We start from the raw sequence: 57671 nt of genomic DNA, 5'->3' as shown, positions 1-57671 counted from the left end.
ATATCAATATGCGGATAGCGGCTGATAATTTCAGTAAGGCTGCTGTCATCGGAAATTAAACGATCACGCAGATTTTCCAGCCTTTGTAAATAAGCATTGTGTGCACTGTTTTCACCTTTGAGGCGAGCCAGATAATCACTAATTGGTTTGGTATCGGTTTCGCGCATCAGACGACCGATAAACTGAGCCTGACGTTTCAGTGCGCTGTTAGAGGTAATTTTCTGATAGCTTAATACTGCCTGTAATAAATCCTCTGACAAATTTATTTTTTTCAGTGTATCAGCAGACAGTTTAGTTAGCTCCATACCTAATTGCTGCAAATCATTCATTTGCTTTTTCAATTGGGTTTTACTTACCCATTCTTCGTCTGCACGAGACTGACTGTCTGTATTACTGTTCATATATGTATGTATTACGTGTATATCGGAATTTCAAGTATCTATTTTAGCAAAAAATCCATATCATTTCAGTTGACATGTATGTTTAACTGCTGCCAGTGCTGAATTCAGCATGTTAGAATGCAGGCTTCTTCGCATGAGAGTAGATTAATGTTTCATCATAGTGCCGATCAGTTACAGGAGCTGTGCCAGCAGGCAATAAATAAAGCCAGAAAGCAGGGAGCCAGTTCTGTTGAAATTGATATCAGTGAATCTGCGGGTCAGAATGTACAGGTACGCCAGCAGAATGTCGAACATATTGAGTATCAGCAGGATAAATCTCTGGATGTAACTGTTTATCTGGGACAGGCTAAAGGGCGTGCAAGTACTGCTGATTTTAGTAATAAGGCAATTGACGAAGTCATCGGAGCAGCTTTGAATATTGCCCGTTTTACTGCTCAGGATGATTGCGCCGGTTTGGCAGATGCGGCATTACTGGCAACGGAATTCGGTGATACAGAATCTTTTTTCCCCTGGCGGCTGTCTGCTGATGAAGCAATTGAGATTGGTAAAAAAACCGAACAGGCAGCACTTGATACGGATGAGCGTATCAAAAACTCCGAAGGAGCAGAAGTACAGACTGATCATTATCAGTTTGTATATGCCAACAGTAATGATTTTTGTGCTTATCAGCGCGGCAGCAGGCACAGTATTTCCTGTAGTGTGGTGGCTGCGGACGCTTCTGGAATGCAGCGTGATTATTGGTACGATTTAGCGCGTGATGCACGAGATCTTGCTGATGCTGAAATTATCGGACAGACAGCGGCAACACGTACAGTACGGCGTCTGGATGGCAGATCTATGGCTACAGGAAAATATCCGGTAATTTTTGATACTACTATAGCAGGTAGTCTAATTGGTCATCTGGTAGGTGCACTGAGTGGTAGTGCGTTATACCGGCAAACCAGTTTTCTGGTAGATAGCCTTGGTAAACAGATTATGGCGCCCTGGGTATGTCTTACAGAGAAACCACATGTGAAAAAAGCGCTTGCCAGTACATATTTTGATGCTGAGGGTGTAGCCACACATGAACGTACAGTTATTAATGAAGGCTCTGTTGCGGGTTATTTTCTTGGCAGCTACAGTGCACGTAAGTTAGGTATGCGCACTACTGGAAATGCAGGTGGTGTTCATAATTTATATCTTAATCATACCCATGCCAGTCAGGACGATTTATTGAAAACAATGGGAACCGGTTTATTGGTTACTGAGTTGATGGGGCAGGGTGTAAATGCTATTACAGGTGACTATTCCCGAGGCGCGGCAGGTTTCTGGGTGGAAAACGGTGTGATTGCCTATCCGGTAGAGGGTATTACAATCGCTTCACGTTTACAGGAAATGTTTATGGCGATGGTTGGTGCAGCAGATGATGCGTTAAAGCGCAGTACGCATAAAGTTGGATCTATTCTGATAGATAATATGACTATTGCTGGTGCCTGAAACGTAAATGATTATGGGAATTTGTTTGATTAATAGACGGGCAGAAAGTAGAAATGTTTGGTAACTGTCTGCTTAAAAGGATTGAAAATGAGCTTCCGTAAAGCATTGTGGTGTGTATTTTTTCTGGCTGTACTTTGTGCAGCTGGTTCTTTTGTTGGTCAGTATGTTCTGGATATGAACCCGTGTGTGCTGTGTATTGTTCAGCGTGTTGCGGTTATTGCCACTGCGCTTCTGGCATTTTTGTGTGCCTGCTGTCCTAATCGCAACTGTATTGAGCGGGTGATAAATGCCATTGTGGTCAGTCTGGCACCCATAGGCGGACTGGGTGTAGCTGTATATCAGATATATATTCAGCATCTGCCATTGATGGATCAGCCATCTTGCGGTGCACCATGGACATTCCGTCTGCGTGATGCGCCATTGTTTCATTGGTATGAACCGATTATTCGCGGTACAGGTAATTGTGGTGAGGTTCAGAAAATTTTACTGATACCTTTACCGATATGGAGTGCGTTATTTTTTACAGCTGTATTGATTTGGGTCTGGGTATGGTTTTGGCGTAGCCGTAAGGGCTAACACCGGGCTGAGTTTCCTGCTGAAAACAGATTTGTTTAAATGAATGCTATGGTATGAATGCTAGATTTTTACTGAAGACTATTAGTCATATAACACTGGCCGGGTTTCTGCTATACAGCCTGTCTGCATGTAAGGACAGTGGCGGATGGTATGGCGGTAATGATGATTCACCGGATGACAGCAGCAGAATTTTAAATCAGCCTTCTCAGATAAGCAGACTAATACCTGCTCGTGTAAAAGAACGAGATGCGTGGGCTGTGGATATCAGCCGGATAATGGATGAGCTGAAAATCAGTAAAACACAGGAAAATGTATGTAGTGTAATTGCCGTTGTAGATCAGGAGTCTAATTTTGTTGCTAATCCAACTGTTCCGGATCTTGGTAATAAAGCAATTAAAGCTTTTCAGACAGAAGTGCCGCAAAAATTTGTCAGACAGTTCGGACCTGCTCTTGGACCGGCAGTTTCACGCTATTTTACTTCAGTACTGGTTAATGAACCCAGCAAAGAAAACAGTTTCCTGATACAGATGCGGACGGTTAAAACCGAACAGCAGCTGGATTTAATTTACCGGCAGATATTTGCTTATGTTTCAAAGCAATTTTATGCAGATTCAATTACCAATGCCGCAGCTAAATTTATGGGAAAAGATATCGGAGAAGATAATAATCCGATTACAACAATTGGTTCAATGCAGGTATCAGTAAAATACGCACGTGAACATCAGCGCGATAATGCTTCGGTAAATGAATTACGTGATTATATGTATACACGTGAAGGTGGTTTATATTATGGTATTCACCGGCTAATGAAGTATCCAGCAGCCTATGATAATGCTCAATATCGTTTTGCTGATTATAATTCCGGCATGTATTCAAGCCGTAATGCGGCTTTTCAGCAAGATATAAATAAACTGCTTAATACAGATATGGCACTGGATGGAGATTTATTGCTGTATGATAAAGATGATAAGGCGCAATCAATGCCAAGTCAGACTGAAACTGCACTGAATCAGTTATTTGCCGATCATGGTATGCCAATGAAACCGGAACAGATACGTGCAGATTTATTACAGGAAAAACAGGCAGAATTTGAAAATACATCCACCTATCAGAATGTAATTACTTTATATAAGCAACAGTTCGGTAAGAATCCGCCATATGCCATTATGCCACAGGTTGTAATTAGCGGACCAAAGTTAAGCAAAGATTATAATACCAACTGGTATGCTACTAATGTCACACGTCGTTATGAAACTTGTATGCGGCATGGTGGAGGGACCGGACGCCATCGTAAAAGATAAATTCAAACATAAAAAAGCCAGTATATGAATATACTGGCTTTTTTATCGGATTAGCCCTGATTTTTTTGTTTTGCTTCAAGGATTTCCCAGCGTTCAAGTTTTTCCAGCATCAGCTCTTCAATTTCAGCAATACGTGTTTGCCATTCAGTTGCCAGTTTATAGTCATTTTTGAATATTTCCGGATCGGAAAGTTTATTATTCAGCTCTTGCTGCTCTGCTTCGAGAGCAGCAAGCTCGTCGGGTAAGCTGGCGAGTTCACGTTGTTCGTTGTAGGAAAGTTTATCGTTGCGTCGGCTTTTTTGCCGGTTTTTATCAGGATTACTGGTATTTTTGCTTGTTGTGGGCGCTGGTGTTAGTAAGCTTTGTTCACGTTTTTGGGCGTCAATATAATCCTGATAACCGCCTATATATTCTTTTAACTGACCATTACCTTTGAAAACTATGGATTGGGTAACTACATTATCCAGAAAAGTACGATCGTGGCTGACAAGAAATACGGTGCCGTTATAATCCCGCAATAACTCTTCCAGTAATTCCTGCGTATCGATATCCAAATCATTTGTTGGTTCATCAAGTACCAGAATATTCGCCGGACGAGTAAATAGTTTAGCCAGTAATAGCCGGTTGCGCTCGCCACCAGAAAGTGATTTGACTTCACTACGAACTCTGGCCGGAGAAAACAGAAATTCTTCAAGATAACCAATTACGTGTTTACGCTGGCCGCCAATATCAATGTAATCATTACCCTGACCTATAGTATCAAAAACAGTATCGTTTTCATTTAATGCACTACGAAACTGATCGAAATAGGCAACTTCCTGACGTGAACCCAGCCGAATTTTGCCTGAGGTTGGCTGTAATTCACCTAAAATCAATTTTAAAAAGGTGGTTTTGCCAACACCATTTGATCCTATTAGACCAATTTTGTCACCGCGCTGAATAACACAAGAGAAATCACGCACAATAAGGTGTTCACCATAAGCAAATCCAGCGTGTTCAAGCTCTGCGATAATTTTCCCGCTGGCTTCGCCGCGATTTAAATTAAAGCTGACCTGACCCTGCACCTCACGACGGGCAGCGCGTTCGCGGCGCAGTTGTTCCAGTCGTTTTACCCGCCCCTGGTTACGTGTGCGGCGTGCTTCAATGCCTTTGCGAATCCATGCTTCTTCCTGAGCATGAAATTTATCAAAAAGCCGGTTATGTTCAGCTTCAACAGCCAGTTCCTGTGCTTTTTTTTCACTATAAGCACTAAAACTTCCCGGGTAGCTACGTAAATGTCCGCGGTCTAATTCGATGATACGCGTAGCTACACGATCCAGAAAGCGTCGGTCATGTGTTACGACAATCAGGCTGCCGGCAAAATTGCCTAGCAGATTTTCCATCCATTCTATCGCTTCAATATCCAGATGGTTGGTTGGTTCATCCAGTAACAGGATATCAGGTTTTTGTACCCATGCCTGAGCCAGAGCAACACGCTTTTTCTGACCACCGCTTAAATTGCCGATCAATTCGTTTTCCGGCAGTTGTAATTCACTTAAGGTTTGCGCAATTAAGGCATCAAATTGCCAGCCGTTACGGTTTTCCAGCTCATTTTGTAATTCAGTTAACCGATTCAGACTGGCTTCATCAACAATATTCTGGCTGAGCTCATGATACTCACGTAACAGATTTTGCAGTTCGCCCAATCCTTGGGCTATGGTGTCAAATACAGTGGTCTGCGGGTCAAAAAAAGACTCCTGCGGAACATACACAACTTTTTGGTTGTTTTGGATGGTCAACAATCCGTCATCCAGCTTCTGTACCCGGGCCAGAATTTTCAGTAATGTGGATTTCCCGGCACCATTGCGACCAATAAAGCCTATTTTTTCACCTGCATCCATTTGCAGAGATGCATGATCCAGTAAGGGGTGGTGACCTACAGCAAAGCAGGCATTATCGAGTGACAGAATACTCATGATTAAAACGGATATGTTCTGATATCAATTATGAAAACGAGTGTATTGTATCAGTTTAACAGTTAATATGTTGCTATTGTCCTGTATATAGAATAATTAAAAAATCCGGCATTTTTTGTCTGGCTGACCTTTACCATCAAAAAAATGATTTTCTTCATCGCAGCGGCTGGTACTGCTTTGACAGATAAATATTCTGCCATCCTGATTTAGCTTGATAATTCGGGGTTCAGCTTCAGTATCAATGGCTACAGCTTTAAGTGTGAAATGCTCTTCACGAGCAAAACTCGGGTTCCCTTGTATACGAAAACAAAAATGCTGATTTTTACTGATAGGTAATTCAGGCCAGTTGTGCTTGTTTTGTTTATAACTAAGATGTTTCTGATAATGTACAGCAAGAAATTGACCATTAATCAGCAGTGCCGCCTTCGCCTGATTTAATCGTGCCTGTAACTGATGCTGACGATAATATGGATAAGCTATAACAGTTAATATAATGATAACAGCCAGAGTAACCAGAAGCTGAAGCATGCTGTAGCCCTGTATATTTTTGCGGGTAGACTGCGGATGATATCTGATTGGTAACTGATGGAATATACGAACCATTATGGAATAAAAACAATCAATATTTTAGTATAATATTATATATAAATATATTTATTTTGTATATTTTATTCATTTAAATGATGAATTAATTGTAAATTATTGAAATTTTATAAATACATTATATAAATATGATTGGCTTAATTGTTTTATGCATATTAAATTATTATATGCTCGGAAATAATAATCTGATATTGATAATTAAATTACTTTTGTCGATATTGTAAAAATAAAAATTTTTATTTTTACAAACGGTACAGCTAACTATGTGCTGACTTCTGTAACGACAATAAAAAAACGGGCAAATAATGCCCGTTTCAGAAACATGATAAGTGATGGAATTATCTAGGATGTAAGCTTTCCATCCGAATCATGGTAACTGGGGATAACACCCGTGGTAATGCCTGAATTCTGGCCATTGACTGTTTGATAAAACGTTCTTTGGTTGAATGTGTCAGGATAACAATTTCGGCAGATTCCTTATTAATCATACCTTTTTGGATGAGAGCCTCAATAGAAATATTTTCTGCAGCAAGAATATTCGCAATTTCTCCCAGCACCCCCGGTTCATCGCAGGCAGATACACGCAGATAATAACTGCTGGTGATTTCATCCATTGGCAGAATGGAGATATTTTGTAATGAATTAGACTGAAAAGCCAGATAGGGAACCCGGTAGCTGGCTTCAGCATTCTGTAATCGGGTTACATCAATAATATCAGCCATTACCGCACTGGCAGTTGGGCCGGCACCAGCACCAGCACCATAATAGAGTGTCTGCCCAATCATATCTGCCTGAACAGATACAGCATTCATAACTCCTTCTACTTTTGCCAGTAATCGGCTTTCAGGGATTAAAGTAGGGTGTACACGCAGCTCAATACCTTGCGGAGTTTTGCGGGTAATACCAAGTAATTTAATGCGATAGCCTAGTTCCTCAGCATAACAGATGTCCAGACTTTCCAGATGACTGATGCCTTCCAGATAACACTGGCTAAAATTAATCGGGGTTCCGAATGCCAGTGCGGAAATAATACTTAATTTATGACCAGCATCATGACCTTCAATATCGAATGTAGGATCGGCTTCTGCATAACCTAGTTCTTGTGCTTGTTTTAATGCTTCCGGAAAGGTGCTGCCTCGGGTACGCATTTCACTCAGAATGAAATTACTGGTGCCATTGATAATGCCGGCAATAGATTCGATATGGTTGGCAGCCAGCCCCTCACGTAAAGCTTTAATAATGGGAATACCGCCGGCAACTGCAGCTTCATACATCACCATTACATTGTGTTCAGAAGCCAGTCGGAAAATTTCGTTACCGTACTCTGCCAGTAGTTTTTTATTGGCTGTAACGATGTGTTTTCCGTTTCTGATTGCCTGAATCACAGCGTCTTTAGCTATTGTTGTACCGCCAATCAGTTCTACCACAACATCAACATCAGTTGCATTTACTACTTCAAATACATCATCACTAACAAAAGTGCTATTGCCGCATATTTCCCGGGTACGTTCAATATTACGACTTGCTGCACGGGTAATAATTAATTCGCGACCGAGCCGGCGGGTAATTTCATCCGCATTATTCTGTAATAACTTGACGGTACCACCACCTACTGTGCCGACGCCCAGCAAGCCTATACGCAGAGGCTGCATGTTTACTCCTTCAAATAGACAAATTTAATTTATGGACTGCCTGATACTTGCAATTTTACGTGAATAATCTACTATGCTAGCCGAAAACTACTTTTTTGACTACTACAGCCATAGTATGTTGTGTGGTTATGCATGAGGAAATTTTAATGCAAATTGAAGAAATCCGGGATAAACAAGGATTATGGATTGAGGAAGTTGATACCGGAAAAATTACTGTAAACGGCCGGCAATATACTCAACCTGTATGTATTACTGCTGATAAGGTGCTCACACTGGATAAGCAAGCAGCCAGTGAGTTAACCATTGATGATTTTACTCAGGCTTTACAGTTTAAGCCTGAAGTGATTTTAATCGGTACCGGAAATCATCATGTGTTTATTCATCCGCGTCTGACTTCACAATTAGTCGCAAAAGGAATCGGTGTAGAAAGTATGTCTACAGCTGCTGCTTGCCGTACTTTTATGGTATTGCGCAGTGAAGGCCGCAGTGTCTGGGCATGGTTGTGGCCATTTACAGAAGAGTAGTATGTATTTAAATATATTGCTTTTAAAAAGAATAATTTAGAAATAATCAGTATCAGGGTTAAGGATAAAAAATCAGGCTGCCGGTATCATTAACCGGAACCTGATTTTTTAATACTTACGTAAGTTATTTATTTAACTGCTGTGTTGTTCTGACCTTTGATAATGCTCATGCCAGCACTTACCAGGCTACCAATATCTGCAACATTAGCAGGCATAATCAGAGTGTTATTGGTTTTTGCCAGTTTAGCAAAAGCATCTACGTATTGTTCAGCCACTTTCAGATTCACAGCTTCTGTACCTCCCGGTTCTTTTACTGCGGCAGCTACCTGACGAATTGCTTCCGCGGTCGCCTGTGCAACCAGACGCAAAGCTTCAGCTTCACCTTCGGCGCGATTAATTTGCGCTACTTTGGCACCCTGTGATTCATTGATAGAAGCTTGAGCTTCACCCTGTGACTTCTGAATTTCAGCTTCACGCTGACCGGCCGCCAGATTAATCTGTTCCTGCTTGATCCCTTCAGACTGAGCAATACGTGCGCGTTTTTCCCGTTCGGCTGTAATCTGAGCCTGCATTGAGCGCAAAATTTCCTGAGGTGGAACCAAATCTTTGATTTCATAGCGCAATACTTTAACGCCCCATGAAACCGCTGCTTCATCCAGAGAGGCAACCACGGTATGGTTAATATCATCACGTTCTTCAAAAGTTTTATCCAGTTCCATACGACCAATAACTGAACGTAATGTTGTTTGAGCCAGTTGGGTAATGGCAACTACAAAGTTACTGGAGCCATAGGATGCAAGTTTAGGATCAGTTACCTGAAAATAGATAATACCATCCACTGTAAGCTGTGTATTATCGCGGGTAATACAAACCTGACTGGGTACATCCAGTGGTATTTCCTTTAAGGTATGTTTATAAGCGACACGATCGATAATCGGAATAATAAAATTAAGACCGGCTACCAGAGTAGCGTGATAGCGGCCTAAACGTTCAACAATATAGACTTCCTGCTGAGGTACAACTTTAAATGCCATGCAGATAAATGCAACAATGGCGGCGAGAAAAATAAAAGTCAGAATCATGATTATTCCTGCTGAGTAGATGGGGCTTGAGAAGTAATATTTAAAATATTGCCTTGATGGCTGATGATTTGGGCACTGTCACCGGATTTTGCGTCAGTCGGATGATTAAAACGAGCCTGCCAGATAGTGCCCCGATAATGTACCTGCCATAATCCGTCGGGTAGGAGCTGAGTAAGTATCACTGTCTGACCGTAGTCCGGATCATCAGTTGGTTTTGCCATATTTTCATGCGGATGTTTATTTTGCCAGGCACGTACGATGGTAATACCCAGAATAGAAAAAACTATTGCAATAACAGCATTGACGCTCTCACTGGTTTTCAGCAGCCATTCAGCCAGACCGGCACTTAGTAATGAGGCACTGATTACCAGCATATAAAAAGTGCCGCTAAACATTTCCAATACAAACAGAACCAAAGCTGCAATACACCAAATCATCAGTATCTCCTTAACTTTATAATATTTAACAGAAATGTGTTTTATTGTAAAGCCGACTTCAGGCAGATAGTATCCGTTGCCTACGGGTTTCGCTCAGAACGATACCAGTGCTGACAGAAACATTCAGGCTTTCAACGGTTCCGAACATAGGAATGGATACCAGTGTATCACACAGATCTCGTGTTAAACGGCGCATGCCATTACCTTCTGCACCCATTACCCATGCTACTGCTTCCGGGGCCGTAAAGTGATATAAGTCATCACTACCGTTCATATCAGTACCGATAATCCAGATACCGCGCTTTTTCAATTCACGAATGGTGCGTGCCAGATTTGTTACTGTAATATAAGGTACTGTTTCAGCAGCACCACAGGCTACTTTACTTACGGTAGCATTTAATCCGACACTTTTATCTTTGGGTGCAATTACCGCGTGAACTCCCATAACATCTGCAACACGCAAACAGGCTCCCAGATTATGCGGATCTGTAATGCCGTCAAGAATCAGCAATAACGGTGGTTCATTCAGATTTTCAAGTACATCTTCTATGTCTACATGTTGTCTGGAAGCATCGATAAAGCCCACTACACCCTGATGGCGGGCATGTTTACTCAAAGTATCGAGCCGTGCCTGATCTGCGCTGATAATGCGCACATTTTCTGCTTCAGCTTTATTTAATACATCGCGCATACGGGCATCATGTTTACCCTCCAGTACATAAAGTTCAATTATGCTGTCCGGGTTTTGCCATAAACGGGCATTAACTGCGTGAAAGCCAATGATGAGGCGCTGATTTGACATGTATATTTCATTTAGTGAGTAAAGAAACCAATTATAACGGAAATTAGTGTACTAATCTGATTATACCAAATAAATATCATTCTTCTTTTAAAAATGTAATTGTGATGTAATTTTCCTGATAAAAGAAATAAATACCGTTGACAGGTAATTAAATTTTTCGCTCAGGGTTAAGACGGTATCAGTTACATCTTGATAAAAAATTATTGCTTGTAAAATGTTATCTTTATCATTTATTTAAAATAAAGCAAATTAAACTAAAGTATCTTAATGTTCATTTTCAGAGTTTATGAATAAAGTTAAGAATGATGCTTGTATGAGGGGAATGAACTCTGACCGGTAATAATTGGTCGGGAATTTAACTTTAATACAGGAAAAATTCTTATGGAATATTATTTATGGGTGCTGGCTAAGTTTCTTGTTGGTTTTATTATTGTCATTCTGCATTTGAATGTAACAGGTAAAACGCAGTTGAATCAGATGACCCCGGTAGATTTTATTGGTAACTTTGTACTTGGCGGTATTATCGGTGGTGTAATTTATAATCAGGATATTCCGATTTATCAGTATATTATTGTGTTGTTAATCGGAGTTTGCCTTATTTCATTATTAAACTGGGTATGCAAGCATGTCAGCTTTATCCGAATGTTTGCTATTGGTGAACCGATTCCGATTATGAAAGACGGACATTTTCTGATGGATAATATTCTGCGTAAAAAGAATAAGATTGATATTCTTAATGTGGCTTCACTTTTGCATGCTCAGGGTATTACTTCGTTTCAGGAAGTCAGTTATGCACAGATTGAGCCCAGTGGTTCGCTGACGGTGTTAACAGATAAAGGCAAATATCCTTCATTAATTTTATTTAAGGAAGGAGAGGTGCGTACAACGGAATTGCATCGGATAAATAAGGATGAGAAGTGGCTGGAGCAAAAAATTCAGCAGCAGCACCTGACAGAAGATGATTTATTTCTGGTTGAATTCTGGAATAATAGTTTAAATTTTGTACTTCGTAATGGCGAAGTAAAAAAAGATACGCTAAAAAGTTAATTTTTATTGCAGATTAGTGGCTGGAGAAATATCCGGAAAAGGTTACAATACTGTTTTAGGTTAATTTAATTTATTGCTGTGCAGCCACTCGAATATTGTCTTCAGAAAATTTGCCATAGCAGGAATGCTATGGCTTTTCGTTTTCCTTTTATTTCCTCGGTGCAGCGTCATGCACTGATAGCTTTGTATGCTTTGCAGCAAGAATTAAATGATGTAGTAGAAGATTGTTCTGATGCTAATGTGGCTTTGACAACACTGCGATGGTGGGAGCAACAACTAGATAAGCTGTATAACTCTGATTCTGTTCCTGAACATCCTTTATTACAGGCTTTAAAACCATTTATTACCAGATATTCTTTACCATTGGCTGAAATACTGGCTTTGCCTGATGCACTTCGTACGCAATTAACTCAGGCCAGATTTCAGGATATGGAACAGCTATGCCATTATAGTAAACAGGCAGGGATGGTGCAGGGGCGTTTAACAAGCAGAGTTTTGGGATTTAGTGCAGAACAAACTTTGGAATTCGCCGATAAAGTGGGTGAAATATGTCAGCTGGTGATGATTTACTCACGGATTGGTGCGGATACAAGGCTGGGGAAGCTGTATATTCCAGTAGAGTTATTACAGCAATTTAATGTTCCGGCTCATTTGGTACTTAACCGACACGGTGGAGTTGAATTTACGGCATTGATGAACGCATGGCTTGCTACATTAAAACAGCAGTTTAATTCTGCTCTTGCTTTGCTGCCCTCTGCAGATAACCGCAGGCAGCGCCCCAGTCTGGCCATGCTCGCAGTAGCCCGGGCTCAGCTTAATGAAATTGAGCAGGACGGACTACAGAATATCATGCAATATCAGCTGGTCGTACCGCGACCGCGTCAGCAAAGGTTATTCTGGAAAACATGGTTGTGTGGTTTTCGGCCGGATAGATTAAAAAATGTGAAGCAGGGTGTTTTCTAAGAAAAGTGTGATATGGCGAGTATTATGAGTTATAAGAACTATTTTTGTAATTGAATTATATTTTTAAAATTTTATTGCTTAAATAAATAAAATATTGAAATTATATTTCAATGTAAAAGCGTATGTCTGAGCAATTTTAATTACGCAATAAGGCTGGTTTTTTGTATAATTTATGCCATCATCTGCTTACTTGTGCAGGTGTAAGCAATTTTATTGCTAAATTGCTTCCGGATTAATCCTGTGCTGAGGAACCTTATATGCTCAGAGCAAAAAAAACCTTACTTATTCTGGGTTTAACTGCTGTCTGTTTGCTTTCTGCCTGTTCGCAATCCGAACAGGGAAATAAAACCAGCGATACCAATACGAAAAAAGTAGCCATTACGGCAATTGTTGAACATCCTGCTTTGGATGCTGTACGTCAGGGTGTGATAGATGAACTGCGTGCTGAAGGCTATGAACAGGGTAAAAATCTTCAGCTGGATTTTCAAAGTGCACAAGGGAATACTGCTACTGCCGGTCAGATTGCTAAAAAATTTGCCGGCAATAATCCGGATGTAATTGTCACTATCGGCACGCCAAGCGCACAGTCTATGGTTGCAGCAACGCGCAAAATTCCGATAGTGTTTGCAGCAGTAACCGATCCGGTTGCAGCTAAACTGGTAACAAGCTGGGAACCCAGCAAAACCAATGTTACCGGTGTGTCTGATGAACTGCCTTTACAGCCACAGATTGATTTAATGAAACAAGTTGTACCTAACCTGAAAACAGTGGGTTATGTATATAGCCCGGGTGAAATCAATTCAACTGTTGTGCTCGGACAATTACAGTCTTTACTGGCTAAGGACGGTATTACTGTGGCAGCAGCTCCGGCACAGCGTACAACTGATGTCCCCATGGCTACTAAAAGCTTGCAGGGTAAGGCAGATCTGATTTATACCTCTCTGGACAATAATGTGGTTTCTGCTTATGAATCCATGTACAAAGTTGCCAAAGATATGAAAATGCCCTTGGTGGCTTCAGATACCGGTTCGGTAAAACGCGGTGCAGCTGTAGCACTGGGGGTTAATTATCATGAGCTTGGTACAGCTACTGGTAAAATTGTAGGCCGGATTCTCAAAGGAGAGCAGGCTGGTAACATTGCTCCGCAGCGTATGACTGCAGATCAGCTTGATTTGATGGTAAGTAAATCTCATGCTGCCGAACAAGGTATTACATTTTCGGAGCAATTACTCAAACAGGCTAAATTAGTCGATTAGGATTATAGAAAGCCTCTGGGACGGATACCGTAACATCGGCAAGCTGATTCAGGCTTTGCCGATGTTGTTTTTATTTTCAACCACAATTTGTTAATTGGTTAATATGTCTTCTATAGCTTTATTTGGTGCTTTAGAAAGCGGGCTGATATATGCTCTCGTTGCTCTGGGTGTACTGATTTCATTCCGTATTCTGGATTTTCCTGATTTAACTGCCGATGGCAGTTTTCCGCTCGGCGGTGCTGTATTTGCCATTTGTGTTACCCATGGTATTAATCCGTGGCTGGCTACTGCACTTGGCGGAGTTGCCGGTGCATGTGCCGGTTTGGTAACAGCATGGCTGCATGTTTCTTTAAAAATCATGCAGCTGTTGGCCAGTATTCTGGTTATGGTTGCTTTGTATTCGGTTAACCTGCGTATTATGGGTGCACCTAATTTGCCTTTACTGGATCAGCACAGTGTATTTACGCCGTTTTTTAATGCAGACGGAAGCAACCAGTATTGGGTGCAGCCGCTGGTGATTTTTGGTTTTGTGCTGGTTGCCAAATTTTTTCTGGACTGGTTTTTTGCTACAGAAATTGGCTTATCAATGCGAGCTACCGGCGTAAATGCACGAATGGCTCGTGCTCAGGGTGTAAATACTTCACGTATTTTGCTGTTAGGCATGGCGATATCAAACGCATTTATTGCCTTGGCTGGTGCACTATTTGTGCAGACTCAGGGCGGTGCAGATATATCAATCGGTATTGGCACGATTGTCGTGGGGCTGGCCGCGGTGATTATTGGCGAAACCCTGATTCCGGGAAAACGGTTTATCATCATTACACTGGCTGTTATAGTGGGGGCAGTACTTTACCGTGCATTTATTGCGCTGGCGCTGGGCAGTGATACATTGCAGCATATAGGCTTTGGACCGCAGGATTTAAATCTGGTTACAGCAATTTTAGTTGTACTTGCGCTGCGTTTGCCGGCAATCAAAGGTTACTTTAAAAGGAAATTCAAAGCATGATGCGCGCAGATAATTTACGCCTCACATTCAATGCGGGAACACCAATTGAAAATCCTGCTTTGCGAGGTATGAGTTTAAGTATTGCGGATGGTGAGTTTGTTACCGTTATCGGCAGTAATGGTGCCGGTAAATCTACTTTTCTTAATGCCATCAGCGGTGACACCATGGTGGATTCCGGTACGATTACTATCAATAGTAAAGATGTTACCAGTGAACCTGCTTATAAACGTGCGCCATTAGTAGCACGTGTTTTTCAGGACCCTCTTGCCGGTACCTGTGAAGCCTTAACCATTGAAGAAAATATGGCTCTGGCGTTGCGGCGTGGCAGCAGTCGTGGTTTGCGTCCGGCTATTAAACGTCAGTATCGTGAACTGTTTCGTGAAAAACTGGCAATGCTTAACCTGGGGCTGGAGAACCGATTGAGCGACAGAATTGGTTTGCTTTCCGGTGGGCAGCGACAGGCTGTCAGTTTGTTGATGGCATCGTTGCAAAGTTCTAAAATTTTATTACTTGATGAGCATACAGCTGCACTGGATCCTAAAACAGCCGCTTTTGTACTCGAGTTGACAGACCGTATTGTGCGTGAAAATAAATTAACTGCAATGATGGTAACACATTCGATGCAGCAGGCCCTGGATCACGGATCACGTACTGTCATGCTGCATCAGGGGCGTGTGGTGCTGGATGTGGCTGGTGACAAACGTGCCGGTATGAGTGTGGCGGATCTATTAAAGATGTTCGAACATACTCAGGGCGAAAAAGTATCTGATGATGCTTTATTACTGAGCTAAACCTCGTGTGTTTATAAAGCAGGCTGTCAGCATTCCTGACAGCCTGATTTTCTGATTGGAAGCATAATGTCTGTACCTGAACTGATTGTACTGAATAAACCCTATGGTGTGATTTGTCAGTTTAGCGCTCATGAAAAACATCCTACTCTGAAGCAATATGTATCATTACCGGATGTCTATCCGGCAGGCCGGCTGGATACAGATAGTGAAGGATTGCTTTTATTAACTGCGAACGGACGTTTACAGGCAAAAATTGCTCATCCTAAGTATAAACTGATAAAAACATACTGGGCACAGGTGGAAGGTAAACCGGATAATGAACGCATACAGCAATTGGCTGGCGGGGTAAATCTGGGCAACTTTATTACACAGCCGGCTCAGGTTCAATTGGTTAGTGCTGCTGATAGTGCCCGTTTATGGCCGCGAGTACCGCCAATTCGTGAACGCAAAACAGTAACTGATTTCTGGCTGCAAATTCGAATCAGTGAAGGTAAAAACAGGCAGGTACGACGCATGTGTGCAAAAGTCGGCTGGCCTTGTTTACGTTTAGTGCGAGTAGGAATAGGGCAGCTAGATGTTTTTTCCCTTAAGTTACCTTTGGGAAAGTGGCAGGCTGTGAATCCAAAAGATTTATCATAAATATTTTTTGAATTGCCATAAATTAAAAATAACCCTTATGTTACAAGCATAAGGGTTATTTGTATTTCCTAAAATGAAATAATTAATCAGAATGCAGGGATGATGGCACCCTGATATTTTTCTTCAATAAATTTTTTCACTTCAGGTGAAGTCATGGCCTGTTTTAGTTTTTGGATTGCATCACGGTTTTCATCCCCCGTGCGGACAACCAGAATATTTGCATAAGGAGAATCTTTTGATTCAATAAATAAAGCATCTTTGGTTGGAACCAGTTTGGCTTCCATAGCAAAATTGGTATTAATTACAGACAGAGTAGCATCATTTAAAGTACGCGGTAACTGGGGCGCATCCATTGGTGTAATTTTAAGATGTTTCGGATTATCAACAATATCACGTACAGTAGCACTGATACCGGCATCTGCTTTTAATTTGATTAAACCGGCTTTTTGCAGCAATAACAAAGCTCGGCCACCATTGGTAGCATCATTTGGAATAGTAACCAGACCGTCATCTGGTGTTTCACTGAGTGCTTTTACTTTTTTAGAGTAAATACCCATCGGTTCTACATGAATATTGGCAATCGGTGTTAACTGCATTTTGTGTTTCTGGACAAAATCTTCCAGATAAGGTTTGTGCTGAGAGAAATTAGCATCTACATCTTTCTCATTCAGGGCGATATTCGGACGTACATAGTCAGTCATCTGAATGATTTGTAAATCAATTCCTTCTTTTTCCAGTAATGGTTTAGCTACCTGGAGAATTTCTGCATGAGGAACAGGTGAAGCAGCAACTTTCAGTATTGTTTTATCTGTTGTTGCAGGAGTGCTGCCAGAACTGGCGGCCGGTACGGATTCAGTTTTCTGAGTACACGCTGTCAGTACCGTACTGATTGCTGCCACTGACAATAATGCAAATAACAATTTTTTCATATTTAACCTTGAGTAAGATACGCAATAGAAATATACAGCTGAACATTAACACAAAATGCATGTTACTTGTATTTTTTACATGCATGTTTACTTTGGTTAATAATTCTTTTAACTGGTAATTAAACTATGCGGCCGATAACAGCCGCACAGTTTAATTTATTTATTTGCCAAGCATTGGCTTAAGATATTTTCCGGTATAGCTTTTAGGATTAGCTGCAACTTCTTCCGGAGTACCTTCCGCGATAATCGTACCGCCTCCATCGCCACCTTCCGGACCCAGATCAACGATATAGTCAGCTGTTTTAATTACATCCAGATTATGTTCGATAATAACAATACTATTACCTTTCCCTTTCAGGCGATGAATAACGTCCAGTAACAGAGCTATATCGGCAAAATGTAAGCCAGTGGTTGGTTCATCAAGTATATAAAGTGTCCGCCCGGTATCGCGTTTGGAGAGTTCCAGCGCCAGTTTTACCCGTTGAGCTTCACCGCCGGAAAGTGTAGTGGCAGACTGTCCTAATCGTACATAACCCAGTCCTACGTCCAGCAATGTCTGCAATTTTCGTTTAATTGTTGGTACAGCATCGAAAAATGTACAGGCTTCTTCTACGGTCATTTCCAGAATTTCACTGATATTTTTGCCTTTGTATTGTATTTCCAGTGTTTCACGATTATAGCGTTTACCATGACAAACCTCGCAGGGTACATAAATGTCGGGAAGAAAATGCATTTCTACTTTAATAACACCATCACCCTGACAGGCTTCACAGCGTCCGCCTTTTACATTAAAAGAGAATCGGCCAACTGTATATCCGCGTTCGCGAGACAGTGGTACCCCGGCAAACAGTTCACGGATAGGTGTAAACAGACCGGTATACGTGGCAGGATTAGAACGCGGAGTCCTTCCTATGGGAGACTGATCAACATTAATAACTTTATCCAGATGCTCCAGTCCTTTGATATCTTCATAAGGAGCAGGCTCTTCACTAGCACGATTTAATTCACGTGCAGTAATTTTTGCCAGTGTGTCGTTAATCAAAGTTGATTTGCCGCTGCCGGAAACGCCGGTAATACAGGTAATCAGGCCGAGAGGTAAGGTAAGGGTTACATTTTTAAGATTATTGCCACTGGCGCCGCTTAATATCAGTAAGCGCTCTTTATCAACCGGACTGCGCTGTTCCGGCATGCTAATGGCTTTTTCTCCGCTCAGATATTGTCCTGTTATGGATTCTTTGCATGCTGCCACCTTTTCAGGTGAAGCTGCGATAATAACTTGTCCGCCATGCTCACCGGCACCAGGTCCCATATCGACAACAAAATCGGCGGCACGGATAGCATCTTCATCATGCTCAACGACAATTACGCTATTACCCAGATCGCGCAGATGTTTCAGTGTATCGAGGAGGCGGTCATTATCGCGCTGATGCAGGCCGATAGACGGTTCATCCAGTACATACATGACACCTGTCAGGCCGGAACCAATCTGGCTGGCCAGCCGGATACGCTGAGCTTCACCACCAGATAAGGTTTCAGCACTGCGTGCCAGACTCAGGTAATTCAGGCCGACATTAATCAGAAAACCAAGGCGCTCATTAATTTCTTTAAGAATTTTTTCAGCAATCTGTTTTTTATTACCTTCCAAATTCAGATTCTGGAAAAAATCCAGTGTGGCTGTTAACGGCCATGCATTGACATCCGGTAATGATTTTCCGCCTATATAGACATATCGGGCTTCTGTTCGCAAACGGGCACCGCCGCAGGCCGGACAGGCTCGATGACTTTGATACTGGGCTAATTCTTCGCGTACGGTAGCGGAATCTGTTTCGCGGTAGCGTCTTTCGAGATTGGGCAGAATACCTTCAAACGGATGGCTGCGGGTAAATTTTGTGCCCCGTTCAGACAGATAGGTAAATTCAATCTGCTCTTTACCGGAACCATAAAGAATAATATTCCGGATTTCTTCCTTTAATTCATTAAATGGCGTATTAACGTCAAATTTAAAATGATGTCCGAGTGACTGAATCATCTGGAAATAGAAAGTATTACGTTTATCCCAGCCCTTGATTGCTCCTGCGGCCAGCGATAAATCCGGATGCATTACTACTCGCTCAGGATCAAAATAATCCATGCTGCCGAGTCCGTCACAACTGGGACAGGCTCCGACAGGGTTGTTAAAGCTGAAAAGACGTGGTTCGAGTTCCTGAAGACTATACGAACATACCGGACAGGCAAAGCGTGCTGAAAACCAGTGTTCTTTACCACTATCCATTTCGATGGCCAGAGCACGCTCATTACCCAGACGTAGTGCAGTTTCAAAACTTTCAGCCAAACGCTGTTTGATATCCGCGCGTACTTTTACCCGGTCAATAACCACATCTATATCATGCTTGATGTTTTTTTGCAGTTTTGGTACTTCTTCAATCGCATATACCTCACCATCAACGCGAACCCGTGCAAAACCCAGTACTTGTAAATCAGCAAAGTATTCAAGAAATTCACCTTTGCGACCGCGCACAGCCGGAGCCAGAATCATTACCCGGCTTTCTTCAGGCAGGTTCAGTATATGGTCAACCATCTGGGAAACAGTCTGACTGGATAAAGGCAGGTTATGTTCAGGACAATAAGGTGTACCGACACGTGCATACAATAAGCGCAAATAGTCATGAATTTCAGTGACTGTTCCTACGGTAGAGCGCGGATTATGACTGGTTGCTTTCTGCTCAATGGAAATAGCTGGTGACAAACCTTCAATTAAATCAACATCCGGTTTTTCCATCATTTGCAAAAACTGGCGAGCATAAGCCGACAGACTTTCTACGTAGCGTCGTTGTCCTTCTGCATACAAAGTATCAAAAGCCAGCGAGGATTTACCACTACCGGACAAACCGGTAATGACAACCAGTTGATGACGGGGAATATCCAGATCTATATTTTTAAGATTGTGTGTGCGTGCACCGCGAATATGAATCGTATCGTTATCTGACATAATGCCTTGCCCAAACTAGCTGGATAAAAGAGGATACCGGCTTTAATTAAATTGCTGTTTATTAAAACCATCCGATATTATACCTATTTCAAAACGCTAATTTAAAGCTATCAGGTAAACGTTTTAATGTTTTCGTAAAATAAATTCCTTAAAATCAATACGTAACTCTTGATTTCGCAATAAGTAAATTAAAACGGGCACATTTCCCAGCGCCACAATCATGTATAAGGCATTAATACTGTTAAACAGCCAGATAAATACAGCGCTTAATATGGCTGCACAAACCATAAACAGGCCGTTGATAATATTATTGGCAGCAATTGCATGTGAACGGAACTGATCGCTGCTGGCTGTTTGCAGCCATGTGTATAACGGCAATGAGAAAAAGCCGCCGAAAAAACCAATACCGATTATGCAAATGATTATTGCCATGCTGTCCGGCCGGCCGATAAATGTACCGATACCGGCAACTGGCAGATTAGGTTGTGACGGTGTGAACCATACCAGCAGCAGACCGAATATACTCAGGCCGATTGTCCCGATCACAACCAGACTAAGATGTAACTGATGGCGGCTAATCCGTGCACAAACAATAGAACCCGTACCTATGCCAAGGGAGAAGAGTGTTAGCATTAAATTAAATACAGCTTCGTTTCCACCAAGATTCAAACGGGTAAAAGTAGGGAGCTGGGTTATATATACAGAACCAATCAGCCAGAACCAGGAAATACCGATAATGGCAATCCAGAGATTTTTTTGCAGATAAGTTTGCCGAAGTAGCTGTTTTGTACTCCGCATGATGTTTGAATCAATATATTGCTGTGGAATTTGTGCGGGTACCCTTGGCATAAATATACTGGCAATCTGACCCAGAATAGCGACGAATAGCAGGATACCAAACAGCCATGCTGTATTGGTGCCAGCCAGAATAGTACCTAAAATCTGCCCGAATAATATTGATAGAAAAGTACCGCTTTCGATCAGGCTATTACCGTTGAGTAGTTCATATTTAGGGAGATATTCTGGTAATACCGCATATTTCAACGGACCGAACAAAGTAGAATGTGTGCCCATCAGAAACAGGCATAACATCAATATTGTGACAGACTGCATCCAAAAGCCGACACCTGCTATCAGCATAATGCAGATTTCCGCAGTTTTTATCCAGCGCGCCAGAATGGCTTTATCCATTTTATTAGATAATTCACCAGATAATGCAGAGAAAAGAAAAAAGGGCAGAATATACAGCAGGGCACCAGCATTCAGCATCTGGCTTGCTGGTAACCATGAATTAGCGCCAAGCCCATAAAAGCTGATTAAAACGAATAATGAGGTTTTAAACAGATTATCATTAAACGCACCAAAAAACTGAGTACCAAACAGCGGTAGAAATCGTCTGGTACAGGCGAAAGCAAACTGGTTGCCGGATGGAAGCATATCAGGTGTAGACATAAATAACCTTACCAATACATATGTTGTGGTTACAGGGTGCCGGTGAGGTCATTCAGTATAAAATGCTGACCACATAAGATGAGATATTGTTGCTGTAAACGCCCTATAATATTGTTTTCAGCATCACAAAGCTGAACATAATCGGCTTTGCGAAACCAACGAAGACTGTCTTGCTCTGATAATTGCTGCAATATCTGCCATTGTGCCGGACAAGCTTGCTGGTCTGTTTCATCAGCCTGTGCTTTAACAGCATAATAGCCAGTAGCTCCGTCAGTATAAGCTGAATTATCTTCATCCATAAGTACCAGAAAACCAAGATGGCAGTTATCCGGACTGTTAATACTAAAATAAAACATAGTCAAAAATTTCTTTTAATTCAGAGAAGAGCTTAGCCAAATTATTTATTCTGCTGGGAGGATTCTAGCAGTTTATAAATGTTTGTGTATGCTAATATGCATGCTTTTGTGTACAGAAAAGCGTACTGGCTTTGAAACGTATTGCAAATAGACATGATATTTGGTTAACACACTGATAAATATTTGTTCAGATTGATTGAATCATATATTTAAAACGGGTCAGTGCGCTGAATTTTTGGTTTGTTTTAGTTTGAAATTATGCTTTATCTCTTAATTGCTTCATTTATGTGGGGTAGCTCATTTATTGCTACAAAAATGGCTTATGACATGCTGGATCCGGCACTTGTGGTACTCGGCAGGCTGATATTGGCAGCAGTAGTTACCTTACCCATCACGTGGAGCTATTTTAAAAACTATAATGTCATTTCCAAAGTACAACTGATCAAAATTATCGGACTAGGATTGCTGACATATCCTGTAACTTATCTGTTACAGGTTACAGGTTTGAAACTTATTCCTGCGGTCAATGCGGTCACCATTATCGGTATGGAACCAATTATTATAGTACTGGTGGGTCTGATTTTTTTTCGCGAAAAAACACCATTGCTGGTATTTATACTGGGCATTGTGGCTTTTATAGGGGTGCTGCTGGTAGTAGGTAAACCAGAAAAAGCCAGTGGTAATACTGCATTGTTGGGAGTCTCGCTGGTATTTACTTCAACTATTGTCATGGCTTTCTGGATACGTTTGTCACAAAAGTTACTACGCGAAATAGATGTTAAGATATATACAGCCTTAACGTTGCAAACGGGTACTGTATTTGGTTTGCCGTTTATGCTGTTTCTAGTTGAAAGCTGGGATATTAATTATTCTTTTCAGGGTATTGGTGCTATAGCCTATCTGGGTATCGGATGCAGTCTGTTGGCTGCATGGTGCTGGAATAAAGGGCTGGAAAATGTTTCTGCTAGTGTGAGCGGGATATTTCTGGCTATGGAACCGGTTTTCGGAGTAATAACGGCCATTCTGTTATTGAATGAAACGGTAAATATACAGGCTTTTGCCGGTATTGTTATGGTTATCGGAGCGGCAACTACCTGTATATTTATTCCAAAAAAGAATTAAATTTATATAGCTAAAAATAAAAGGTTAGTGAATGCACACTAACCTTTTTTAAATTAATTTCAATGACATGCTGTAAAATTACAGATTGGTCAGCTTAATTTTCTGACCGGGACGTAATACTTGTTTCCCATGTACTTTTTGCAATTTACTTACAGGAATATTCAGGCGCTGAGCTATGCTGCTAAGTGTATCGCCTTTTTTTACCGTGTATGAAACAGGGACTACACCGGATTTAGAGTCTTTACCTTTACGTACAGCAGCCAGCATCCGTTTATTATCCTGATTCGGGCTAATTTTCAGTACCTGACCAACCTGCAGATTATGACCGCGCAGATTATTGGCAGTAACCAGATCAGCTACATTGATATTATAGCGCTGGGCAATTGAATACAATGTATCACCCTTATTTACTTTATGAGCAATATTACTGCGTTTGTCCGCAACGTTGATGATATTGCGTAGGGTGCGTTCATTACGGTTTTCAGCCAGACGGGCAGCAGTCTGAGCTTCTTCACGTTCAGCCTGTGCCAGTGCTTTTTGAACAGAAGCCGCAGCAGCTGCCTGTAATTGCGCATCCTGTGCAACCTGCATCAGTGCATCCTTATTGGTTGCAACAGGAGCAGGCAATTCAGCCGGGGTTGCTGCGTTTTCAGCCACGGTTATGGTTTGGGTTTGTACTGTTGTATTGACCGGTGACGGCTGGTCAGTATTCAGTACAGTGGATGTTGTGGTTGTAACTGTTTCAGTAAGAGCTGGTACAGATACATTGCCGGTATCAGTAACTTTATCAGCCTGAGCAACAGTAGTTGCTGCCGGATGAGTCACAAACGTGCCCGGAGGTAATACTGGTTTTGCCATAGCAATATTCAGTAATGGATCTGTATCACTGTTGCGGAAAGAATCCATAAGCTGAGTGTTTAAACTATTTTTACTGATAAGCAGGCTGCGACCGGCTGGTACAGTATTGCTGGACAAATTATTCAGCCGCTTGATTTCTGCACTGCTCATTCCGGTTTGTGCAGCTAAATCAGCTACACTGGTGGTTGAATATGCTTTAAAGATATTCCATGAAAGCAGAGTATTTTTATCTGCGTTGCGGTAATTGCGTTCAAAAGTATTTACTGCGGTAATCGGCAGCAGCATTTTACGATTTTCTTTAGGAATAAAAACCGGACTCTTGAAACTTGGATTAAGAGTTAAAAATTCTGAAGTCGAAATATTTGCCAGTCGGGCAGCTGCATCAATATCAATTGGCTGATCAATGCTGATTGCCTCAAAGTAGGGACGGTTCGGTACAGAAACCAGATTAACACCAAAGGCCTGCGGATTTTCGATAATATTCCGCACAGCCAGTAATTTCGGCACATAATTGCGGGTTTCATTTGGCATGCGGAGATTTTCATAGGTAGGATCTATACCGGCCAGCTGAGCACGTTTGATAGCCTTACCAACATTACCTTCTCCCCAGTTATAGGCCGCCAGAGCCAGTGACCAGTCACCAAACAGGCTATAAAGATATTGCAGATAAGTTAAAGCAGCATCGGTCGCTGCATATACGTCGTGACGACCATCATAGAGATTAGTCTGTTCCAGCCCGTACTGTCGACCGCTACTGGGCATAAACTGCCACAGACCGGAAGCTCCTACCCGCGACTGAGCCTTGCTGACGAAAGCACTTTCAATAAACGGCAGTAAAGCCACTTCAGCCGGCATCTGGCGTTTTTCTGCTTCATTTACGATGTGATATAAATAAGGCTGGCTGCGCACAACCGTACGGTTAAAGTAATCGCTGTGGCTTGAATAATACTGCTCCTGCCGGCGAATAATTTCAGGATTAACCTCTGTCATACGGAAATCCTGACGCATGCGTCCCCAGATATCATGATTAGAATACGTTTTTCCTTTCAGGGTAGCCGCATTCAGATTCATTATTGATAAGCCAATGCCATTACTGGTGTAAGATTGGGCAAATGATAATGAGGGAGCAAGTATCAGGCCAGTAAGTGCCAGTACCATATGCTTCAATTTAGCCATTCGTTTAACCGTAAAATTTGTGCAAAATCCTATTAATATTAAAGAGGAAGTTCTTAACGGTCAAGGATAAATCCCTATTTTTACAGTAATGATGTAAATGCAATAAAATAATTCATTGGTCTGCAGCTTAGATTTAATATGGTACATAATGGTGTTTAAATGAATACTCAGCAATTGGAAAACTGGCTGGCCGAACATAAATTTGGTCTCTATTTAAGCCGGCTGGAGCAGCAGTTTATCCTGCATAAATTAACAGGGTTGCGTTTTGGCACCATATTACAATGCGGTATATCGCAATGGCAGTTCCGGCATGTGTTTGCAGCTGAGTCCCAGTATATTGTACAAAGTAATACAGCCGATTGTGGTACGGCAGTTATTGCTGAATGTAAGGCCTTACCCTGGGCTCAGCAAAGTATAGATACCATTATCTGGCCTCATGGTCTGGATACTTTATCCGATTATGAAGTTTCTATAGCTGAAATAGCTCGTGTTCTGGTGCCCGGCGGGCATCTTGTACTGACCGGCTTAAATATTCATGGATATTGGCGCCTGTTTTATCAGAGCAGTCTGAAAGGTCATTCTGCTTTAAAGTTACTGTCTGCCCGTACGGCTGTTGATAAGATGCAACGCTTTGGTCTGTTTCTGGAAGAAGGCCAGTTTATGGGTTATGGTATTCCGGCCTGTTACGGTGATAGTCACAAGGCTATAGAGTATATGGGTAATCGCTGGTGGCCGCATCTGGCAGCTGTTTACGGGCTGGTACTGGTCAAGCGAACTGTACCGCTCACTTTAACTGCGCAGAATGCAAATATATTACTGAATCCAGCACCATCAGTTGCTTTGAAAAGCATAGAATAAGAGCGATAAATTCACTCTCTAAAATAAACAAAAACCTGAGCAATCACTCAGGTTTTTGTTTAATCAGTTTCAGGCAGCCTTATCTGTATTACAGTCCAGCTTTTTGTCCATAAGTTCCTCAAATTCACGCATACACACACTGGCAATTGCCAGCATATTATCAATTTCTTTTTTAGAAATAATTAGCGGAGGAGCCGCTACGATGTGGTCACCACAAGCACGGAAAATCAGATTGTTCTTAAAAAAGATATCCCGGCAGATCAAACCTGTGGTGCCGAAATCATCAAAGAACTCGCGAGTATCACGGTTTTTTACCAGGGTAAAACCACACATCAATCCTTCACTGCGAATATCAGCAACATATTTAAACTGACTGAATGTTTCCTGCCAGCGTTTGCGCATATAAGGACCTGTTTTGGTACGTACCTTTTCAATCAGATTCTTTTTATCGATTATATTCAGGTTCGCACAGGCAACTGCGGCTGAAACCGGATGCCCGCTGTAAGTAAAGCCATGATTAAACTCTCCCCCGGCCAGCAAACCATCTGTTACTTTGTCATTAACCAGAACTGCCCCGATTGGTAAATAGCCGGAGGATAGTCCTTTAGCTGTCGTAAAAATATCTGGCGTAAAACCAAAAGTTTCGAATCCAAACCATCTGCCAGTGCGCCCATAGCCGCAAATTACTTCATCAGCTACCAGTAGTACGTCATATTTTTTACAGATAGCTTCAATTCGCGGCCAGTAACTTGCAGGAGGAATAATCACTCCGCCAGCTCCCTGAATCGGTTCTGCAACAAAAGCTGCAATTTTATCCGCACCCAGTGAAAGAATTTTTTCTTCAAGCCAGTTAGCAGCTCGAATACCGAATTCTTCTTCACTTTCACCAGTTTTGGCTAAGCCGTAATACCAGGGTTGTTCAATATGAACTATATTGGCAATCGGTAAATCACCTTGCTCATGCATGCCTTTCATACCACCCAGACTTGCTCCGCCTAAGGTAGAGCCGTGATAGCCATTCCAGCGACCAATGATCACTTTTTTAGAAGGCTTGCCGACAGATGCCCAGTAATGGCGCACCATACGTATCATGGTATCAACCGATTCAGAACCGGAGTTGGTATAAAACACATGATTAAATCCCTCCGGTGTGATTTCAACCAGTTTTTCCGATAATTTAATGATTGCAGGATGGGTTGTTTTGAAGAAAGTATTGTAAAACGGCAGCACTTGCATTTGTTTCTCGGCAATTTTAGCCAGTTTTTTTTCTCCATATCCAATATTGACACACCACAACCCGGCCATACCGTCAATGATTTCATTGCCGTCACTATCATATACATAAATGCCTTTTGCTTTAACCATCATGCGTACACCGTGCTTTTTAAGCTCAGCATTATCGGAAAATGGATGTAAATGATGTTTTACAGCCAGTCTCACATCGGTTTTGTTACTCATAAAAACTCCTTTGTTTTAAAATGTTATAAGCAATCATTCAATGTACAAGTACAAGAATAACAGTTGAAATATGCTATTGAGATGGTTTCAGACATGCAATAACAGATATTTGCGCTCCCAAGGGCTGATAACACGAAAATATTCTGAAACTTCCTGCTCTTTTACGGCAATGTACATCTCAACAAAGCGCTGACCCAGTATTTCATGAATTGGTTCACACTGGCGTAAACGTTCTATTGATTCTTCCAGTGTAGTAGGGAACTGATAGGGTAATGAATACGCATTACTGCTCAGAGGAGCACGCGGTTGTAGCTGTTCTTTAATTCCCAGATAACCACAAGCCAGTGAGCAGGCAATCGCCAGATAAGGATTCACATCTACTCCGGCCAGCCGGTTTTCAATCCGTCTTCCTTTGGCTTTAGCACGCGGGACACGTAAACCTACAGTGCGATTGTCATAACCCCATTCAACATTAGTGGGTGCAGCTGTAAACCGGGTCAGCCGGCGGAAAGAATTAACATACGGAGCAAAAAAGGGCATGGTTTGCGGCAGGTATTTTTGCAGGCCGCCAATAAAATGAAAAAATAGTTCTGAAGGAGTGCCATCATCACTGCTGAATGCATTATTACCATTCTCTACGTTGTTCAGACTCTGATGGATATGCATGGCACTGCCCGGTTCTCCTTCCATAGGCTTAGCCATAAAAGTGGCATACATTTTATGATGAAAGGCAGATTCACGTACTGTGCGTTTGAATAAAAATACCTGATCGGCTAAATCCAGAGCATTACCATGCAGGAAATTGATTTCCATCTGTGCTGCACCAATTTCATGAATCAGCGTATCAACTTCAAGGTTTTGTTCATGGCAGTAGTCGTAAATTTCTTCAAACAGAGGGTCAAATTCATTTACTGCATCTACAGCATAAGACCGTCGTCCGAATTCACTGCGTCCGGTACGGCCGATCGGAGGTTGCAGGGGGACATCCGGATCGGGGTTGGGTGAAATCAGATAGAATTCCATTTCCGGAGCAACGATGGGTTCCAGCCCCATATTTTCATACAATTTTAATATGCGTTTGAGTACATTGCGCGGCGCAGTTTCAACCGGTAAACCGTCAGGAGAGAAGCAATCAAATATTAGTGATGCTGTCGGATCCTGAGCCCAGGGAACAAAGCGCAGAGTAGTCTGGTCTGGCTTTAACTCCATATCCGCATCTGTTTCATCCAGAAGGCTGGATTGTGGATATTCTCCGGTTACTGTTTGCAATAATACTGCCTCGGGTAATCGCATATCCGGTTCAGATATAAATTTATCTTTCGGAATAATTTTACCGCGAGCCACACCTGTAATGTCCGGTAAGATACATTCTACTTCAGTGATACCATGTTCTTTAAGCCAGTTAAATATGTCATCATACATAAGTCACCTTAAAATGATTCCTTTTGCCTGTGCAATTTATATTGCATACATGCTTCACGAAAAGCTTTAAAAATAGCGATAGAAAGCGGCTTATTCCCATATTGCCATTCCGGATGCCACTGTACTGCATAGCCAAATATTGACGCTGCATCAATCCTGAATGCTTCAATAAGACCATCTGGAGCAGTTGCTTCTATGCTAAGCCCGGGTGCTAACGTTTTTACTCCTTGCTGATGTAAAGAATTGACCTGATACTGTTTGTGGTCTGTTGCCAGCCACAGCATCAATAAACTGTCTGTTTTCAGATTAACCGCATGCGCATCGCCATATTGAATTTCAATTGGCTGATTATCGGGTTCACGATGATCCAGATAACCGGGTATTTCCTGTATATGCTGGTGAAGGTCACCACCAAGTGCGACATTGATTTCCTGCAAACCGCGGCAAACACCCAGAAGTGGTATACCACTATCAATAATATATTTAATTAGCGGTAAAACAGTATGGTCACGGGCAGCATCCTGTAACATTCCCTCTTGTGCCGATATTTCACCATACCATTTCGGGTCTATATTTGAATAAGAACCGGGTAAAAAAACACCATCAACCAATTTGAGCAGGCGAGTTAAAACTTCCTGATCAGACAGTACCGGAAGTAAAATAACATCACCGACACTGTCCTGAACCGCATGAATGTATTTTTCACCGACAGCGTGAAAATTCCACTTACCTATCTGCTTTACATCACATGGTATACCTATGATTGGACGCGGCTGCATAAAATTGTCTCAAAGGATTAATAGTTAAAACAATTTTGATTTTTATGATTCATAATCCCATGAGAAAAACAAAATGGCAAGAAAACTTAACTTAAATTGATAATAATTCGATTTATTGGTAACAAAAGATATTAATCTAAACACATAATAAAAATAAATTTTTAGAATTAAATTAAAAATATCATTATTATATTGAGGCCAAGATTATTCGTTGTTTTTGCTGGCGTGAAAATTTACTGACTAAGTAATAATTACTGATGTTAACGATTATGTTAAATGAATATTAATTATAGAATGTAATTAAGAAATACAAATAAGCATGCTTTATTGATTACGTCATTAAAGAAAGAGAATAATAATCTAAAGTATATCATTGCAACACTATTATCCATGTGTCTGACCACAGGATAATAGTCTCAGCACTTCCGGATGTTATCTGAATAGTTGGACATATTTTAATTTGGAAATTTAGATATAGTACAGTTACCTTGGATAGTATATAAAAAATATGCCATGTGTTTAGATAATAATATTCACGCGTTCAAAGATTGATTTAATATTAAAGCTGCTTAATTTATTCGTCTATTACTGATACAAGATAAATACAAATCATGATTGCAAGCTAAAATAAAGGCCCTGAATTTATTCAGGGCAAAACTTTATAACGAAACAACCTAAAACCGCCGTTGTAATTTTGCCGCTAAAATAATACTTGCAGCCAGTTCTTCAATAGATTTATGAGTTGTATTGGTATATGGAATATTAAAACGGCGGAACATATCTTCGGCGGTTAAAATCTCACGTCGGCAATTATCACGACTGGCATAACGGGAATCAGGACGACGCTCCGAACGAATATGGTGCAGACGGTCTGCATCTATGGTTAGCCCATATAATTTTTGCCGGAATGGTTGCAGCATTCTAGGTAATTCACTGCTTTCCAGATCTTCTGGAATAAGAGGATAATTTGCAGCACGAATTCCATACTGTAATGCCAGATAAAGACAAGTAGGCGTTTTACCGCTGCGAGAAACGCCCATCAGAATCACATCAGCTTTTTTCAATTCGCGATCAGTAATTCCATCATCATGATTAAGAGTAAAATTGATTGCTTCCATTCTCTTATCATAGCGTTCAGTATCGTGCATTCCATGAGTTCTGCCAATGGAATGATTTGCTTCTGTGGCAAGTTCATCTTCCAGCTCACCAATAAATGCATCATAAAAACTCATATGCAGCCCTGCACTGGTTTTAATCAGTTTACGGACATTTTCATCAACGATGCTAGAAAAAACCAGCGGACGCGCTTCACAGTGGTTTGCTGCATTATTAATTAAAGCAACAATCTCACGAGCTTTTGTTTCTGTATCTACAAATGGATAAGTAGCACGCTTGAATTCTATATTGTCAAACTGGTTCAATAAAGCAAGACCCATACTTTCGGCGGTGATACCCGTTCGGTCAGAAACAAAAAAGACTTGGCGTACTGGTTTCATAATCAATCTACATAATTCAGAGTTAAAAAGGGATGTGACTTTATGAATTATCCATTGTAAATGAAGTTTCTTCCAGTTCCTGCGTAAAATATTGGTTTTTTTTCAACATTGATACTAAAAAAATAAAAATAGACTGAATATATAAAATTTAAGCAATAAAATTAATGTTTTATTGAATAAAAAAGATAATTTTAGATTAAAATTGCTAAAAAATGTATAAATTGATATTTTAATCTAAATAATTGAAAATGTAATTAAAATACTTAAGGTATCAAGGATTTGTATTTGAATAGTGTTTGATTAGGGATAAATTATCCTCAATTATGGGCGGATAAATAGCCAAAAATACATGACATTTTATACCTGACTAGTTAGAATAGGTCGTCTTCAACTTTCCCACTCCTCACTGGATAACCATCATGGCCGGTAATAACGTAATCTGGTTTGAAAATCTGCGCATGACTGATGTTGAAAGCGTCGGCGGCAAAAATGCATCTCTTGGCGAGATGATTTCACAGCTCACCGAAAAAGGTGTGCGTGTACCCGGTGGTTTTGCTACCACTGCCGAAGCCTATCGCAATTTTCTTGCTTACGAAGGTTTGAGTGAACGTATCAATAACGAGCTAAAGGCACTGGATGTAGATAATGTTGCCGAACTGGCCCGGGTAGGTAAACAGATCCGTCAATGGATCATGGACACCCCATTTCCGCCTGAACTGGAAGCAGATTTACAGGCAGCATGGGAAAAAATGGTAGCTGATGCCGGTACTGACCAGATTTGCGTGGCTGTACGCTCTTCTGCGACTGCCGAAGATTTACCTGATGCCTCTTTTGCCGGTCAGCAGGAAACATTTCTGAATATAAGCGGTTATGATAATGTTAAAGAAGCTATGCATCATGTATTTGCTTCTTTGTATAACGATCGCGCCATTTCCTACCGTGTGCACAAGAATTTTGCTCATGATGTAGTGGCTCTGTCTGCCGGTGTTCAGCGGATGGTGCGTTCTGATAAAGGCGCCTCCGGGGTGATGTTCACCATGGATACAGAATCTGGTTTTGATCAGGTTGTATTCATTACATCATCCTATGGTCTGGGTGAGACTGTTGTACAGGGTGCAGTAAATCCGGATGAATTCTATGTACATAAACCAACATTGCGTGCCGGCCGTCCTGCGATTCTGCGTAAAACCATGGGTTCTAAACTGATCAAAATGGTTTTCACTGATGCGGCTCAGGCAGGTAAATCTGTACAGACAGTAGATGTTGATGCTGCTGACCGGAAAAAATTCTCAATCAGTGCCGAAGAAATTACTGAGCTGGCTCAGTATGCACTGACTATTGAAGAACACTACGGCCGTCCGATGGATATTGAATGGGGTCGTGATGGTATTGATGGCAAACTGTATATCTTGCAGGCTCGTCCTGAAACTGTGAAGTCACAGGAAAATAACAGCCGTGTTCTGCGTCGCTATCAGATTAATGACAAATCTGCCATTCTGGTAGAAGGTCGCGCCATCGGTCAGAAAGTCGGTCAGGGTAAAGTGCGTCTGGTTAAATCTGTTGATGAAATGGATAAAGTGTTGCCAGGTGACGTACTGGTTACTGATATGACCGATCCGGACTGGGAACCGGTTATGAAACGTGCCTCTGCGATTATTACCAATCGTGGCGGACGTACTTGTCACGCAGCCATTATTGCGCGTGAACTGGGTATTCCGGCAGTGGTTGGCTGTGGTAATGCAACTTCTGCTTTGCAGGATGGTCAGGAAGTAACAGTGTCCTGTGCTGAAGGGGATACAGGCTATGTATATGAAGGTTTATTGAAAGTTGATGTCAATGAAATACCTTTAGATAATATGCCTGAATCACCAGCCAAAATCATGATGAATGTAGGTAATCCTGAGCTGGCATTCAGCTTCTCAGGTTTACCGGGCTATGGTATTGGTCTGGCACGAATGGAGTTTATTATTAATCGCCAGATTGGTATTCATCCTCGTGCTTTGCTGGAATTTGATCAGCAGGATGAACAGATGAAAGCCACCATTACTGACAGAATTTCCGGCTATTCATCTCCGGTAGACTTTTATATTGATAAAATTGCTGAAGGTGTGGCAACACTGGCAGCTTCTGTGTATCCGAAAAAAGTAATTGTGCGTATGTCTGACTTTAAGTCAAATGAATATGCCAATCTTTTAGGTGGTAATAAATACGAGCCTCATGAAGAAAATCCGATGCTGGGTTTCCGCGGTGCAGCCCGTTATGTTTCTGATGATTTCAAAGATTGCTTTGCGCTTGAGTGTAAAGCACTGAAATATGTGCGTGATGAAATGGGATTAACTAATGTTGAAATCATGATTCCATTTGTACGTACATTGAAAGAGGCTGAAAATGTCGTACGCGCATTGAAAGACAACGGACTGGAACGTGGTAAAAATGGTCTGCGCCTGATTATGATGTGTGAACTGCCAACCAATGCAGTACTGGCCGAACAGTTCCTGAAATACTTTGATGGATTCTCTATTGGTTCAAATGATATGACTCAGTTAACACTGGGTGTGGATCGTGATAGTGGTGGTCCGATCGCAGGTACTTTTGATGAACGTGACCCGGCTGTTAAAGTGATGTTCAGTCTGGCAATTCAAGCTTGCCGTAAATTAAACAAATATATTGGTATTTGCGGACAAGGACCGTCTGACCATGCTGATTTTGCTAAATGGTTGATTGAGGAGGGAATTGAGACTATCTCTCTGAATCCTGATACCGTAATTGAAACTTGGTTATATCTGGCTAAAGAACTGAAAAAATAAGTTTTTCGGTTCGTAAAATAAAGGCTGCTAATTTTATTAGCAGCCTTTATTTTTTGATTAATAAATATAGAAATTTCATATATAAATGATTTATTTAAAGATTTTTAGTTTTGCTTAATTAAATTTTTATATTATGTGAAATTGATACAGTAAGTAAGTATAGAGAAAGATAATAAAGTGCCAATAAATCATAAAATCGTTTTCATAGCGAGTTATAACTTCTGCGTCTACAGATATTGAGCTAATTGTTTGTTATTCATCATTAACTGTAATCTATTTGCAAATAAATTACCGTCAACTAACTTTGAAACATTGATATTATTGAAAGATTGGCCAGACAGATAAAAATTGTTTAATATTTTCAAACTAAATAAATCAATTTTTATTTTATTCAAATTAAAAGTTTTTATTTAATTCATAGTACTTAATTCAATTGAGTTAAATATTAAATAAATTTGTTGGGGCTAAAATTTCACTAGATGAAAAGTAAAAAAGAGTGGGTTATTTACTATTTTTAGGTAAATATCATTATTGGAAACTTCCCAACCTAAAAGTATTAAGGTATTAACTAAAACTTTTATTTAATAGTTTGTGGCAAGTAAATTGTTTATATTCATTCAATTTTATTTGTTGTTATTGAACCAATTATGCAAACATTATTTTTGGGTAAGTTGGAATTTTAATTATTTTAATATTTTATAAGTTCTTTTTATTTAAAAGTGTAAAGATATGATTTGAATTCATTATCAGGTACTTTTAAATATTATTTAAACATATGTAGATTTAGTTCTTTTTCTCTGCAATTGGGTTTTGGGTTATCTATATGATTTTGCAAATAAATTAAATACATTTAATAAAAAACAGATAGCTTAAGCTATCTGTTTTTTTAAAGATAAAATTTTATTTTTTATCCTTTTTGTCGTTAGTTTTAACTGGTTTTTTAGCAGCCAGTCCCAATGACTGATTCCATTTTACCGGGTCTTTTACCAGATCCAGAGCAGATTTTAACTGAGCATCTTTTGCTGGGTTAGGTTCACGTCTCGCCAGCCAATCTTCTTCATCCTTTTTCTTGCTATCTTTTTTATCAGCAGTAGTTATAGCTTTATTGGTTTGATTTTCGTCTTTACCAGTTTTAACTTCCTTGGTGCTGTCTTTGTCCGAGTCTTCGTTATGCAGATTTACAGGTTCACTGGCAAAAGCCGAAGAAGTGGTTTTTTTCTGACTGCCTTCTAATCCTCCTTTTACCTCCTTACCACCTAACGGGTTACTCAGATGACCGCCAAGATCGGCTTCTCGGCTTTCAAATTTTCGGTTTTTATCTTTTACTTCAACATCAGGAACGATACCCTGTGCCTGTATTGAGCGGTCATTAGGAGTGTAATACAGCGCAGTTGTCAGTTTAACCGCTCCACCATTTGATAGAGGAATTACTGTTTGTACCGAACCTTTGCCAAAGCTTTGTGTACCTACAATTACCGCACGTTTATAGTCTTGAAGCGCACCGGAGACAATTTCAGAAGCAGAAGCGGTACCTGAATTTACTAAAACTGTAATCGGTATGGTTTTAATTTCTTCAGGCATATTTACTAGCGGATCATTGCCTTTAACTACATAATCTTTAGGAATAGCTTTTAATACCATACCTTCTTTTTTATCACGGTTTTTCGTGCTGACAACTTTTACGCCCGGTTTCAGGAATACTGCGGATACACCAACAGCACTGTTTAACAGACCACCCGGATCATCGCGTAAGTCGAGTACCAGACCTTTCAAAGGCTGTTTGTTCTGTTTTTCTAAATCTTTAATAGCATCAGCCAGCAGACTTACAGTATGTTCCTGAAACTGAGTAATGCGTACGTAACCGTAATCAGGTTCCAGAAGTTTGTAACGTACACTTTTAACTTTAATAATTGCTCTTGTCAGATGTAATACAATTGGCTGTGCTTCATCTTTACGAGCTAAAGTCAGAGTTATACTGGTTCCCGGTTTACCGCGCATTCTTTTTACAGCTTCGGTAGTGGTCATGTTGCGAGTTGATTCGCTGTCAATTTTAACGATGTAGTCACCGCTTTTGATGCCGGCACGATCAGCAGGCGTGTCTTCTATAGGTGCCACAATTTTTATCAGCCCGTCTTCAGAGCTGATTTCCATACCGAGGCCGCCAAATTCACCTGTAGTGCTTTCCTGTAAATCCGAGTAATCTTTAACAGTCAGATATTCAGAATGCGGGTCAAGATTATTGACCATCCCTTTCATGGCACCTTCAAGAATAGTATCGTCAGTTTTATTCTCAACATAATTGGCTTTAATTTGTCCATAAACTTCCGCCATGGTATGCAGAGATTGTACCGGTAAAGCCTCGGATTTCTCATTGGCATAACTCTGTATGCTTAAAGTGAGAATGACACCGCTGAAAGCACCCAGTGTATATAAAGCAGCTTTTTTTAATCTAGATTTAGCCATTATTACTATTGTTCTTTCTTATAACGACATTAATTCAGGATATCAATAACCTGTTTATAGCAGGTTATGATGAAAATTCAAAATCGGTCAGAGTGTACACTATAAAATTATTGAAAGTAATAGCAAAGCATAATATGAGTTAACGCAACCATGATAATGGATTCATTGCCTGATTATGATAACGAATTTCAAAATAAAGTCCGTTCTGACCGTCCGGTAATTTACCACTTATACCAATGGTTTGACCAGAGCTAAGAATGCTACCGGCAGAAACATTGACGGAGGACAAGCCTGTGTAAATGCTGATATAACCTTCACCGTGATCAATGATAACGGTATTGCCGTAACCTTGTAAAAAAGCAGCATAGACCACATTACCATTAGAAATGCTGTGCACAGCCGTATTGTTACATGAAAAAAACAATCCTTTCCAGATGCCGCCATTTGGTCTGTTTTCTCCGAATCTTCCTGATATGCTGCCGTTAACCGGTCGGGGAAGGCGTCCCTGTTGCTGTGCAAGACCTTTAATAAGCGGTGTTTTAATATTTTCTGTAGCCTGTAAAGCTAAATCTTCTGCAGTTAAGGTAGAAGGCGGTCTGGTGCTGTCTGTATCATTGTTACCGGCATCGTTACTTGGAGTAATTTGTGGCTGACCGGTATTTTTCGGTTTAACGGCTTGTTTAGAAGGTTTAGGCTGAGTCTGAGCCAGACGACGCATTGTTGCCTGAGCAGAAAGACGGCTTAAAAGATTGTTCAATCGTTTTTCATCAGCCTTTAATGATTGTAACTGTTTATTCTGTACTTGTAATTGTTGGTTTAATACACTGGATTTGCTTTGCTGAATAGTATGTTCATTACGCAGTTTGTTAATAAGCTGCTGTTGTTTTTTTTGTAGCAAAGAAAGTTGTTGTTGCTGATTATTGATAGCCTGTTGCTGTGCATTCATCCGCGATTGTTGTTCACGTAAACGCTGAATGACCTGCTCATTGGCTTCATTTAAATAACGGATATATTGTAACGAGCGCCCTTTTTGGTCGGAGCGATCCTTTTTTAGCATCAAATATACGCTGTTCGGCTGACGGTTACGGTAATGTGCGTTAAGTAAACGGGCTATCTGGGTCTGAGTTTCTGCAATCTGGGTACGGGTTTTATCCAGATTGGTTTGCAGGGTTTGTAACTGCCGCATACTAGTCTGTTGCTGTTGCTGAATGCGGTGAAGCTCATTTTTTGCCTGATTAAGCTGCTGGTCTGTTGCAGCCATTGAGGCATCAATTTTTTTCTGTTCAACCGTAGTTTTACTGATCTGGTTTTGTGTTGCTGAAATAGCCTGGTGAACCTGTTTCAGTTCACCAGTTGGCTGTTGGATTTTCTGATTATTGGCAGCGATAGCCAAAGAGAAAAGGGTACTGCACCATATCAGAATGAGACAGAATAAAGATTTCATTATTTATCTGTGAATTCAATCAGGTTCTGCCCCGTCATTTCTGCAGGCGGAGTCAGTCCCAGAGCAGTTAAAAGAGAAGGCGCTACATCTTTAAGCGCTCCGCCTGAACGGATTGTAGCCTTACGCCCTATATAGATAAATGGGACCGGTTCAACTGTATGTTGTGTGTGAGGTTGCTGATTTTTTTCATCATACATGTGTTCACAGTTACCGTGATCGGCAGTAATAATCACTTCTCCGCCTACAGAAAGTGTTGTTTCGACAACCTGTGCAACACAACTATCCAGTGTTTCTACTGCTTTTATAGCGGCGTCAAGTGAACCGGTATGTCCAACCATATCACCATTGGCAAAGTTACAAATAATAACATCATGGCGATGATGTTTCAGACTATCAATAATTTGTTCAGTAATGCCGACAGCACTCATTTCTGGCTGTAAATCATATGTAGTCACTTTGGGTGAAGGAATCATAATCCTTTCTTCACCAATATAAGGTTCTTCCCGACCACCACTGAAAAAATAAGTTACGTGCGGGTATTTTTCTGTTTCTGCTATGCGGAGCTGTCTAAGACCCTGTCCGGCCAAAAATTCTCCCAGACCATTATTTACAGATTGTTTTTCAAACATTACCGGATTGCTGAATTGTGTTCCGTAAGCAGTAATAGTGGCAAAATATCCCGGTTGTACACGATACTTGCGTTCAAATCCATCGAAATCAGTAAAAGTAAGGGCTTGAGTTAATTCACGTGCGCGATCAGCACGGAAGTTGAGAAACAGAATGGCATCACCATCTAGCAGCTTTGCCTGCGGGCTGACAATGGTAGGTTTAACAAATTCATCCTGCTCGCCACGGGCATAAGCAGCCTCTAATGCAGTAACAGGGGAATCAGCCTGGTAGGGCGCATCTCCGAATAAGGCATTATAAGCAGCTTCAACGCGATCCCATCGGTTGTCTCTGTCCATGGCAAAAAAACGTCCGACAAGGGCACCGCATAATATCTGAGAATGCTGTTGCATATATTGTTGCAGGCGTTGCAGATAGGGACGGGCACTTTGCGGCGGTGTATCACGCCCATCAAGAAATGGATGGACAACAATTTTTTGCATGCCGGCAGCTAGTGCGGCATCTATAACTGCAAAAAAATGTTCTATATGGCTATGCACACCACCATCAGAAAATAAGCCCAGCAGATGTACAGTATGATTCGGATTATTCCATGCCTGTTGCAAAACCGGATTTTGTTCAAGAGTATGGTCTTCAATAGCCATATCGATTCGGGTAATATCCTGAGGTATAACTCTGCCTGCACCAATATTCAGGTGACCCACTTCTGAATTGCCAAACTGGCCAACAGGCAATCCGACCATTCGTTCTGAAGCATCTATCGTGCCATAAGCATAGTGCTGACGATAGTTATCGATATAAGGAGTATGCGCCAGTAAAATTGCATTGTCATTTCCTTCGGCACGATGGCCGAAACCATCCAGAATTAAAAGCACAACAGGTTTAATTAATGACACAATTGACCTTTCTGTGATGGCTGTCTTTGACTCAGTCTGCCAGTATTAGCTGTTTTGATAAAATTTTAAAAACCGGATAAAACAATCCGGTTCGGAGTAAGATAGAATTATAGCGAAAAGCATACGCTTGAGAAACTGTAAAACAGACCCAATTTAACGACAAATTAATTTATATAGTCTGACATCATTTTCATGGATAAGCACAATATGGCTGCACAACAAAACGCTCCGTCCGGATTCTCTCTGGCCAATCATTTTCTGATTGCTATGCCGTCAATGGAAGACCCGTTTTTTAAAGAAAGCGTGATTTATCTGTGTGAACATAGTGCAGACGGTGCTATGGGTATCATTGTAAATAAACCATCACCGATTATGATGGATTTACTGTTTGATTCTGCTAAAACCCCTACACCGGAACGTTTTCACGGACAAAATGTTCTGATGGGCGGTCCGGTTCAAGTAGACCGCGGATTTCTGGTACATACTCCGACAGGTTCATGGGAAAGCAGTTTGCTGGTAACTGACGATATAGCCATGACTACTTCTCGCGATATTATTCTGGGGCTTACACAGGAAAATGAAGTTGATAAAGCTGTAGCTACTATTGGTTATTCCAGCTGGTCTGCCGGACAACTGGAGCAGGAGCTGGCAAATAATAGCTGGATAACCGTGCCTGCAGATAACCAGATTTTATTTGATATGCCATATAAGCAACGTTATAAAGCTGCCTTGCAGTTATTAAATATTGATATTGCCAATCTGAGCGTATTGGTGGGCCATGCCTGAATCAATCCCTTCTCCCCTAAAGCGTGGCACTGTGCTCGGATTTGATTTCGGAAGCGCACGGATAGGAGTAGCCGTCGGTGAAGCTGAGCTGGCGAGTGTACATCCGTTGGAAACTATTACTGTTATCAGTAATGAACAGTATTTTAGCCGTATTAAAACTTTAATAAATGAATGGCGGCCACAGGTGCTTGTAGTAGGTCTTCCCACTCATGCAGATGGTGAGGACGATGAAGCTACTGCTCTTTGTCGCCGTTTTGGTAACCGTTTACATGGTCGTTTTAATTTACCGGTATACTGGGTAGATGAGCGCTGGACATCTGTAGTCGCCGAAAGTTTGCTAAATGAAGCTTTAGTTTTTGGGAAAAAGCGTAAACAAATACTGGATCAGGTTGCAGCACAGGCAATTCTGGCAACTTTTTTCAGTACCGGCGCATGTATGGTCAAACTTGATTAAATTTTCAAGTGTGTTTTAAATGAATCTAAATATCGGGTTACTGATAACGCAGAACTTATAACTACAAATACTGTTTTATTATTTCGATAATTTTTAGACTGCTTTTTCAATCAAGTATATTTTTCATTTATTTTTCAATTTGTACTTATTATTGCTTAAAATCTTAAACAAACATTAAATAACAAATTATGGTTTTATTTTATCATAACTAAAGATAAACTTAACCGTAGAAAAATAATCAGTTTAATTAGGCAGGGATAAATAATGAGCACAGACATCTTCACGAACATTAATGCTATTGAGGCTAAAACAAAAGCTAATATTTTAGCCGAGGCGCTACCATATATCCGGCGATTTTCCGGTGTGACAATGGTAATTAAGTATGGCGGTAATGCAATGACTGATCCGCAATTGAAAGAAAGTTTTGCTAAAGATGTCGTATTGCTCAAACTGGTGGGAATTCATCCGATTATTGTACACGGGGGCGGGCCGCAAATTAATGAGCTGTTACAGAAAGTAGGGAAAGAAAATCAATTTATTCAGGGTATGCGGGTGACTGACAGCGAGACCATGGATATTGTTGAAATGGTGCTTGGTGGTTGTGTTAATAAGGAAATTACATCTTTACTTAACCTGCATGGAGGGCATGCAGTCGGAATTACCGGCCGCGACAATCATTTTATCAAGGCGAAAAAATTGTTTCTTACCACTTCTGATAATGAAAAGCAGGATATCGGACAGGTAGGTGAAGTTGAAGAAATTGATACAGCTCTGATTCAGGAAATGGTGGAACATGGTTATATCCCTGTAGTGGCACCTGTTGGGGTAGGTGAACATGGTGAAGCATTTAATATCAATGCTGATGTGGTAGCCGGTAAGCTGGCAGAAAGTCTGAAGGCTGAAAAACTGATTATGCTTACCAATACGATTGGTGTACTGGATAAAAACAATCAATTATTAAGTCGCCTTACGCCATCTGATATCAATGCATTAATTGCTGATGGTACTTTACAAAATGGTATGCTGCCTAAAATTAATGCGACTTTGCAGGCTGCTATGCATGGCGTTCACAATACTCATATTATTGACGGACGTGTTCCACATGCTCTCTTGCTGGAAATTTTCACTGATAAAGGTGTCGGAACTATGATTCTAGGTCAGAATGAACAGGCTGAATAATTTAAAATAAAACTGCTTACTAAAATATTATTATTGTGTAATTAATAATTTAATTAGCTTGTAACCATAAAGTTGTTTAAAAAGCTTGACAGTAAAATTACAGTCGCTATAATCTCGCCTCATTCCCTGATAGCTCAGTCGGTAGAGCGACGGACTGTTAATCCGCAGGTCCCAGGTTCGAGCCCTGGTCGGGGAGCCAGATTTTAAAAGCACTCAGTCTACTGAGTGCTTTTTCATTAATTATGCCTACAATCAGATTTACTTTCCAACTTTAATCAGCTTCACATCAAATATCAGAACACTGTTAGCAGGAATGGCACTTGTCGGGCTATGTTCGCCGTAAGCAAGTCGGGCTGGTATATAGAATGTGTAGTCACTACCTTCTGACATAAGCTGCAATCCTTCAGTCCATCCGGGAATCACGCCATTAAGCGGAAATGTAACCGGCTCATTATTACGCTGAGCTGTGCTATCAAAAATAGTCCCGTCGATTAAACGACCTTCATATTGAACCGTCACCATATCAGTGGCTTTAGGTTTTTTACCGGATCCCTCATGATTAACTTTGTACTGCAAACCTGATGTAGTGGTTTTTACACCGGAAACATTTTTATTTTTGGCCAGAAACTCCTCTCCTGCACGCTGCGGGTTTCGGGTAGCCGAAGGTGCAGTTGAAGCTGCTACCGGCTCACTGCTGTTATTTTTATACCCATTATCAGCAAAGTTACAGGCCGATAAAACCAGTGCAGTAGTGATTCCCAGAGTAGTTAAAGACAAGTGTTTCATAATTTCTCTTTTAGTATTTAAAGGAGAGACAATTATAGCAGTCATCAGCAGAAAAGCATTTTCTTATCTGCTGTTTTACTGGTTGTTTGCTATTGTCTGATATCTGGAAATTCAGTTCTTTGAATATATAATCTATCTGTAACTGTTGTCTTTCTGATATATTCTTTTTCTATTTACATTATTATACTAATTTTAATAATGCGGTTATAATCCGGCCTGAATAACAGTTTATAGTTAAAAATTAGTGATTAATATAACAATAAGAAATTTATATTAACCTGAATTGTTGTTCGGTTCGGTTAATTCCTGATACAGACTAAAAAACACAATTATAACTTTTTATGCTATATGGATTTTCTGATGTCAGAATTAAATTTTAAGGGTATGCTTCATACAAGTGTTATTGAAAGTTGATAATAACTTGACATTATGTGGTTTGAAGATTAGAATTGTTCTTTATAAGAAGATGTCACTTCTGAAAAATCTTTTATTAATGTCTTTTGTGGCAGAATTAAACCAAATCAACTTTCAATAAAAACCTTACCTGTCTTTGGCAAGTATTTTGCAACTTAAAGACTGGTAACTGGAATTATTATGAGTTTTCTGACTCATTTTATCTTCGATTCTAATAAATAAGTTCATTTATATCTTTATGCACGTTTCTGAATTACAAAATCTACATGTGTCTGAATTACTGGGCATAGCTGAAGAGTTTGGTATTGAAAATGCCAATCGTTTGCGCAAACAGGATCTGGTGTTTGCTATTGTGCGCATTAAAATGAAGCAGGGAGAAGCGTTTACCTGTTCCGGTACGCTGGAAATTCTGCCTGATGGCTTTGGCTTTTTGCGTAGCATGGATACATCTTATCTGGCAGGCCCTGATGATATTTACGTCAGTCCGAGTCAGATACGGCGTTTCAATCTGCATACTGGTGACACGATTGAAGGCAGTGTACGTGTACCTAAAGACAATGAACGCTATTTTGCGCTGGTTCGTCTGGATAAAATTAACGGAGACGATCCGGATGTATGCAAACATAAAATCCTGTTTGAAAATCTGACACCATTATTCCCTGATCGCCAGTTTGTGCTAGAGCGGGATATTCGTTCCGGAGAAAATCTTACCGGACGTGCAATTGATCTGATTGCACCTATCGGATTTGGTCAGCGCGCTTTGCTGGTAGCTCCGCCGAAATCTGGTAAAACAGTGATGCTGCAGAATATCGCACATGCGATTACAGCTAATTATCCTGAAGCTGAACTGATTGTTCTGCTGATTGATGAGCGTCCTGAAGAAGTTACGGAAATGACCCGTTCAGTACGGGGTGAGGTAGTATCTTCTACTTTTGATGAGCCGGCTACCCGCCATGTACAAGTGGCTGAAATGGTGATTGAAAAAGCCAAGCGTCTGGTAGAACACAAAAAAGATGTAATCATTCTGCTTGATTCAATTACACGTCTGGCGCGTGCTTACAACACGGTTATTCCTGCATCCGGTAAAATTTTAACTGGCGGTATTGATGCAAATGCACTGCATCGTCCAAAGCGATTCTTCGGCGCAGCCCGTAATGTGGAAGAAGGCGGTTCACTGACCATTATCGCAACTGCTCTGGTAGAAACCGGTAGCCGTATGGATGATGTAATTTATGAGGAGTTCAAGGGAACGGGCAATATGGAATTGCATCTGGATCGGCGTATGGCTGAAAAACGTCTGTTTCCGGCAATTAATATCAATCGTTCTGGTACTCGCCGTGAAGAATTGCTGGTTTCTAATGAGCATTTACAAAAAATGTGGCTGCTGCGGAAATTCTTGCATCCAATGGATGATATTGAAGCAATGGAATTTATCATTGATAAGCTTAAACAGTCTAAAAATAATGCCGACTTTTTTGATTTAATGCGCGGCAAGTAAATAATTATTTTTAAAACTAATATCAACCGTGTTTACGCTTAGTAGACACGGTTTTTTATTTTAAAATCTCTATATATAGTGGGTGATTTAATAATGATATGCTATTACCCGGATAAATCAGTGTATTTGGAAATGAAAAATAATTAATAAAAACCGAAAAGAATTTTTAATCTTTTCGGTTTTTATTTTACTGGCGTTGTATTCAGATACGAAATCTGACTGCCTAGTTAATAATGAGATAATTAACTTCTAGGAGCATTCCTATTAATAGTCTAGATGTATTTTTTCTATTTATAGCTTAAGCTCATGTACATGTACACCATCTGTGTCTACTGCCAGATAGCCGCCGTAATTATCAGCCCAGTCCTGTATGACATAACGCTTGAAAAGATGGTTGTTCAACTGTGATTCATGTACAGCCGGACGATGAGTATGACCATGAATCAGTGTAGGCAGAATAGGTTGAATATGGCTACTCATCAGTTCATTAATGGCTTGTTCTGTTACATCAGAAATCTCACTTTTACCTTCATTATTTTTACGTGTTTCACTCATCTGACGGATTTGTCCGGCTAGTAAACGACGCTCTTCAATAGGTTTACTTAATACTGCCATTTGCCACAGAGGATTGCGGGACTGGGCACGGAATTGTTGATATGCAATATCGTCAGTGCATAATTCATCCCCATGCATAATAATATATTCATGCTCGTAAAGCTTTATTTGCTGAGGTGATGTAAGTAGTTGTATTCCGGTTTCTGCAGCAAATTTTTCACCAATCAGGAAATCCCGGTTACCATGAATGAAAAAAACTGGTGTCGCAGAAGAAAAAGATTTTAACTGAGATTTAATATGACGAATGAAATCACTGTCATCATCGTCACCTATCCAGACATCAAAAAAATCACCTAATATGTATAACGCATCGATATTTCCTTGCCATTGTTGCAGGCAGCGTTCAAATAGTTGATTTAAAGGCAGGGTCTGTTCAGAAAGATGTAAATCAGAAATAAATATTGTTGTGTTGTTCATGGTTTGTATCTGGAAGTATCAGGCAAAAAATTCAGTATAGCGTTGCGGATCAAAACCAACCAATATTAATTGATTTTTTACCAGAACAGGTCTTTTAATCACTGAGGGGTGGTTTATCATTAGGCGAATGGCTTCATCATCATTACTTAAAGCAATTGTCTGTTCATTGTTACTTAATTTCCGCCATGTTGTACCTTTACGGTTAATTAATGTTTCTTTAGGTACTTGTGTAAGCCAGAACTGGATATCAGTGATTGTGGGCGGTGTTTTCTTAAAATCGATAAATTCAGCGTTAATATGTTGATCAGCCAGCCATTTGCGGGCTTTTTTGACAGTATTACACTGACTGATACCATAAATTTGTATACTCATTGATGAAAGCCTGTTTGCGGAAATAAGCTGTTATTATACCGTTTTGCTTATATTTGCTTAAAGTGTTGGTTTTATGTCGATTGAGCGTTTTAAATTGTTTCTGACCAGTGAAGGTAAACTGCTTGCGTTGCTAATCCGGCATATTGGCAGTATGCTTTAATCAGTATAGATTTTATTTTATAAGGAATACCGGGATGAAAAAAATCAGTGTATTAGCCGTTAGCCTGTTACTGGCTGCCTGCGGTGGTAAGCAAGAGGCGAGTAATCACAATTTTACTGAGGCGATAGATAACTTTGCTAAAAATGAGAAGGTTTGTCTGGCGGTTAATCTGATGCTGGATAATGCTCAGGGAGGTATGAATAATACGGTTGCACTTGGTAATAAAGAAATACGTATTGCCAGAAAAAATAGTGATGGCGATAAAGTTAATAAAACTGCTTTAAAGCAAATGGATATTTTAACTGATGCAGACTTGTATGAAAAAGGTAAGGATGCAACTCTGGTTGTTAATGGCGGAAAAGATATACCGCAGGCAGTGTATTACCGTACAAGTAAAGGTGAGGACAATGTGCAAAATACAGCTCAGGGAAGTATGCTGTGCCTAGGAACACAAAAAGTAGATAAAATTGTGCTCTTTACTGAACCTACCCCTGCAAATGGAATGACTATTTCCAAGGTAGTTTATGATGCAAAACTGGTACCTGAGAAATGGGCTGAAAAATTATTGAAAACTACCGATGAAAACTGGTGGAAGTCTATGCAGGAACCTCAACGTCGTGCGGCTGTATTGGTTTTAACGGATAAAGGTTGGAAAGACGAACGGGCATTACGTTAGCAATCAGATATTGTTCGGCTTAGGAACATCAGTTTGTTAGCTTTTCAAATTCCATTTTTGATTGCCGTATAGATAAACCTAATTTTGTAGGTAAATTTTAAAATCATAAAAAACTCCAGAAATAAAATATTATTCTGGAGTTTTTTAATTAATTAATTAGAGGAAAACAATAGTAATTTAATCTTAAACTACAGCTTCCTCTTTCCGTTTTGGCGGCTTAACCAGATTTTGCCGGTTCAGTCCAAACATCAGTAATAACGGACTCGCTACTAATACTGATGAGTAAATACCAAACACAATACCAATTGTTAATGCCATTGCGAAACCATGCAAAGCAGCTCCGCCAAATACCAGCATAGAAATGACCATTGCTTCAGTAGATCCGTGAGTAATAATGGTACGGCTCATGGTTGCGGTAATGGCATTATCTATGATTGCCGGAACGCTTTTACCACGCATATGTGGTTTACGGAAATTTTCACGGATTCGGTCAAAGACAACTACTGACTCATTAACTGAGTAGCCAAGCACGGCAAGTACGCCTGCAAGTACGGTAAGAGAAAATTCCCAGTGAAAGAGGGCAAAGCAACCCAGAATAATTACTACGTCATGCATATTGGCAATAATAGCAGAAACAGCAAAGCGCCATTCGAAACGCATGGATAAGTAAATAATGATGCCAATCACAACCATGCCTAAAGCCAGTAAGCCGTGAGTAACCAGTTCTTCGCCCACTTGCGGCCCGATGAATTCAACCTGACGTAAACTTACACCTTCCTGATGTTGTTTAAGCAGGTCCATAACTTGATTGGACAATTGTGCTGAAGTCATATTGGCTTTATTGGGCAGACGAATCATGATTTGTTTATTTGTGCCCAATGCCTGTACTTGTATTTCTCCAAGTTTTAATCCATCCAGTTCTGTACGGATTTTATTTAAATCCGCACTCTGTTTGAATTCCACTTCCATTACAGTACCGCCGGTAAATTCTACAGAAAAGTTCAGCCCGCGAGTAACAAGAAAAAATACAGCCAGAATAAAAGTAATTAATGAAATCGCCGTTGTCAGCTTACCATAGCTCATAAACGGGATATCACGTTTTATTTTGAAGAATTCCATAATTTATTAAGCCTTACTTTTACCAGTGGCAGCTTTATCTGCAATCCAGATGTGGCCGATAGAAAGTGTTTTCAGTTTGCGTTTGCGACCATACCACAAATTAACAAAGGCACGAGAAACCACTACTGACGAATACATAGATGTAATAATACCCAGACAATGTACGACAGCAAATCCGCGAATAGGGCCTGAACCGAAAATCAGTAACGCCAGACCGGCAATCAGTGAAGTGATATTAGAGTCTACAATAGTATGCCAGGCGTGATCGTAACCTGCATTAATTGATATTTGTGGTGTATTACCATGACGTAATTCTTCGCGGATACGTTCATTAATCAATACATTCGAGTCAATCGCCATACCTAGTGTAAGAGCAATTGCCGCTATACCCGGCAGTGTCAGAGTAGCCTGCATGGCAGACAAAATAGCGATCAGGAACAACAGATTGCATGACAGGGCAATTACTGAAAACAGTCCGAACATCCGGTAATAAAGCATCATGAATATGGCTACTACTACAAATCCCCATAAGGTGGAATGAAAGCCTTTGCTAATATTTTCTTTACCCAGAGACGGGCCAATGGTTCGTTCTTCGATAATTTTCATTGGTGCAGCCAGTGAGCCGGCACGCAATAGCAATGCGGTATCATTGGCTTCAGCAATACTCATACTTCCTGAAATAATGGTTTTACCGCCGGGAATAGGTTCATTGATTACCGGTGCGGTAATCACTTCTGCCTTACCCTGATCGATAAGTACCATCGCCATACGTTTACCAACATTATTGCGGGTGAGGTCAGCAAAAATGCTGGCACCTGTACTGTCAAAATTTACGCTTACACCCGGCAATCCCCGGTCGTTAAAGCTGGCCTGAGCATCATTAATATTGTCCCCAGTCAGTTCAACCTGTTTGCTGACCAGTGTAGGTGCTCCGTTACCGGCAGATGGCAGTAGTTCAAATCCATCTGGATTGTGTCCTTGCAGCGCCTGCTGATACAGATTGGGATCATCACTTACCATTCGTACCTGTAAAGTTGCAGTACGGCCAATGATATCTTTAGCTTTAGCAGTATCCTGAACGCCCGGCAGTTGTACGACAATCCTGTTCGGTCCGGCCTGCTGTATAACCGGTTCAGCAACACCCAGCTCATTAACACGGTTGTGCAGGGTATTAATGTTCTGGGTCACTGCATCTGTACGAATTCTGGTCAGCGCAGTGTTACTCAGGCTAACTACCAGACGGTCACCATTCTGAGTTAGTGTTGCATCATTAAGATATTTTTTTAATCCGGATATTGCAGTGGAAGCATCGTTTGCAGATTGGAAAGGAACAACCAGTGTCTGTCCGTTTTTAACAATATTGCCGCTGCGGATTTGTAGTTTGCGCAGCTGACGACGGATATCTCCGGCATAGCTGTCAAGTGTTTTATCAACGGCTGAATCCATATCCACCTGCATGGTAAAATGTACACCACCACGCAAATCAAGACCAAGAAACATTGGTTTGGCATGAATTTTTTCCATCCATTCCGGAGTATTGGCCAACAGATTCAGAGCTACGATATAGCCTTCGCCGAATTTAGATGCAATAGCATCACGTGCTTTAAGCTGAGTTTCAGTATCACTGAAACGCACTTTCAGGCTGCCATCAGTAATGAACATACCCTGATGCTGTATGTGTGCAGCTGCCAGAGCCTGTTTAACTGTATTTTCAGTTTGTTCATCGATAGTAATGGCCTGCCGGTTGGTAGAGATTTGTACTGCCGGTATTTCGCCAAAAAAATTGGGAATGGTGTATAACAGACCCAATACTATTGAGACGATAATAAGCAGATATTTCCATATAGGATAACGATTCATATTTGCTGCCTTGTTGCAGACTGTTGTTCTTCAGTTAATAAAAGAAAGAAAACAAACAAAGGCCGCAACTGAAAAGTTGCGGCAGGATTACTGATTTTATTCTGGTGCCTTACCACTGATGGCATTGCGTTCAAATTCAACTTCTACTTTAGGAGCAATTTCTAAAGTGAAATATTGTTCATTTACTTTAGTGATTTTGCCAACTATTCCAGCCAGAGTAACAACTTTATCGCCTTTTTTCAGTTCGGTTAGCATTTGCTGGTGTTTTTTATGTTTGCTTTGCTGCGGGCGGATAATCAGAAAATAAAAGACAACAAGAATTAATAAAAGTGGGACGAATTGCATAAGGCCACTCTGTGAACCGGCAGTGTTGGCAGCATAAGCAAAATCAATCATGGGGTACTCCGTATGATTAAGGTAAATAACGCTATTAAACCAGTTATTGTAATCGGCAATGATAAATTTATCCAGCTTTGCACTATTATGCTATTAAGATAGAACGTTTAATTAATAATTTTTACTACATTAGATTTAATTCAGCCATTGATGTTATTTTTTCAGCAGTAACAATAAAATGATCCAATAAACGAATATCCAGCAGATTTAAAGCGGCTTTTATTTCTCTGGTAAATTGAATATCGCCATTAGACGGCATAGTAGATTGTCCTGGATGATTATGTGCCAGAATAATTGAGACTGCGTGGTGTTTTAAAGCTGCTGTAGCAACTTCGCGAGTGTAAACCCGTGCTTCATTGATGGTACCGCGAGCCAGTTCAATGGTTTGCATAAGCTCGTTACGCTGGTTCAGAAGTAAAGCTACACAAACTTCCACTTTTTCATGGCCTATATGTAAACGCAGGAAATCAGCCACTACAGCCGGCTGAGTAAAAATAGGGCGGCAATAAATTTTCTCTGCCAGCATGCGTCTGCTTATTTCTTTAATTACTGCAAACTGGGTATAACTGGCAATGCCCATACCGTGATACTGACAAATTTGCTGACAATCTGCTTCAAGCAGTGCGCGCAGACTGCCCAGTTGAGAAATAAGCTCTCTTGCCAGATCTACCGCACTTATACCCCGAGTACCTGTACGCAGCAGGATTGCGAGTAGCTCGGCATCACTTAGCGCTGAGGCGCCCAGATTAAGAAGTTTTTCCCGAGGGCGATCGTTTTGCGGCCAATGCTTGATGCTCATTATTACGATTATGTGAATTAAAGGACATAATCATAATATAGCTATGTAATAAAATAAATTGGTTTGAGAGCATATTCGGATTACTGATTAACTTAAAAACAGTTTAATCCGCCAGGTTAATTAAAGTTCAATTTGTTTTAGTATGGTAGTGCTTATAAGCATCTTTAAAATGAATCTGTACTATCTCACTTGGTTTTTTATCACATAAACTAAAAATAATGATTGCAATTGATGCAAGTATGAATCCAGGGATGAGTGAATACAGATTAAACCAATTAAAATTGATCCACAGCAATACTGTGACAGCACCGGTAATCATACCGGCTAATGCGCCGTTTCGTGTCATACGTGACCAGAATACGGAAAAAATAATAATCGGACCAAATGCAGCCCCAAAACCAGCCCACGCATGGCTCACCAAATCCAGAACGCTGTTATTCGGATTAATTGCCAGTAAAATGGCAATCACAGATACTATAAACACCATTATTCGTCCAATCCAGACCAATTCTTTCTGTTTTGCTTTTGGACGGAAAAATGCACGATAGAAATCTTCTGTCAAAGCGCTTGAGCAGACCAACAACTGGCAACTTAAGGTACTCATCACAGCAGCCAAAATTGCAGCGAGAATAACACCGGCGATCCATTGATTGAAAAGTAATTTAGATAACTCGATAAAAATCCGTTCATGTTTTCCATTGCTGACCAGATAGCTTAATTCTGGATGGTTGGCAAAATATGCTATTCCGAAAAAGCCGACGGTAATGGCTCCGGCCAGACATAAAATCATCCATGTCATGCTGATACGGCGTGCATTTTTCATTACTTCATGCGAATCAGCAGCCATAAATCTGGCTAAAATATGCGGCTGCCCGAAATAGCCCAACCCCCAGCCTAGCAATGAGATTATGGCAATAAAATCCATATGGGCAAAAAGGTTGGTATAGTCCGGATTCAGGTTTTCAATATGAATGAGTGCATCAGAAAAACCACCGGCATTAATGATTACCATTATGGGGGTTAAAATCAGAGCGAACATCATCAGACTTGCCTGAATGGTATCTGTCCAGCTAACCGCTAGAAAACCGCCTATAAGCGTATAAAGTATAGTTGCACCAGCTCCTGCCAGCATTGCCCAGCCATAGCTCATGCCAAAAGTACTTTCAAATAATTTAGCCCCGGCAACAATCCCTGATGCACAATAAATTGTAAAAAAAATCAGAATAATTACTGCTGAAATAATACGCAGTAAGGAGCTGTTATCTTCAAACCGGTGCGTAAAATAATCGGGTAAAGTTAACGCATTATGGTTGATTTCTGTAAAAACACGCAGACGTCCGGCAATCAATAACCAGTTCAGGTAAGCACCAAGTACTAAGCCAATTGCTATCCAGCTTTGTGAAATACCAAATAAAAATACTGCACCCGGTAATCCCATCAGCAGCCAGCCGCTCATGTCAGAAGCTCCGGCCGAAAGTGCAGTTACTACGCTGCCAATACGACGCCCGCCCAGAATGTAATCACCAAAATTCTGTGTTGACCGATAGGCAAAAAAACCAATTGCAATCATTCCTAAAATGTACACAGCGAATGTGACAATCATTGGCAAAGACATAGTTTTGAAAAACCCTGTGTATAAAAATTGAAATAAAAATAGATTGATTTAAAACATTAAAATATTCCGCCAAGAATTAGCCGAAGACTAAAATTCATTCCATTTTTTTCGATGTATGTTAAAGATTAAATAGTGTAATGTAATAATTGACCATGCAAGAGAATATCAAGGTAAAACTGGATTTAACCTGCACGAATTGACAGAGTATATAATAATTGCCAGACAAAGTAATTATTATAATTTGTTTTGGGAAGCAATTACTATTTGCCAAAAACATTTGATTTTATCGTTCAGTTATAAGTGTAGACTCTTTTGAATTTGAATCAGTAAATTGCCATATTTTTTAATCTGCTAATAATTATGATTAAAACCATTATAGTGCTTCAATTGTCTATATATACGGATGTTACTATTTTGATTTAATAGTTTTAGCATCAGAAATTTAACTAAATTATACGCTGTTAAAGAGTAAAATTAATGGCTATTTTTTGTTCTGGCTAGGTGAAGCTTAGATAAAATAGAGAACTAAATAAAATTGGTCAATTTTATTGAATCATTATTTCCCAATAATCAAAGGAAGCTATGTTTGAATTTAATGCAGGTATTGCCGGAAAGGTTTCATGGTAAAGCAAAAAACTCAGTTTCAATGCCGTAGTTGTGGTGGAAGTTCACCTAAATGGCAGGGACGTTGTCCTCATTGTGGCGAATGGAATACTCTGGAAGAAACAACAGTTTTATCTGCATCTTCTTCTGGCAGCCGTTTTCAATCATGGGCTTCAAGTGAATCATCAGTACAGTTACTGGCAGAAGTCAGTGCGGTTGAAGTACAGAGAACGCCAACAGGAATGGGGGAGCTGGACAGAGTACTTGGAGGTGGTTTAGTAGACGGAGCTGTTATTCTGCTAGGCGGAGATCCGGGTATTGGTAAATCTACATTATTGCTACAAACAATAGCCTTGATGGCCGAACAGGAATCCGTATTGTATGTTTCCGGAGAAGAGTCAGCTCAGCAGGTTGCTTTACGTGCCCAGCGTCTTGGTGTACATGCAGACAAAGTTCATTTACTGGCAGAAATACGTGTAGAGGCAATCAGTGCAGTTATTGCACGCCAAAAACCCAGAGTGGTAGTAATCGATTCTATTCAGACCATGTATTCTGATGGTATTACTTCAGCACCCGGTTCTGTATCACAGGTTAGGGAATGTGCAGCACAATTAACTCGTCTGGCAAAACAACAGGGTATTAGCATGTTGCTGGTTGGTCATGTAACCAAAGATGGCGCGATTGCTGGTCCCCGGGTGTTGGAGCATATGGTGGATACAGTATTGTATTTTGAAGGGGAAACTCATTCAAATTATCGTATGATTCGTGCTATTAAAAACCGTTTTGGCGCCGCTAATGAGTTAGGTGTTTTTGCAATGACAGAAAAAGGGCTGAAGGGAGTTTCCAATCCTTCAGCATTGTTTTTATCCAGTTATCGCGATGATGTTCCCGGCTCATGCGTTCTCGTTACTCAGGAAGGTTCACGCCCCTTACTGGTAGAAATTCAGGCGCTTGTTGATGATGCTCATGGTTTTGCTCCAAAACGATTAACTGTAGGGCTGGCTCAGGAGCGTCTGGCCATGTTGCTGGCTGTGCTGAACCGTCATGCAGGTATCGCTTGTTATGATCAGGACGTGTTTCTTAATGCTGTAGGTGGTGTGAAAATTACCGAACCGGCAGCAGATCTGGCAGTGATTCTGGCCATGCTTTCAAGCTATCGTAATCGACCATTACCGGAAAAGCTGATTGTATTCGGAGAAGTCGGGTTATCAGGTGAAATTCGTCCAGTTCCTCGTGGACAGGAACGTTTGCGAGAGGCAGAAAAACTTGGATTTACTCATGCCATAGTACCTGCAGCTAATTGTCCCAAACGAACGGCAGATTTTCCGAGGCTGACTATTATCGGGGTAAATTCGGTACAGGAAGGTGTAGATGCTACACGACGTGATTAATTTTATATTTGCCTTTAGCTAATTAAAAGAATAGGCTTTACTTTTGTAGGTGCTTTCGTACCGTCTAAGAAAAATTAAGGAGATAAAATATGTCACAGCCAATTAAACTAATTGCAATCATGGATCTGAAAGCAAATGCCTGGATAAATATTGATGCTGCCGTTGAGCAATGTGTGGAATTGTCACGTAAAGAAAAAGGAAATGTGTTTTACACCGTTAATAAAGATTTAGATAAGGCTGATCGAATTATATTTATTGAATGCTGGGCTGATGATGCAGCAATTAATGAGCATGGTAATACTGTACATTTTCAAAACCTGATTAAAACAGTAGAACCATACTTGAAAGAACCAATGCAATTAATAAAATTAAGTGAAATTACTGCTTTTTAATTTTACTAAATATATTATCTCTGGTTCTCACAGACTATACAGGCTGAATTTTCAGTTTTGATAAACTAATTTTGGCCGGATAAATTGCTATTTCCAGACAGTAATTAATTTTAAATCTGGATTTAATTTTTGGTGACACAAGATGAAAACCGTTTATATCAAAGAACAAAAAGTTGCTTTAGGTAATATTTTTTGTATTGGAAGAAATTACACAGAGCATATTAAAGAATTACATAATGTAAAACCTGAAGAACCCGTGGTATTTATGAAGCCAACTTCTTCTCTGGCTCTGGAGTCTGATGATATTCAATTACCATCCTATAGCTCTGATGTACATCATGAATGTGAGTTGGTTATCTATATGGCAGAAGATGCTTTCGATGTTCAGGAAAATGAGGCGTTAGATTATGTCGGTGGCTATGCTATTGGTCTGGATTTAACTGCGCGAGATGTACAGGCAGAGTTAAAGAGTAAAGGTTTGCCATGGGAAAAAGCCAAAGGGTTTCCTACAGCAGCCTGTTTATCGCACTTTATTCTGCCATCTGAAATTGATGATATCCAGCGACAGGAATTTTTCTTAAAGGTAAATGGAGAGATACGCCAGCAGGGTTATACAAAAGATATGATGTTTACGTGCCGGCAAATTATCAGTTATTTGTCCAGAGTTTATGGCTTGCAGGCAGGTGATATTATTTACACTGGTACACCTGCCGGAGTTGCAGCGATTCGATCCGGTGATGAACTAGAATTAATCTGGCCGGATAAAATCAAAGCTACATTCCGAGTAGCTTAAGCTAGCTTTAGTTGAGCTGATTTTGCATTATTCAGGCGCAATTTTTCATTGCGCCTGAATGCTTTGAGTAAATGATTTTTTAAAATCAACAGATAAGTTTCTTGATAATATTGCTATACCGTAGTGTCTAACAGTAACTGCACCCTTTATAATAACTTAATTTGAAAATTGAAATCTTTTTATGCCAAGCAAACCGTTGTCGCTCAGACTACCCTTTTGGTTAGTACTTTATTTTATCTTGTGGACGGTATTACCTTTTATGCTTTCCTCAAGTTATCCCTTAGATGTTCCTGAGGGTATTTACTGGGGACGTGAATGGCAATGGGGATATTATAAGCATCCGCCATTTTCAAGCTGGGTACTCTATTCTTTTTACTATACTTTTGGTCATATTGGTCCGTATATTTTAAGTCAATGTACGATAGCATTGAGTTTATGGCTGGCTTATTTGTTCGGCCGGCAATTGATGAGCAAAAGCCGGGCTTTTATCGGTGCATTATTTTTGCTGGCAATATTTTATTACACGTGGCCTTCTCTTGAATTCAATCACAATATAGCGCAAATGCCCGTATGGCTGGGTTTAGTCTATATCTTTTATCTGGCTATTCGAGAAAATCGCTGGAAGTACTGGTTATTGTTTGGTTTGCTGGCTGGTATTGGCATGCTAGTAAAATATACCGTTGCCTTACTGCTATTAACTATGGTGTTATATTCATTGTGTACAACGAATCGACGGTTATGGCTGACACCAAAGCCGTGGCTGGCAATACTGCTTGCTATGATTGTGTTTGCTCCGAATATATACTGGCTGATAGAGCATAACTGGTTACCACTGACTTATGCTTCAGCACGCTCAGCTGAAGATGCAAACCGTAACGGGCATCTGGCGGCTCTGGGCTATTTCGGCACTCAGCTACTTAATCATTTACCTATTTTATTTATTTTGCTGTTTACCCGTACACGATTGAGTTTACGCCCGTCTGTTCAGGTATTGCGTCAGCGTGACTGGTATTTTCTTTTATGGATGGGATTAGTTCCTACGCTGATACTTGTATTTGCCGGACTGATTTTTGGACTAGGATTACGTGATATGTGGGGTATGCCGATGTGGGGCTTATCCGGACTCATAATCGTGTCTCTGATTCCCGAACCGGTATTTATATCTAAAGATAAATCTTTGCTGAAAGGTATAGCAGTCTGGGCGCTTATTGTTACCATATTGATGGCTGTTTATGTAGGATTCGGAGCCAGAATCCGTCATAAACCTTCTCGGATGGACTGGCCTCAGGCTGCACTGGCCAAACAGGCTGATGATCAATGGCAGGAGTTGTCTTCTTGTAAGCTTGATAGTGTGACTGGTTCAGACTGGGTAGTATTGCTGGTAGCTTCCTATTCAAAATTTGCTCCATCAGTCATGGTGTCCGGTAATTCCGCTTATTCTCCATGGATGAGCAATAGTCGTTTACAGCAGCAAGGTACGCTGGCATTATGGCCTGCGGATGAACATCCTCAGACACCATGGTTAGAACCTTTAGCCCATCATTCTGAGCTGGTTGTAAAACAAGGTGAGTGGATAGTTCGATGGAATAAATTACCCGATCGAGAGCCTCTTAAGGTAATGTGGCAGGCATACATACCGAAAAAATGTTTAAAACAACTATGATTTTTTATATTTATATAAAATTAAAAATGATTAATAATAC

The 57671-nt window shown here is 40.6% G+C and carries 49 protein-coding genes and 1 tRNA gene (1 of these 50 running past the window's edge); 23 read left to right on the top strand and 27 right to left on the bottom strand.

Annotation, left to right across the window (positions count from 1 at the left end; translation table 11 throughout):
* Nucleotides 1–401: the 5' portion of a ribosome biogenesis factor YjgA gene (gene yjgA, locus H3U82_RS04225; RefSeq protein ID WP_025330615.1), read on the bottom strand. Its footprint begins 124 nt before the window's first position; only the first 401 of its 525 coding nucleotides appear in the window; its start codon is at nt 399–401; its stop codon lies beyond the left edge, outside the window.
* A gap of 117 nt (nt 402–518) precedes the next feature.
* Between yjgA and pmbA the strand changes: the two genes are divergently transcribed.
* From pmbA to H3U82_RS04210, 3 genes are all read left to right on the top strand, one after another.
* A complete protein-coding gene (gene pmbA, locus H3U82_RS04220) occupies nt 519–1877 on the top strand; it encodes a metalloprotease PmbA (protein ID WP_232336102.1) in 1359 nt (452 codons plus the stop codon).
* Nucleotides 1878–1964: 87 nt separating this feature from the next.
* Entirely contained in the window at nt 1965–2453 is a 489-nt protein-coding gene (locus H3U82_RS04215; RefSeq protein ID WP_198209358.1) for a disulfide bond formation protein B, read from the top strand.
* A 53-nt stretch (nt 2454–2506) separates the two neighbouring features.
* Complete coding sequence (locus H3U82_RS04210) at nt 2507–3754, top strand: DUF1615 domain-containing protein (protein WP_084554296.1); 1248 nt, start codon at nt 2507–2509, stop codon at nt 3752–3754.
* Between the two features lie 50 nt (nt 3755–3804).
* Here H3U82_RS04210 and H3U82_RS04205 read toward each other — a convergent pair whose 3' ends face one another.
* The 3 genes from H3U82_RS04205 to H3U82_RS04195 all read right to left on the bottom strand — a co-directional run bounded on the left by H3U82_RS04205 (nt 3805) and on the right by H3U82_RS04195 (nt 7964).
* Nucleotides 3805–5709, bottom strand: a complete 1905-nt coding sequence (locus tag H3U82_RS04205; RefSeq protein WP_198209356.1) for an ATP-binding cassette domain-containing protein — start codon at nt 5707–5709, stop codon at nt 3805–3807.
* A gap of 96 nt (nt 5710–5805) precedes the next feature.
* The gene (locus tag H3U82_RS04200; protein WP_038648826.1) at nt 5806–6237 is read right to left on the bottom strand and encodes a type IV pilin protein; all 432 of its coding nucleotides are present in this window, start codon (nt 6235–6237) and stop codon (nt 5806–5808) included.
* A gap of 413 nt (nt 6238–6650) precedes the next feature.
* Entirely contained in the window at nt 6651–7964 is a 1314-nt protein-coding gene (locus H3U82_RS04195) for a homoserine dehydrogenase (protein ID WP_084551868.1), read from the bottom strand.
* A 146-nt stretch (nt 7965–8110) separates the two neighbouring features.
* Between H3U82_RS04195 and H3U82_RS04190 the strand changes: the two genes are divergently transcribed.
* Complete coding sequence (locus tag H3U82_RS04190; protein WP_084551972.1) at nt 8111–8488, top strand: Mth938-like domain-containing protein; 378 nt, start codon at nt 8111–8113, stop codon at nt 8486–8488.
* A 128-nt stretch (nt 8489–8616) separates the two neighbouring features.
* Here the strand turns inward: H3U82_RS04190 and H3U82_RS04185 are convergent, their stop codons facing one another.
* Genes H3U82_RS04185 through rlmB form a run of 3 tightly spaced genes read right to left on the bottom strand, consistent with a single transcriptional unit; the run spans nt 8617 to nt 10809 of the window.
* Complete coding sequence (locus H3U82_RS04185) at nt 8617–9570, bottom strand: SPFH domain-containing protein (RefSeq protein WP_037393457.1); 954 nt, start codon at nt 9568–9570, stop codon at nt 8617–8619.
* A gap of 2 nt (nt 9571–9572) precedes the next feature.
* Nucleotides 9573–10007: an NfeD family protein gene (locus tag H3U82_RS04180; RefSeq protein WP_198209354.1), complete on the bottom strand. Its 435-nt coding sequence runs from the start codon at nt 10005–10007 to the stop codon at nt 9573–9575.
* Between the two features lie 58 nt (nt 10008–10065).
* Nucleotides 10066–10809: a 23S rRNA (guanosine(2251)-2'-O)-methyltransferase RlmB gene (rlmB, locus tag H3U82_RS04175; RefSeq protein WP_084551869.1), complete on the bottom strand. Its 744-nt coding sequence runs from the start codon at nt 10807–10809 to the stop codon at nt 10066–10068.
* A 381-nt stretch (nt 10810–11190) separates the two neighbouring features.
* On the opposite strand from rlmB, the gene H3U82_RS04170 reads away from it, so the two are divergent.
* The 6 genes from H3U82_RS04170 (at nt 11191) to H3U82_RS04145 (ending at nt 16511) form a co-directional block, all read left to right on the top strand.
* On the top strand, nt 11191–11856 hold the full coding sequence (locus H3U82_RS04170; RefSeq protein ID WP_025330626.1) for a DUF421 domain-containing protein: 666 nt from the start codon (nt 11191–11193) through the stop codon (nt 11854–11856).
* Between the two features lie 129 nt (nt 11857–11985).
* Nucleotides 11986–12819: a squalene/phytoene synthase family protein gene (locus H3U82_RS04165; RefSeq protein ID WP_198209352.1), complete on the top strand. Its 834-nt coding sequence runs from the start codon at nt 11986–11988 to the stop codon at nt 12817–12819.
* Nucleotides 12820–13076: 257 nt separating this feature from the next.
* Nucleotides 13077–14075, top strand: coding sequence for an ABC transporter substrate-binding protein (locus tag H3U82_RS04160; RefSeq protein ID WP_100125590.1), 999 nt, complete (start codon nt 13077–13079; stop codon nt 14073–14075).
* Between the two features lie 103 nt (nt 14076–14178).
* Nucleotides 14179–15081 carry an ABC transporter permease gene (locus H3U82_RS04155; protein ID WP_198209350.1) on the top strand — a complete coding sequence of 301 codons (903 nt, stop codon included), beginning with the start codon at nt 14179–14181 and terminating at the stop codon, nt 15079–15081.
* Nucleotides 15078–15872 carry an ABC transporter ATP-binding protein gene (locus H3U82_RS04150; RefSeq protein ID WP_037393448.1) on the top strand — a complete coding sequence of 265 codons (795 nt, stop codon included), beginning with the start codon at nt 15078–15080 and terminating at the stop codon, nt 15870–15872. The genes H3U82_RS04155 and H3U82_RS04150 overlap by 4 nt, the downstream gene beginning before the upstream one ends.
* A gap of 66 nt (nt 15873–15938) precedes the next feature.
* The gene (locus H3U82_RS04145; RefSeq protein ID WP_198209348.1) at nt 15939–16511 is read left to right on the top strand and encodes a pseudouridine synthase; all 573 of its coding nucleotides are present in this window, start codon (nt 15939–15941) and stop codon (nt 16509–16511) included.
* Nucleotides 16512–16597: 86 nt separating this feature from the next.
* On the opposite strand, the gene H3U82_RS04140 is transcribed toward H3U82_RS04145, so the two are convergent.
* From H3U82_RS04140 to H3U82_RS04125, 4 genes are all read right to left on the bottom strand, one after another.
* The gene (locus tag H3U82_RS04140) at nt 16598–17440 is read right to left on the bottom strand and encodes a MetQ/NlpA family ABC transporter substrate-binding protein (protein WP_037393445.1); all 843 of its coding nucleotides are present in this window, start codon (nt 17438–17440) and stop codon (nt 16598–16600) included.
* A gap of 160 nt (nt 17441–17600) precedes the next feature.
* Complete coding sequence (gene uvrA / locus H3U82_RS04135) at nt 17601–20429, bottom strand: excinuclease ABC subunit UvrA (RefSeq protein ID WP_198209346.1); 2829 nt, start codon at nt 20427–20429, stop codon at nt 17601–17603.
* Between the two features lie 123 nt (nt 20430–20552).
* The gene (locus H3U82_RS04130) at nt 20553–21881 is read right to left on the bottom strand and encodes an MFS transporter (protein ID WP_232336101.1); all 1329 of its coding nucleotides are present in this window, start codon (nt 21879–21881) and stop codon (nt 20553–20555) included.
* A 29-nt stretch (nt 21882–21910) separates the two neighbouring features.
* Nucleotides 21911–22237 carry a hypothetical protein gene (locus tag H3U82_RS04125; protein ID WP_078475545.1) on the bottom strand — a complete coding sequence of 109 codons (327 nt, stop codon included), beginning with the start codon at nt 22235–22237 and terminating at the stop codon, nt 21911–21913.
* A 258-nt stretch (nt 22238–22495) separates the two neighbouring features.
* Here H3U82_RS04125 and H3U82_RS04120 point away from each other — a divergent pair, with 258 nt between their 5' ends.
* Entirely contained in the window at nt 22496–23359 is an 864-nt protein-coding gene (locus H3U82_RS04120; protein WP_198209344.1) for a DMT family transporter, read from the top strand.
* 78 nt (nt 23360–23437) lie between these two features.
* Here the strand turns inward: H3U82_RS04120 and H3U82_RS04115 are convergent, their stop codons facing one another.
* On the bottom strand, nt 23438–25393 hold the full coding sequence (locus H3U82_RS04115; protein WP_198209341.1) for a LysM peptidoglycan-binding domain-containing protein: 1956 nt from the start codon (nt 25391–25393) through the stop codon (nt 23438–23440).
* Nucleotides 25394–25552: 159 nt separating this feature from the next.
* On the opposite strand from H3U82_RS04115, the gene H3U82_RS04110 reads away from it, so the two are divergent.
* A complete protein-coding gene (locus tag H3U82_RS04110) occupies nt 25553–26251 on the top strand; it encodes a class I SAM-dependent methyltransferase (RefSeq protein ID WP_198209339.1) in 699 nt (232 codons plus the stop codon).
* A 69-nt stretch (nt 26252–26320) separates the two neighbouring features.
* Here the strand turns inward: H3U82_RS04110 and H3U82_RS04105 are convergent, their stop codons facing one another.
* The 4 genes from H3U82_RS04105 to H3U82_RS04090 all read right to left on the bottom strand — a co-directional run bounded on the left by H3U82_RS04105 (nt 26321) and on the right by H3U82_RS04090 (nt 31406).
* A complete protein-coding gene (locus H3U82_RS04105) occupies nt 26321–27709 on the bottom strand; it encodes an aspartate aminotransferase family protein (RefSeq protein ID WP_198209337.1) in 1389 nt (462 codons plus the stop codon).
* An 87-nt stretch (nt 27710–27796) separates the two neighbouring features.
* Nucleotides 27797–29131, bottom strand: coding sequence for a glutamine synthetase family protein (locus tag H3U82_RS04100; protein ID WP_025330640.1), 1335 nt, complete (start codon nt 29129–29131; stop codon nt 27797–27799).
* 8 nt (nt 29132–29139) lie between these two features.
* On the bottom strand, nt 29140–29910 hold the full coding sequence (locus H3U82_RS04095; RefSeq protein WP_025330641.1) for a gamma-glutamyl-gamma-aminobutyrate hydrolase family protein: 771 nt from the start codon (nt 29908–29910) through the stop codon (nt 29140–29142).
* Nucleotides 29911–30584: 674 nt separating this feature from the next.
* Nucleotides 30585–31406 carry a pyruvate, water dikinase regulatory protein gene (locus H3U82_RS04090; protein WP_025330642.1) on the bottom strand — a complete coding sequence of 274 codons (822 nt, stop codon included), beginning with the start codon at nt 31404–31406 and terminating at the stop codon, nt 30585–30587.
* 419 nt (nt 31407–31825) lie between these two features.
* Between H3U82_RS04090 and ppsA the strand changes: the two genes are divergently transcribed.
* Nucleotides 31826–34213 carry a phosphoenolpyruvate synthase gene (gene ppsA, locus H3U82_RS04085; protein ID WP_037393429.1) on the top strand — a complete coding sequence of 796 codons (2388 nt, stop codon included), beginning with the start codon at nt 31826–31828 and terminating at the stop codon, nt 34211–34213.
* 900 nt (nt 34214–35113) lie between these two features.
* Here ppsA and H3U82_RS04080 read toward each other — a convergent pair.
* The 3 genes from H3U82_RS04080 to gpmI all read right to left on the bottom strand — a co-directional run bounded on the left by H3U82_RS04080 (nt 35114) and on the right by gpmI (nt 39643).
* Complete coding sequence (locus H3U82_RS04080; protein WP_198209335.1) at nt 35114–36676, bottom strand: S41 family peptidase; 1563 nt, start codon at nt 36674–36676, stop codon at nt 35114–35116.
* A gap of 139 nt (nt 36677–36815) precedes the next feature.
* Nucleotides 36816–38120: a murein hydrolase activator EnvC gene (locus H3U82_RS04075; protein ID WP_198209333.1), complete on the bottom strand. Its 1305-nt coding sequence runs from the start codon at nt 38118–38120 to the stop codon at nt 36816–36818.
* On the bottom strand, nt 38120–39643 hold the full coding sequence (gene gpmI / locus H3U82_RS04070; protein ID WP_198209331.1) for a 2,3-bisphosphoglycerate-independent phosphoglycerate mutase: 1524 nt from the start codon (nt 39641–39643) through the stop codon (nt 38120–38122). Before gpmI ends, H3U82_RS04075 begins: the two co-directional genes overlap by 1 nt.
* Before the next feature lie 207 nt (nt 39644–39850).
* On the opposite strand from gpmI, the gene H3U82_RS04065 reads away from it, so the two are divergent.
* The 4 genes from H3U82_RS04065 to H3U82_RS04050 all read left to right on the top strand — a co-directional run bounded on the left by H3U82_RS04065 (nt 39851) and on the right by H3U82_RS04050 (nt 42261).
* A complete protein-coding gene (locus tag H3U82_RS04065) occupies nt 39851–40429 on the top strand; it encodes a YqgE/AlgH family protein (RefSeq protein WP_025330647.1) in 579 nt (192 codons plus the stop codon).
* Complete coding sequence (gene ruvX, locus H3U82_RS04060) at nt 40422–40883, top strand: Holliday junction resolvase RuvX (RefSeq protein WP_078475554.1); 462 nt, start codon at nt 40422–40424, stop codon at nt 40881–40883. Before H3U82_RS04065 ends, ruvX begins: the two co-directional genes overlap by 8 nt.
* A 264-nt stretch (nt 40884–41147) precedes the next feature.
* Nucleotides 41148–42062 (top strand): acetylglutamate kinase, encoded by a 915-nt coding sequence (gene argB / locus H3U82_RS04055; RefSeq protein ID WP_084551882.1) that lies wholly within the window; start codon nt 41148–41150, stop codon nt 42060–42062.
* Nucleotides 42063–42185: 123 nt separating this feature from the next.
* Nucleotides 42186–42261: transfer RNA gene (locus H3U82_RS04050), tRNA-Asn, on the top strand.
* Nucleotides 42262–42320: 59 nt separating this feature from the next.
* On the opposite strand, the gene H3U82_RS04045 is transcribed toward H3U82_RS04050, so the two are convergent.
* Nucleotides 42321–42848 (bottom strand): FKBP-type peptidyl-prolyl cis-trans isomerase, encoded by a 528-nt coding sequence (locus H3U82_RS04045; protein WP_232336100.1) that lies wholly within the window; start codon nt 42846–42848, stop codon nt 42321–42323.
* A 652-nt stretch (nt 42849–43500) separates the two neighbouring features.
* On the opposite strand from H3U82_RS04045, the gene rho reads away from it, so the two are divergent.
* Nucleotides 43501–44760, top strand: coding sequence for a transcription termination factor Rho (rho, locus tag H3U82_RS04040; protein WP_025330651.1), 1260 nt, complete (start codon nt 43501–43503; stop codon nt 44758–44760).
* Between the two features lie 291 nt (nt 44761–45051).
* On the opposite strand, the gene H3U82_RS04035 is transcribed toward rho, so the two are convergent.
* Together H3U82_RS04035 and H3U82_RS04030 are read right to left on the bottom strand one after the other, a co-directional pair.
* The gene (locus H3U82_RS04035) at nt 45052–45792 is read right to left on the bottom strand and encodes a UDP-2,3-diacylglucosamine diphosphatase (protein ID WP_198209329.1); all 741 of its coding nucleotides are present in this window, start codon (nt 45790–45792) and stop codon (nt 45052–45054) included.
* A gap of 18 nt (nt 45793–45810) precedes the next feature.
* Complete coding sequence (locus H3U82_RS04030) at nt 45811–46164, bottom strand: Spx/MgsR family RNA polymerase-binding regulatory protein (protein WP_084554247.1); 354 nt, start codon at nt 46162–46164, stop codon at nt 45811–45813.
* Between the two features lie 194 nt (nt 46165–46358).
* Between H3U82_RS04030 and H3U82_RS04025 the strand changes: the two genes are divergently transcribed.
* A complete protein-coding gene (locus H3U82_RS04025; RefSeq protein ID WP_096765630.1) occupies nt 46359–47000 on the top strand; it encodes a hypothetical protein in 642 nt (213 codons plus the stop codon).
* Nucleotides 47001–47183: 183 nt separating this feature from the next.
* Here H3U82_RS04025 and secF read toward each other — a convergent pair whose 3' ends face one another.
* The 5 genes from secF to putP all read right to left on the bottom strand — a co-directional run bounded on the left by secF (nt 47184) and on the right by putP (nt 52789).
* Nucleotides 47184–48119 (bottom strand): protein translocase subunit SecF, encoded by a 936-nt coding sequence (gene secF / locus H3U82_RS04020; protein ID WP_025330655.1) that lies wholly within the window; start codon nt 48117–48119, stop codon nt 47184–47186.
* Nucleotides 48120–48125: 6 nt separating this feature from the next.
* Nucleotides 48126–49979: a protein translocase subunit SecD gene (secD, locus tag H3U82_RS04015; RefSeq protein WP_084551886.1), complete on the bottom strand. Its 1854-nt coding sequence runs from the start codon at nt 49977–49979 to the stop codon at nt 48126–48128.
* A 96-nt stretch (nt 49980–50075) separates the two neighbouring features.
* Nucleotides 50076–50375 (bottom strand): preprotein translocase subunit YajC, encoded by a 300-nt coding sequence (gene yajC / locus H3U82_RS04010; protein WP_025330657.1) that lies wholly within the window; start codon nt 50373–50375, stop codon nt 50076–50078.
* Nucleotides 50376–50499: 124 nt separating this feature from the next.
* Nucleotides 50500–51174, bottom strand: a complete 675-nt coding sequence (radC, locus tag H3U82_RS04005; protein WP_100125576.1) for a DNA repair protein RadC — start codon at nt 51172–51174, stop codon at nt 50500–50502.
* Nucleotides 51175–51301: 127 nt separating this feature from the next.
* Nucleotides 51302–52789: a sodium/proline symporter PutP gene (putP, locus tag H3U82_RS04000; protein ID WP_198209327.1), complete on the bottom strand. Its 1488-nt coding sequence runs from the start codon at nt 52787–52789 to the stop codon at nt 51302–51304.
* 620 nt (nt 52790–53409) lie between these two features.
* On the opposite strand from putP, the gene radA reads away from it, so the two are divergent.
* The 4 genes from radA to H3U82_RS03980 all read left to right on the top strand — a co-directional run bounded on the left by radA (nt 53410) and on the right by H3U82_RS03980 (nt 57631).
* Nucleotides 53410–54783 carry a DNA repair protein RadA gene (gene radA, locus H3U82_RS03995; RefSeq protein ID WP_198206539.1) on the top strand — a complete coding sequence of 458 codons (1374 nt, stop codon included), beginning with the start codon at nt 53410–53412 and terminating at the stop codon, nt 54781–54783.
* 89 nt (nt 54784–54872) lie between these two features.
* On the top strand, nt 54873–55175 hold the full coding sequence (locus H3U82_RS03990; protein ID WP_084551889.1) for a putative quinol monooxygenase: 303 nt from the start codon (nt 54873–54875) through the stop codon (nt 55173–55175).
* Nucleotides 55176–55317: 142 nt separating this feature from the next.
* Nucleotides 55318–55968, top strand: coding sequence for a fumarylacetoacetate hydrolase family protein (locus H3U82_RS03985; RefSeq protein WP_084551890.1), 651 nt, complete (start codon nt 55318–55320; stop codon nt 55966–55968).
* 259 nt (nt 55969–56227) lie between these two features.
* Nucleotides 56228–57631: a glycosyltransferase family 39 protein gene (locus H3U82_RS03980; RefSeq protein WP_198209326.1), complete on the top strand. Its 1404-nt coding sequence runs from the start codon at nt 56228–56230 to the stop codon at nt 57629–57631.
* Nucleotides 57632–57671: the final 40 nt, after the last annotated feature.

Source organism: Snodgrassella sp. W8132, assembly GCF_016100865.1.
Taxonomy (GTDB): Bacteria; Pseudomonadota; Gammaproteobacteria; order Burkholderiales; family Neisseriaceae; genus Snodgrassella; species Snodgrassella alvi.
Note: the sequence above shows the minus strand (reverse complement) of the source record. Positions and strands in the feature narration are given on the sequence as shown.

Coding starts and splice junctions, on each gene's coding strand:
- H3U82_RS04205 (WP_198209356.1), bottom strand. CDS start 5,709: ATGAGTATTCTGTCACTCGATAATGCCTGCTTTGCTGTAGGTCACCAC.
- secD (WP_084551886.1), bottom strand. CDS start 49,979: ATGAATCGTTATCCTATATGGAAATATCTGCTTATTATCGTCTCAATA.
- H3U82_RS04160 (WP_100125590.1), top strand. CDS start 13,077: ATGCTCAGAGCAAAAAAAACCTTACTTATTCTGGGTTTAACTGCTGTC.
- putP (WP_198209327.1), bottom strand. CDS start 52,789: ATGTCTTTGCCAATGATTGTCACATTCGCTGTGTACATTTTAGGAATG.
- H3U82_RS04200 (WP_038648826.1), bottom strand. CDS start 6,237: ATGCTTCAGCTTCTGGTTACTCTGGCTGTTATCATTATATTAACTGTT.
- H3U82_RS03990 (WP_084551889.1), top strand. CDS start 54,873: ATGTCACAGCCAATTAAACTAATTGCAATCATGGATCTGAAAGCAAAT.
- H3U82_RS04065 (WP_025330647.1), top strand. CDS start 39,851: ATGGCTGCACAACAAAACGCTCCGTCCGGATTCTCTCTGGCCAATCAT.
- H3U82_RS04090 (WP_025330642.1), bottom strand. CDS start 31,406: ATGAAACCAGTACGCCAAGTCTTTTTTGTTTCTGACCGAACGGGTATC.
- rho (WP_025330651.1), top strand. CDS start 43,501: ATGCACGTTTCTGAATTACAAAATCTACATGTGTCTGAATTACTGGGC.
- H3U82_RS04155 (WP_198209350.1), top strand. CDS start 14,179: ATGTCTTCTATAGCTTTATTTGGTGCTTTAGAAAGCGGGCTGATATAT.
- H3U82_RS04035 (WP_198209329.1), bottom strand. CDS start 45,792: ATGAACAACACAACAATATTTATTTCTGATTTACATCTTTCTGAACAG.
- H3U82_RS04130 (WP_232336101.1), bottom strand. CDS start 21,881: ATGTCTACACCTGATATGCTTCCATCCGGCAACCAGTTTGCTTTCGCC.
- H3U82_RS04030 (WP_084554247.1), bottom strand. CDS start 46,164: ATGAGTATACAAATTTATGGTATCAGTCAGTGTAATACTGTCAAAAAA.
- H3U82_RS04180 (WP_198209354.1), bottom strand. CDS start 10,007: ATGATTTGGTGTATTGCAGCTTTGGTTCTGTTTGTATTGGAAATGTTT.
- secF (WP_025330655.1), bottom strand. CDS start 48,119: ATGGAATTCTTCAAAATAAAACGTGATATCCCGTTTATGAGCTATGGT.
- H3U82_RS04075 (WP_198209333.1), bottom strand. CDS start 38,120: ATGAAATCTTTATTCTGTCTCATTCTGATATGGTGCAGTACCCTTTTC.
- H3U82_RS04125 (WP_078475545.1), bottom strand. CDS start 22,237: ATGTTTTATTTTAGTATTAACAGTCCGGATAACTGCCATCTTGGTTTT.
- H3U82_RS04210 (WP_084554296.1), top strand. CDS start 2,507: ATGAATGCTAGATTTTTACTGAAGACTATTAGTCATATAACACTGGCC.
- uvrA (WP_198209346.1), bottom strand. CDS start 20,429: ATGTCAGATAACGATACGATTCATATTCGCGGTGCACGCACACACAAT.
- H3U82_RS04165 (WP_198209352.1), top strand. CDS start 11,986: ATGGCTTTTCGTTTTCCTTTTATTTCCTCGGTGCAGCGTCATGCACTG.
- H3U82_RS04045 (WP_232336100.1), bottom strand. CDS start 42,848: ATGAAACACTTGTCTTTAACTACTCTGGGAATCACTACTGCACTGGTT.
- radC (WP_100125576.1), bottom strand. CDS start 51,174: ATGAGCATCAAGCATTGGCCGCAAAACGATCGCCCTCGGGAAAAACTT.
- H3U82_RS04100 (WP_025330640.1), bottom strand. CDS start 29,131: ATGTATGATGACATATTTAACTGGCTTAAAGAACATGGTATCACTGAA.
- ppsA (WP_037393429.1), top strand. CDS start 31,826: ATGGCCGGTAATAACGTAATCTGGTTTGAAAATCTGCGCATGACTGAT.
- H3U82_RS04195 (WP_084551868.1), bottom strand. CDS start 7,964: ATGCAGCCTCTGCGTATAGGCTTGCTGGGCGTCGGCACAGTAGGTGGT.
- H3U82_RS04080 (WP_198209335.1), bottom strand. CDS start 36,676: ATGGCTAAATCTAGATTAAAAAAAGCTGCTTTATATACACTGGGTGCT.
- pmbA (WP_232336102.1), top strand. CDS start 519: ATGCAGGCTTCTTCGCATGAGAGTAGATTAATGTTTCATCATAGTGCC.
- H3U82_RS04115 (WP_198209341.1), bottom strand. CDS start 25,393: ATGGCTAAATTGAAGCATATGGTACTGGCACTTACTGGCCTGATACTT.
- H3U82_RS04215 (WP_198209358.1), top strand. CDS start 1,965: ATGAGCTTCCGTAAAGCATTGTGGTGTGTATTTTTTCTGGCTGTACTT.
- H3U82_RS04105 (WP_198209337.1), bottom strand. CDS start 27,709: ATGAGTAACAAAACCGATGTGAGACTGGCTGTAAAACATCATTTACAT.
- H3U82_RS04185 (WP_037393457.1), bottom strand. CDS start 9,570: ATGATTCTGACTTTTATTTTTCTCGCCGCCATTGTTGCATTTATCTGC.
- argB (WP_084551882.1), top strand. CDS start 41,148: ATGAGCACAGACATCTTCACGAACATTAATGCTATTGAGGCTAAAACA.
- H3U82_RS04120 (WP_198209344.1), top strand. CDS start 22,496: ATGCTTTATCTCTTAATTGCTTCATTTATGTGGGGTAGCTCATTTATT.
- H3U82_RS03980 (WP_198209326.1), top strand. CDS start 56,228: ATGCTTTCCTCAAGTTATCCCTTAGATGTTCCTGAGGGTATTTACTGG.
- rlmB (WP_084551869.1), bottom strand. CDS start 10,809: ATGTCAAATCAGCGCCTCATCATTGGCTTTCACGCAGTTAATGCCCGT.
- ruvX (WP_078475554.1), top strand. CDS start 40,422: ATGCCTGAATCAATCCCTTCTCCCCTAAAGCGTGGCACTGTGCTCGGA.
- H3U82_RS04140 (WP_037393445.1), bottom strand. CDS start 17,440: ATGAAAAAATTGTTATTTGCATTATTGTCAGTGGCAGCAATCAGTACG.
- H3U82_RS04145 (WP_198209348.1), top strand. CDS start 15,939: ATGTCTGTACCTGAACTGATTGTACTGAATAAACCCTATGGTGTGATT.
- H3U82_RS04190 (WP_084551972.1), top strand. CDS start 8,111: ATGCAAATTGAAGAAATCCGGGATAAACAAGGATTATGGATTGAGGAA.
- H3U82_RS03985 (WP_084551890.1), top strand. CDS start 55,318: ATGAAAACCGTTTATATCAAAGAACAAAAAGTTGCTTTAGGTAATATT.
- H3U82_RS04095 (WP_025330641.1), bottom strand. CDS start 29,910: ATGCAGCCGCGTCCAATCATAGGTATACCATGTGATGTAAAGCAGATA.
- H3U82_RS04110 (WP_198209339.1), top strand. CDS start 25,553: ATGAATACTCAGCAATTGGAAAACTGGCTGGCCGAACATAAATTTGGT.
- radA (WP_198206539.1), top strand. CDS start 53,410: ATGGTAAAGCAAAAAACTCAGTTTCAATGCCGTAGTTGTGGTGGAAGT.
- H3U82_RS04025 (WP_096765630.1), top strand. CDS start 46,359: ATGAAAAAAATCAGTGTATTAGCCGTTAGCCTGTTACTGGCTGCCTGC.
- yajC (WP_025330657.1), bottom strand. CDS start 50,375: ATGATTGATTTTGCTTATGCTGCCAACACTGCCGGTTCACAGAGTGGC.
- H3U82_RS04150 (WP_037393448.1), top strand. CDS start 15,078: ATGATGCGCGCAGATAATTTACGCCTCACATTCAATGCGGGAACACCA.
- H3U82_RS04170 (WP_025330626.1), top strand. CDS start 11,191: ATGGAATATTATTTATGGGTGCTGGCTAAGTTTCTTGTTGGTTTTATT.